The organism is Olsenella uli (assembly GCF_016899935.1).
Classification (GTDB): Bacteria; Actinomycetota; Coriobacteriia; order Coriobacteriales; family Atopobiaceae; genus Thermophilibacter; species Thermophilibacter uli_B.
The window spans coordinates 165,179-220,890 of the sequence record NZ_JACJJK010000003.1 but is presented as its reverse complement, the minus strand read 5'-3'; the positions used below and the strand labels follow the sequence as shown (position 1 = coordinate 220,890).

At 70.0% G+C, this 55,712-nt stretch carries 55 protein-coding genes and 1 tRNA gene (2 of these 56 running past the window's edge); 7 read left to right on the top strand and 49 right to left on the bottom strand.

Annotated features, from left to right (window positions below; all coding sequences use genetic code 11):
- Together hisS and H6A07_RS04145 are read right to left on the bottom strand one after the other, a co-directional pair.
- Positions 1-880: the 5' portion of a histidine--tRNA ligase gene (hisS, locus tag H6A07_RS04150; RefSeq protein ID WP_204813663.1), read on the bottom strand. 437 nt of this gene lie to the left of the window's left edge; only the first 880 of its 1,317 coding nucleotides appear in the window; the start codon lies at positions 878-880; the stop codon falls past the left edge of the window.
- A 250-nt stretch (positions 881-1,130) separates the two neighbouring features.
- Entirely contained in the window at positions 1,131-2,171 is a 1,041-nt protein-coding gene (locus H6A07_RS04145) for a branched-chain amino acid aminotransferase (protein ID WP_204813662.1), read from the bottom strand.
- A gap of 128 nt (positions 2,172-2,299) precedes the next feature.
- On the opposite strand from H6A07_RS04145, the gene H6A07_RS04140 reads away from it, so the two are divergent.
- Positions 2,300-3,355, top strand: a complete 1,056-nt coding sequence (locus tag H6A07_RS04140) for a threonine aldolase family protein (protein WP_204813661.1) — start codon at positions 2,300-2,302, stop codon at positions 3,353-3,355.
- A 17-nt stretch (positions 3,356-3,372) separates the two neighbouring features.
- Here H6A07_RS04140 and H6A07_RS04135 read toward each other — a convergent pair whose 3' ends face one another.
- A complete protein-coding gene (locus H6A07_RS04135; protein WP_204813660.1) occupies positions 3,373-4,017 on the bottom strand; it encodes an HAD family hydrolase in 645 nt (214 codons plus the stop codon).
- A 61-nt stretch (positions 4,018-4,078) separates the two neighbouring features.
- Positions 4,079-4,720, bottom strand: a complete 642-nt coding sequence (locus H6A07_RS04130; protein WP_204813659.1) for an HAD family hydrolase — start codon at positions 4,718-4,720, stop codon at positions 4,079-4,081.
- A 189-nt stretch (positions 4,721-4,909) separates the two neighbouring features.
- On the opposite strand from H6A07_RS04130, the gene H6A07_RS04125 reads away from it, so the two are divergent.
- Positions 4,910-5,611, top strand: a complete 702-nt coding sequence (locus H6A07_RS04125) for a helix-turn-helix domain-containing protein (protein ID WP_204813658.1) — start codon at positions 4,910-4,912, stop codon at positions 5,609-5,611.
- A 22-nt stretch (positions 5,612-5,633) separates the two neighbouring features.
- Here H6A07_RS04125 and H6A07_RS04120 read toward each other — a convergent pair whose 3' ends face one another.
- The 14 genes from H6A07_RS04120 to H6A07_RS04055 all read right to left on the bottom strand — a co-directional run bounded on the left by H6A07_RS04120 (position 5,634) and on the right by H6A07_RS04055 (position 18,539).
- Positions 5,634-6,773 (bottom strand): aldo/keto reductase, encoded by a 1,140-nt coding sequence (locus tag H6A07_RS04120; protein WP_204813657.1) that lies wholly within the window; start codon positions 6,771-6,773, stop codon positions 5,634-5,636.
- A gap of 322 nt (positions 6,774-7,095) precedes the next feature.
- Positions 7,096-7,722: a DUF47 domain-containing protein gene (locus H6A07_RS04115; RefSeq protein WP_204813656.1), complete on the bottom strand. Its 627-nt coding sequence runs from the start codon at positions 7,720-7,722 to the stop codon at positions 7,096-7,098.
- A gap of 60 nt (positions 7,723-7,782) precedes the next feature.
- Positions 7,783-8,832 carry an inorganic phosphate transporter gene (locus H6A07_RS04110; RefSeq protein ID WP_204813655.1) on the bottom strand — a complete coding sequence of 350 codons (1,050 nt, stop codon included), beginning with the start codon at positions 8,830-8,832 and terminating at the stop codon, positions 7,783-7,785.
- Positions 8,833-9,076: 244 nt separating this feature from the next.
- Positions 9,077-9,152: transfer RNA gene (locus tag H6A07_RS04105), tRNA-Thr, on the bottom strand.
- Between the two features lie 400 nt (positions 9,153-9,552).
- Positions 9,553-10,743 (bottom strand): purine-nucleoside phosphorylase, encoded by a 1,191-nt coding sequence (locus H6A07_RS04100; RefSeq protein ID WP_204813654.1) that lies wholly within the window; start codon positions 10,741-10,743, stop codon positions 9,553-9,555.
- 3 nt (positions 10,744-10,746) lie between these two features.
- Positions 10,747-11,679: a hypothetical protein gene (locus tag H6A07_RS04095; RefSeq protein ID WP_204813653.1), complete on the bottom strand. Its 933-nt coding sequence runs from the start codon at positions 11,677-11,679 to the stop codon at positions 10,747-10,749.
- A 34-nt stretch (positions 11,680-11,713) separates the two neighbouring features.
- Positions 11,714-12,277, bottom strand: a complete 564-nt coding sequence (locus H6A07_RS04090) for a hypothetical protein (protein WP_204813652.1) — start codon at positions 12,275-12,277, stop codon at positions 11,714-11,716.
- 21 nt (positions 12,278-12,298) lie between these two features.
- Positions 12,299-13,081, bottom strand: coding sequence for an NYN domain-containing protein (locus H6A07_RS04085; RefSeq protein WP_204813651.1), 783 nt, complete (start codon positions 13,079-13,081; stop codon positions 12,299-12,301).
- A 42-nt stretch (positions 13,082-13,123) separates the two neighbouring features.
- Positions 13,124-13,549, bottom strand: a complete 426-nt coding sequence (locus H6A07_RS04080; protein WP_342636553.1) for a hypothetical protein — start codon at positions 13,547-13,549, stop codon at positions 13,124-13,126.
- Entirely contained in the window at positions 13,549-14,616 is a 1,068-nt protein-coding gene (locus tag H6A07_RS04075) for an NAD(P)-dependent oxidoreductase (RefSeq protein WP_204813650.1), read from the bottom strand. The genes H6A07_RS04080 and H6A07_RS04075 overlap by 1 nt, the downstream gene beginning before the upstream one ends.
- A gap of 53 nt (positions 14,617-14,669) precedes the next feature.
- Positions 14,670-15,725, bottom strand: a complete 1,056-nt coding sequence (locus H6A07_RS04070) for a DegV family protein (protein WP_239471048.1) — start codon at positions 15,723-15,725, stop codon at positions 14,670-14,672.
- Entirely contained in the window at positions 15,715-16,308 is a 594-nt protein-coding gene (gene hpf / locus H6A07_RS04065) for a ribosome hibernation-promoting factor, HPF/YfiA family (RefSeq protein ID WP_204813649.1), read from the bottom strand. The genes H6A07_RS04070 and hpf overlap by 11 nt, the downstream gene beginning before the upstream one ends.
- Positions 16,309-16,430: 122 nt before the next feature.
- Positions 16,431-17,429: a substrate-binding periplasmic protein gene (locus H6A07_RS04060; RefSeq protein WP_204813648.1), complete on the bottom strand. Its 999-nt coding sequence runs from the start codon at positions 17,427-17,429 to the stop codon at positions 16,431-16,433.
- A 372-nt stretch (positions 17,430-17,801) separates the two neighbouring features.
- Positions 17,802-18,539: a ComF family protein gene (locus tag H6A07_RS04055; protein ID WP_204813647.1), complete on the bottom strand. Its 738-nt coding sequence runs from the start codon at positions 18,537-18,539 to the stop codon at positions 17,802-17,804.
- 506 nt (positions 18,540-19,045) lie between these two features.
- Here H6A07_RS04055 and H6A07_RS04050 point away from each other — a divergent pair.
- Positions 19,046-19,591 carry a hypothetical protein gene (locus tag H6A07_RS04050; protein WP_204813646.1) on the top strand — a complete coding sequence of 182 codons (546 nt, stop codon included), beginning with the start codon at positions 19,046-19,048 and terminating at the stop codon, positions 19,589-19,591.
- Here the strand turns inward: H6A07_RS04050 and H6A07_RS04045 are convergent.
- From H6A07_RS04045 to H6A07_RS03970, 16 genes are all read right to left on the bottom strand, one after another.
- Positions 19,588-20,601 (bottom strand): TatD family hydrolase, encoded by a 1,014-nt coding sequence (locus H6A07_RS04045; protein WP_204813645.1) that lies wholly within the window; start codon positions 20,599-20,601, stop codon positions 19,588-19,590. The two genes, H6A07_RS04050 and H6A07_RS04045, sit on opposite strands and share 4 nt — an antisense overlap.
- Positions 20,602-20,610: 9 nt before the next feature.
- Positions 20,611-21,471 carry a 16S rRNA (adenine(1518)-N(6)/adenine(1519)-N(6))-dimethyltransferase RsmA gene (rsmA, locus tag H6A07_RS04040; RefSeq protein ID WP_204813644.1) on the bottom strand — a complete coding sequence of 287 codons (861 nt, stop codon included), beginning with the start codon at positions 21,469-21,471 and terminating at the stop codon, positions 20,611-20,613.
- Between the two features lie 6 nt (positions 21,472-21,477).
- The gene (metG, locus tag H6A07_RS04035; protein WP_204813643.1) at positions 21,478-23,088 is read right to left on the bottom strand and encodes a methionine--tRNA ligase; all 1,611 of its coding nucleotides are present in this window, start codon (positions 23,086-23,088) and stop codon (positions 21,478-21,480) included.
- Between the two features lie 189 nt (positions 23,089-23,277).
- Positions 23,278-24,144 carry a 16S rRNA (cytidine(1402)-2'-O)-methyltransferase gene (gene rsmI / locus H6A07_RS04030; RefSeq protein WP_204813642.1) on the bottom strand — a complete coding sequence of 289 codons (867 nt, stop codon included), beginning with the start codon at positions 24,142-24,144 and terminating at the stop codon, positions 23,278-23,280.
- A complete protein-coding gene (locus tag H6A07_RS04025; protein ID WP_204813641.1) occupies positions 24,144-25,187 on the bottom strand; it encodes a glycoside hydrolase family 5 protein in 1,044 nt (347 codons plus the stop codon). The genes rsmI and H6A07_RS04025 overlap by 1 nt, the downstream gene beginning before the upstream one ends.
- Before the next feature lie 103 nt (positions 25,188-25,290).
- A complete protein-coding gene (locus H6A07_RS04020; protein WP_204813640.1) occupies positions 25,291-25,713 on the bottom strand; it encodes a 6-pyruvoyl trahydropterin synthase family protein in 423 nt (140 codons plus the stop codon).
- Positions 25,714-25,922: 209 nt separating this feature from the next.
- Entirely contained in the window at positions 25,923-27,374 is a 1,452-nt protein-coding gene (gene ricT, locus H6A07_RS04015) for a PSP1 domain-containing protein (RefSeq protein ID WP_204813639.1), read from the bottom strand.
- Entirely contained in the window at positions 27,353-28,492 is a 1,140-nt protein-coding gene (locus tag H6A07_RS04010) for a DNA polymerase III subunit delta' (protein ID WP_204813638.1), read from the bottom strand. Before H6A07_RS04010 ends, ricT begins: the two co-directional genes overlap by 22 nt.
- Positions 28,489-29,103: a dTMP kinase gene (gene tmk / locus H6A07_RS04005; protein ID WP_204813637.1), complete on the bottom strand. Its 615-nt coding sequence runs from the start codon at positions 29,101-29,103 to the stop codon at positions 28,489-28,491. The genes H6A07_RS04010 and tmk overlap by 4 nt, the downstream gene beginning before the upstream one ends.
- 83 nt (positions 29,104-29,186) lie before the next feature.
- Positions 29,187-31,013, bottom strand: coding sequence for a glycoside hydrolase family 2 protein (locus H6A07_RS04000; RefSeq protein WP_204813636.1), 1,827 nt, complete (start codon positions 31,011-31,013; stop codon positions 29,187-29,189).
- Between the two features lie 287 nt (positions 31,014-31,300).
- Positions 31,301-33,793 carry a DNA topoisomerase I gene (locus H6A07_RS03995; RefSeq protein ID WP_204813635.1) on the bottom strand — a complete coding sequence of 831 codons (2,493 nt, stop codon included), beginning with the start codon at positions 33,791-33,793 and terminating at the stop codon, positions 31,301-31,303.
- Between the two features lie 12 nt (positions 33,794-33,805).
- On the bottom strand, positions 33,806-34,594 hold the full coding sequence (gene tatC / locus H6A07_RS03990) for a twin-arginine translocase subunit TatC (RefSeq protein WP_204813634.1): 789 nt from the start codon (positions 34,592-34,594) through the stop codon (positions 33,806-33,808).
- A gap of 3 nt (positions 34,595-34,597) precedes the next feature.
- The gene (locus H6A07_RS10305) at positions 34,598-35,248 is read right to left on the bottom strand and encodes a twin-arginine translocase TatA/TatE family subunit (RefSeq protein WP_204813633.1); all 651 of its coding nucleotides are present in this window, start codon (positions 35,246-35,248) and stop codon (positions 34,598-34,600) included.
- 39 nt (positions 35,249-35,287) lie between these two features.
- Positions 35,288-35,605, bottom strand: coding sequence for an STAS domain-containing protein (locus H6A07_RS03980; protein ID WP_204813632.1), 318 nt, complete (start codon positions 35,603-35,605; stop codon positions 35,288-35,290).
- Positions 35,606-35,629: 24 nt separating this feature from the next.
- On the bottom strand, positions 35,630-36,457 hold the full coding sequence (locus H6A07_RS03975; protein WP_204813631.1) for a tetratricopeptide repeat protein: 828 nt from the start codon (positions 36,455-36,457) through the stop codon (positions 35,630-35,632).
- Between the two features lie 135 nt (positions 36,458-36,592).
- The gene (locus H6A07_RS03970) at positions 36,593-37,882 is read right to left on the bottom strand and encodes an aminotransferase class I/II-fold pyridoxal phosphate-dependent enzyme (protein WP_204813630.1); all 1,290 of its coding nucleotides are present in this window, start codon (positions 37,880-37,882) and stop codon (positions 36,593-36,595) included.
- Between the two features lie 105 nt (positions 37,883-37,987).
- Here H6A07_RS03970 and H6A07_RS03965 point away from each other — a divergent pair, with 105 nt between their 5' ends.
- Positions 37,988-38,245 carry a hypothetical protein gene (locus H6A07_RS03965; protein ID WP_204813629.1) on the top strand — a complete coding sequence of 86 codons (258 nt, stop codon included), beginning with the start codon at positions 37,988-37,990 and terminating at the stop codon, positions 38,243-38,245.
- Between the two features lie 103 nt (positions 38,246-38,348).
- Here H6A07_RS03965 and H6A07_RS03960 read toward each other — a convergent pair whose 3' ends face one another.
- The 3 genes from H6A07_RS03960 to H6A07_RS03950 all read right to left on the bottom strand — a co-directional run bounded on the left by H6A07_RS03960 (position 38,349) and on the right by H6A07_RS03950 (position 41,705).
- On the bottom strand, positions 38,349-39,356 hold the full coding sequence (locus tag H6A07_RS03960) for a formamidase (protein WP_204813628.1): 1,008 nt from the start codon (positions 39,354-39,356) through the stop codon (positions 38,349-38,351).
- A gap of 486 nt (positions 39,357-39,842) precedes the next feature.
- On the bottom strand, positions 39,843-40,643 hold the full coding sequence (locus H6A07_RS03955) for a YebC/PmpR family DNA-binding transcriptional regulator (protein WP_204813627.1): 801 nt from the start codon (positions 40,641-40,643) through the stop codon (positions 39,843-39,845).
- A 360-nt stretch (positions 40,644-41,003) separates the two neighbouring features.
- Positions 41,004-41,705, bottom strand: coding sequence for an ECF transporter S component (locus H6A07_RS03950; RefSeq protein ID WP_239471047.1), 702 nt, complete (start codon positions 41,703-41,705; stop codon positions 41,004-41,006).
- A gap of 43 nt (positions 41,706-41,748) precedes the next feature.
- On the opposite strand from H6A07_RS03950, the gene H6A07_RS03945 reads away from it, so the two are divergent.
- The gene (locus H6A07_RS03945; protein ID WP_087227081.1) at positions 41,749-42,174 is read left to right on the top strand and encodes a hypothetical protein; all 426 of its coding nucleotides are present in this window, start codon (positions 41,749-41,751) and stop codon (positions 42,172-42,174) included.
- On the opposite strand, the gene H6A07_RS03940 is transcribed toward H6A07_RS03945, so the two are convergent.
- From H6A07_RS03940 to H6A07_RS03930, 3 genes are read right to left on the bottom strand one after another with little or no spacing between them, the layout of a single operon-like run.
- Complete coding sequence (locus H6A07_RS03940; RefSeq protein WP_204813625.1) at positions 42,069-43,565, bottom strand: ABC transporter ATP-binding protein; 1,497 nt, start codon at positions 43,563-43,565, stop codon at positions 42,069-42,071. The two genes, H6A07_RS03945 and H6A07_RS03940, sit on opposite strands and share 106 nt — an antisense overlap.
- Positions 43,562-44,434: an energy-coupling factor transporter transmembrane component T family protein gene (locus tag H6A07_RS03935; RefSeq protein ID WP_204813624.1), complete on the bottom strand. Its 873-nt coding sequence runs from the start codon at positions 44,432-44,434 to the stop codon at positions 43,562-43,564. The genes H6A07_RS03940 and H6A07_RS03935 overlap by 4 nt, the downstream gene beginning before the upstream one ends.
- A 9-nt stretch (positions 44,435-44,443) precedes the next feature.
- On the bottom strand, positions 44,444-44,911 hold the full coding sequence (locus H6A07_RS03930) for a DUF4430 domain-containing protein (protein WP_204813623.1): 468 nt from the start codon (positions 44,909-44,911) through the stop codon (positions 44,444-44,446).
- 304 nt (positions 44,912-45,215) lie between these two features.
- Here H6A07_RS03930 and H6A07_RS03925 point away from each other — a divergent pair, with 304 nt between their 5' ends.
- Both H6A07_RS03925 and H6A07_RS03920 read left to right on the top strand, forming a co-directional pair.
- On the top strand, positions 45,216-48,251 hold the full coding sequence (locus H6A07_RS03925) for a hypothetical protein (protein ID WP_204813622.1): 3,036 nt from the start codon (positions 45,216-45,218) through the stop codon (positions 48,249-48,251).
- A gap of 102 nt (positions 48,252-48,353) precedes the next feature.
- Positions 48,354-49,313, top strand: coding sequence for a calcium/sodium antiporter (locus H6A07_RS03920; protein WP_204813621.1), 960 nt, complete (start codon positions 48,354-48,356; stop codon positions 49,311-49,313).
- On the opposite strand, the gene H6A07_RS03915 is transcribed toward H6A07_RS03920, so the two are convergent.
- The 9 genes from H6A07_RS03915 to H6A07_RS03875 all read right to left on the bottom strand — a co-directional run.
- Positions 49,310-49,948, bottom strand: coding sequence for a helix-turn-helix domain-containing protein (locus H6A07_RS03915; RefSeq protein ID WP_204813620.1), 639 nt, complete (start codon positions 49,946-49,948; stop codon positions 49,310-49,312). The genes H6A07_RS03920 and H6A07_RS03915 overlap by 4 nt on opposite strands.
- Before the next feature lie 267 nt (positions 49,949-50,215).
- Positions 50,216-50,851 (bottom strand): LysE family translocator, encoded by a 636-nt coding sequence (locus tag H6A07_RS03910; protein WP_204813619.1) that lies wholly within the window; start codon positions 50,849-50,851, stop codon positions 50,216-50,218.
- A 17-nt stretch (positions 50,852-50,868) separates the two neighbouring features.
- Positions 50,869-51,621 (bottom strand): amino acid ABC transporter ATP-binding protein, encoded by a 753-nt coding sequence (locus H6A07_RS03905; protein ID WP_275100597.1) that lies wholly within the window; start codon positions 51,619-51,621, stop codon positions 50,869-50,871.
- The gene (locus H6A07_RS03900; protein WP_087227065.1) at positions 51,621-52,295 is read right to left on the bottom strand and encodes an amino acid ABC transporter permease; all 675 of its coding nucleotides are present in this window, start codon (positions 52,293-52,295) and stop codon (positions 51,621-51,623) included. The genes H6A07_RS03905 and H6A07_RS03900 overlap by 1 nt, the downstream gene beginning before the upstream one ends.
- 81 nt (positions 52,296-52,376) lie before the next feature.
- On the bottom strand, positions 52,377-53,186 hold the full coding sequence (locus H6A07_RS03895) for a transporter substrate-binding domain-containing protein (protein WP_204813618.1): 810 nt from the start codon (positions 53,184-53,186) through the stop codon (positions 52,377-52,379).
- Between the two features lie 139 nt (positions 53,187-53,325).
- On the bottom strand, positions 53,326-54,270 hold the full coding sequence (locus H6A07_RS03890) for a ketopantoate reductase family protein (RefSeq protein ID WP_204813617.1): 945 nt from the start codon (positions 54,268-54,270) through the stop codon (positions 53,326-53,328).
- Between the two features lie 13 nt (positions 54,271-54,283).
- Positions 54,284-54,577 carry a HigA family addiction module antitoxin gene (locus H6A07_RS03885; protein WP_087227060.1) on the bottom strand — a complete coding sequence of 98 codons (294 nt, stop codon included), beginning with the start codon at positions 54,575-54,577 and terminating at the stop codon, positions 54,284-54,286.
- A 49-nt stretch (positions 54,578-54,626) separates the two neighbouring features.
- Positions 54,627-55,067: a hypothetical protein gene (locus tag H6A07_RS03880; protein WP_204813616.1), complete on the bottom strand. Its 441-nt coding sequence runs from the start codon at positions 55,065-55,067 to the stop codon at positions 54,627-54,629.
- A gap of 1 nt (position 55,068) precedes the next feature.
- Positions 55,069-55,712: the 3' portion of an aldo/keto reductase gene (locus H6A07_RS03875; RefSeq protein ID WP_239471046.1), read on the bottom strand. Its footprint extends 367 nt past the window's final position; the window shows 644 of its 1,011 coding nt (coding positions 368-1,011); its start codon lies off the right edge, out of view; its stop codon occupies positions 55,069-55,071.

The window sequence follows — 55,712 nt, the reverse complement described above, 5'->3', positions numbered from 1 at the left end:
CGCCCGAGCCCACGGCCTCCACCTCGAAGACCGTGCGCGTGTAGTAGTCCAGGCCGCGCACCAGCGTGGGGTCCTCCACGTAGGCCACGCCGGCCGCGTCCAGATAGCGCTTGACCGCGGCGTAGTGCGCGGCGCACTCCTCGCAGAGGTTGTCCGGCGCGAGCGGCGCGTCCCTCATGACCTCGCGGCAGTGGTCGTTCTTGCAGTCAAAGGCGCGCAGCGGGTTGATCTGGGCGCGCTCGAGGCAGTCCTCGCACATCTCGTCCTTGTGGTCCAGGATGAACGCGCGGACCTTGTCGCGGTAGGCGGGGCGGCACGCGGCGTCGCCCATCGAGTTGATGACCAGGCGCAGGTTCTCGCGGGCAAAGCCCAGGCGCTCGAAGTAGGTCATGAGCATGATGATGCACTCGGCGTCCGCGGCCGGGTCGCTCGCGCCCAGCCACTCGACGCCCACCTGGTGGAACTGGCGCAGGCGCCCCTTCTGCGGGCGCTCGCCGCGAAACATCGCCTCCGCGTACCAGAGCTTGGCCGGCGCCGCCCCCTGCGGCACGAGGTTGTTCTCCACCACGGCGCGCACCACGCCCGCCGTGCCCTCGGGCCGCATGGCCATGCGCTGGCGCGGCTTGAGGTGGCTCTCGGACCCGCGCTCCAGCACGTCGGGCAGGAGCGCGCCGGAGAAGACGCGGAACATCTCCTTGCGCACCACGTCGGTGGATTCGCCGATGCCGTGCACGAAGGTGTCCACCTGCTCGATGGCCGGCGTCTCGATCTGGTCGAAGCCGTACGCGCCAAAGAGCTCGCGCGCCACGTCGACCATGCGCTGCCAGGCGCGCATGTAGCCGCCGTAGAGGTCCTCGGTCCCCTGAACCTTCTGAGCCATCGGGCATCCCTTCTCGCCGTGCGGTTTTACAGCCGTTCAGTATACCGCGAGTGGCAAGCACACCACAGCCGGCGACGGTCACGCCGCGCGGACCGAAAATAGCATACACTGGCAAGCCGTTTCTGAAAGCTTCAATGAATCTCAGCTGGCAGTATGTGATATCGAATCAGCTCAGTGTATGCTATCTGACGAGAAACCCGTCCACCGGTCATGGGGGACGGGTTTCTCGGCGCGGTTTTGGCGTACGTGGCTAGCAGATCTTGACGACCCAGCCCTCGGGGCCGGCGATCTCGCCGTCCTGGATGCCGGTCAGGGTCTCGCGCAGCTTGGCCATGACGGGACCGACGTGCTCCATGCCGCCCTCGCCGAAGGTGACCTCGGTCTCGCCGTTCACGACCTTGCCAACCGGGGAGATCACGGCCGCCGTGCCGCACATGCCGCACTCCACGAACGCGCCCTCGGCCACCTCGGAGAACTTGACCGGGCGCTCCACCACGGTCATGCCGAGCATCTCCTGGGCCACCTGCACGAGGCTGCGGCGCGTGATCGACGGCAGGATGGAGTCCGTCGCGGACTGCGGCACCACGATCGTGCCCTCGCGGTCCACGAACATGAAGTTGGCGCCGCCGGACTCCTCCACGTAGGTGTGGGTCTGCGGGTCGAGGAACATGTTGTCCGCGAAGCCCTCGGCGTGCGCCTGGACGCTCGGGTAGAGGCTCATGGCGTAGTTGAGGCCGGCCTTGATGGCGCCGGTGCCGTGCGGGGCGGCGCGGTCGTACTCGGGGACCTTCACGGCGACCGGCTTGACGCCGCCGGAGTAGTACGGGCCCACCGGCGTCACGAGGATGCGGAACTGGTACTCGTCAGCCGGCTTCACGCCGATGACGTTGCCCGTGGCCACCATGAACGGGCGCACGTAGAGCGTGGCGCCCGAGCCGAAGGGCGGCACCCAGGCCTCGTTGGCCTTGACGACCATCTTGACGGCCTCGACGAACTTGTCCTCCGGGAAGGGCGGCATCACGATGCGGCGCGCGGAGTCGGCCATGCGGGAGGCGTTGAGGTCCGGGCGGAAGCAGACGATGTCGCCGTCCTTGGTGGTGTAGGCCTTGAGGCCCTCGAAGACCTCCTGGCAGTAGTGGAAGATGCCCGCGCACTCGGAGAGCGTGAGGGTGTGGTCGGTCGTGAGGCCGCCCTCCTCCCAGGCGCCGTCGCGATAGTTGCAGGCGTAGCTGTAGTCGGTGGGCTGGTAGGCAAAGCCGAGGCTGCCCCAGTCGATGTCCTTCTTCTCCATGTGCTGTCCCCTCGTGCCGGGTTTATGTGCTGCGGAAACGATAAACCCATTCAGGGCGAGAAGAACGTGCGGTTGCGGAGGTTGTAACATTGCGACGTCAACGACTATCGAGAAGAACGGGGCACACCATGCGCATGTTCCGCAACGACTACTCCGAGGGCGCCGCGCCCGAGATCCTGGCCGCGCTCGCCGCCACCAACGACGAGCAGACCGTCGGCTACACCGAGGGCGACCCGCACTGCGAGCGCGCCCGCGAGCTCATCCGCGCCGCGTGCGGCCGCGACGACGTGGACGTGGAGTTCTGCATCGGCGGCACCTCGGCAAACGTCATCGGCGTGACCGGCCTTTTGCGCGACTGGGAGGGCGCCGTCTGCACGAAGGACGCCCACATCAACGTGCACGAGACCGGCGCCGTGGCCGCGTGCGGGCGCACCGTGCTGCCCACGGACGACGCCGACGGCTTCCTCACGCCGGAGGCCGCCGAGCGCGTCTGGCGCTTCCAGACCTCGACGGGCCGCCACATGACGCGCCCGGGCTGCGTCTACATCTCCGACACCACCGAGCTCGGCGGCGTGTGGGACCGCGCGCGCTTCGACGCCATCTGCGACTGGGCGGACGAGAAGGGCCTGCCGGTGTTTCTCGACGGCGCGCGCCTGGGTTCGGCGCTGACCTCGCCGGCGGCGGGCGGCCTCACGCTCGAGCACATCGCGGCACGCTGCGGGGCCTTCTACATCGGCGGCACCAAGAACGGCATGCTCTTCGGCGAGGCCATGGTCATCGCCAACCCGCGCCTGCGCGAGGCCTTCCCATTCCTGCAGAAGGAGCGCGGCGGGCTGCTCGCCAAGGGGCGCCTTCTGGGCGTGCAGTTCGAGGCCGCGTTCGCGGCGGCGACCGACGGCGGCGAGGCCCTCTACTGGCGCCTGGCGAGAAACGCCAACGCGTGCGCGTTCCGCCTGCGCGAGGGGCTTATCAAGCTCGGCTTTGCGCCCTACGGCGAGGCACCCTCCAACCAGCAGTTCTTTGTCATGACGCCGGCGCAGCGCGACGCCTTCGAGGCCGCGTGCGGCTGCGAGACCTTCTACGAGCTGCCGGACGGCAACGTGGTGGCGCGCTTCGTCTGCTCCTGGGCCACGGCCGAGAAGGACGTGGACGAGCTGCTCGCCCTTGCCGCAAAACTTGCCTAAAAGGGGCCTGACCCCTTTTAGGCAAGCTCGAGGCCGAGGTAGGTGGTGATGACCTCGTCGGCGGCGGAGAGGTCCTGGACGACGGAGCAGCCGGCGTAGCCGATGGCGTGACATCCCGCCGCGCGGGCGGCCGCGATGCCCACAGCCGAGTCCTCGAAGACGACCGCCTCGGAGGGGTCCACCCCCAGAAGCCGCAACGCGAAGAGGTAGGGGTCGGGCTCCGGCTTGTGCCGCTCGACCATGTCGCCGAAGACCAGCGCGTCAAAGAGGTGCACGGTCCTCAGCCGGTCGAGCGCCACGAGCGGGCCGCGCGCCGGCGTGGTCGAGACCAGGCCCACCTTGACCCCGCGCGCCCGCAGGCCCTCCATGAGCTCGCGCGCGCCGGGCTCGAGGACCAGGTCGGCCTCCGCGTAGGTCCGGAAGCACCCGTTGCGAAGCGCCTCGTAGTCGTCATAGGTGTAGGGCGCGCCGTACTTCTCGAAGTAGCGCGGCACGATGACGGCGTCGTCCTCGCCCGCGAGCTCGTCGATGTCCTCGTCGGTCACGGGGACGCCCATCTCGAGCAGGATGCTGCGGGCGAGCTCCATGTTCTTGCTCTCGGTGTCGCAGAGCGTGCCGTCAAAGTCGAACAGCGCCGCCCTGATGCGCTCCGGTCGTGCCATGCCGCCCTCCCTGGGCCGTCCTTCTCGGCGTCCTTGCCCTCTGTCCTTCTCGCCCGTCCCGCTACAGCGCGAGGCCCACGAACGAGCCAGTCGCCTCGTCGGCCGCGCTCACGTCCTGGACGATGCCGCCGCCGGTGTAGGCGATCGTGTAGCAGCCGGCCGCCTTGGCCGAGCCGATGCCCGTCGGCGAGTCCTCCACGGCCACGCACGCCCCCGGCTCCACGCCGAGCAGCTCGGCCGCGCGCAGGTACGGGTCGGGCGCCGGCTTGCGCCGCTCGACCATGTCCCCGCACACGATGGCGTCGAAGCGGTCCAGGATGCCCAGGCGGGCGACGCCCGTGAGGATGCAGCGCGCCACCGTCATCGAGACCAGGCCCACCTTCACGCCACGCGAGCGCAGGTCGTCCAGGAGCTCGAGCGCGCCGGGCTCCAGCGCGAGGTCGGCCTCGGCGTAGGTGCGGTAGCAGTTGTCCCGCAGGTGCTCGTAGTCGTCGATCGTGCCGGCGACGCCGTAGCGCGCGAGAATCGGCGGGACCGTCCTGCGGTCCTCCCCGCCCGTGAGCACCTCGAGCTCGGACATCGGGACCTCGGCGCCCATCTGGCGGAGCACGTCCTGCACCAGACGGAGGTTCTCGACCTCGGTGTTGCAGAGCGTGCCGTCAAAGTCAAAGAGCACGGCGTCGATGCGCGCCGGACGTGCCATGCGAGCCTCCTTCTTGGCGTGGGGCGGACCGCCGCCAGTGTATCAGAGCGCGCGTTCTTCTCGCCGGTGCGAGCGCGCCGCCCCGGACGCGCCGGCGGCCCCGATGTCAAAGCATTTTGACGCAGGTGCGCGCCTTGGCCGAGCCCGCGACGGGTAGGATGGGGGCAGGGCCCGGGCGAAGGAGGGGTCATGGACGTCGGGACTCGCATACGCGAGCACCGCGAGGCGGCGGGCGTGCGCCAGGACGAGCTCGCCGAGCTCTGCCGCGTGAGCCGGCAGACCATCAGCAACTGGGAGCGCAACAAGACCCTGCCCGACATCGAGAGCCTCAAGGTCATGGCGCACGAGTTTGGCACCACGATCGATGCCCTCGTCGGCGACGATGTGCCGGAAATCAAGCGCCGGGCGGACGCGGACGCGCGCCAGCTGACCGCCCTCTTCCTCGCGGACACGCTGTGCTGGCTCTTCCTCGAGCTCGGGCTTGCCGGAAGCTGCTGGGACCTGCACCCCATCTTCTCCACGCTGCTCTGGAGCTACCTCACGTTCGCCGTCATCGGAGCCTGGCTGGTGCTCATCGTTGTCTCCTGGCGGCTCCGAAAGCGCCTCGGGCTCACCAACTACTACGAGCTGCTGCGCTACCTCGGCGAGCATCCTGCCCGCAACGGCACGCGGCTCACGCGCCTTGCCGAGAAGACCGTCGGCCAGTCACACGTGCTGCTGGGGATGGTCTTCTCCCTCATGGTCCTACAGCTCATCGCCTATTTTGGAGTGGTGCCGCTTCCGGTGGCGCTGGTGGCGAGCATCGGCTCCGGCGCGGCGTACGCGCGCGGCATGCGGAAGACCCAGCGCGAGGGCGGGCCGGTGGAGGTTCCCCTCCCGCCGCAGCGCTGAGGGCTCCCGCGCGCCGCGCCCGCTACCCCGCGAGCCGCGCCGCGAAGTCCGCCAGCGTGCCGGGGATGTCGATCTGCTGCGGGCACACCGCCGCGCAGCTCCCGCAGCCGATACAGGCGCCCGGGCGCTTGTCCTCGGGCAGCGTGCCCACGTACATGGCCGGGATGAACCCGCCGTCGCCGCCCGTGACCATCGCCTCGTTGTAGAGCTCGAGCAGCTTGGGGATGTCCAGGCCCATCGGGCAGTGGTCCGTGCAGTAGCGGCACGCCGTGCAGGGCACAGTGTGGCGGCCCAGCAGGTTGGCCGTCACGCGAGCCAGGGCCGCACGGTCCTGCTCGCCGAGCGGGCGCTCCTCGGAGAACGTGGCCACGTTCTGGCGCAGCTGCTCGAAGTCGGACATGCCGGAGAGCGTGACCACGACCTCGGGGATGCCCTGCACGAAGCGGAACGCCCATGCCGCAGGCGTCTCGTCCGGGCGCGTCTCGGCGAGAATCGCCGCGTTCCGGGGCGAGAGCCGCGCCAGCTTGCCGCCGCGCACGGGCTCCATGACCCACACGGGGATGCCGCGCTCGGCGAGCAGCTCCACCTTGGCGCGCGCGTTCTGGAACTCCCAGTCCAGGTAGTTGATCTGGAGCTGACAGAACTCCATGTGCTCGCCGTACGCGTCGAGGAAGCGCGTGAGGCACGGGAGGTCCCCGTGCGCCGAGAAGCCCAGGTGACGGATGCGCCCGGCCGCCTTCTGCGCGAGCAGGTAGTCGAGGATGCCGTGGGCGGGGTTGAGGTACTCGTCGACGTTCTTCTCGCACACGTTGTGGAAGAGGTAGAAGTCAAAGTGGCCGGCGCCGGTCTTGCGGAGCTGCTCCTCGAAGATCTCCTCGACCTTGCCCATGTTGGCCAGGTCGTAGCCCGGGAACTTGTCCGCCAGGTAGTAGGAGTTTCGCGGGTGGCGCGCGAGGGCGCGGCCGAGCACGACCTCCGATTGCCCGCCGTGGTAGCCCCATGCGGTGTCGAAGTAGTTCACGCCCTGCTCGAGCGCGTAGTCCACCATCTGGTCGACGGCCGCCTGGTCCGGCTCGGAGTCGCTGCCGTCCACGCACGGCAGGCGCATTGCCCCGAACCCCAGCCGAGAAAGGCTCAGCCCCCGGAAGTCCCGATACAGCATGCGTATCCCCTCTCAACAAGCGACGCTACGTCACTAGTGAGTATACCGTCGCGACGTCGCCCGCCTCCCGACGAATTAACGTACAGAATTCGACATGTACGTTATTTTCAACTGGCCATATAGATAGTTGTGCTTATTTCTGCACGTTATCCGCCCGCCGCCAACCCCACCCTCTCGGCAAGAGAAACCGCCCAGAGTCGGCCGCCCAAGGCGAGGACCCCCGGCCTTCCAAGCAGGATCTTCCGCGAAGCGCAGTCCTGCGTGAAGGTCGAGGGTCCTCGCCTTGGGCTGACACCCGCGCGATGGACGTTCTTCTCGCCCTCTACGCGTCCTTCATGATGATGTCGCGCACGATGCCGGAGACGCGGTCGCACGCGTCCAGGCAGAGCTCCATGCGGTCGAAGATGCGCAGCCACGTGACCGCGTACTTGCCGCTCGCGTCCTCCTCGTCGGAGAAGAGGCGGCGCAGCGCCTTCTGGTAGACGGTGTCGCCCTCGTCCTCCACCGTGCCGATCTCGATGGCCTTCTCCAGCACCACGCGGTCCTTCTTGTAGTCGGGGAGATGGTTGATCATCTGCTGCATCTCGTGGACGGCGCGGACCGTGAGCTCGGAGATCTGCTTGGCCTCGATGCGCAGGTCGCCGATGTTGAAGAGGTCGAGGCGCACCGCCACGCCGTACATGGAGTCCACGACGTCGTCCATCGCCAGCGCCAGGCTGGAGATGTCCTCGCGGTCGATCGGGGTGATGAAGGAGGTGTAGAGCTTGGCCATGATGGCCTTCACGCGCTCGTCACAGGTGGACTCGTAGACCTTCATCTGCGGGATGGAGCTCATGGACTCTGGGAACTCGCAGATGATCTTGTGGTACTCGTCCGCCGCCTCGACGATGAGGGCCGCGAACTCCTTGAGCATGGTGTAGAACTCGTCTTCCTTCTTGATGCGGGGCATGTGGACTCCTTTGTCTTGAGCGGGCGAGAAGGACGTGCGGCCGTCGCGCGAACGGACGGCCTAGAACAGGACCAGGAAGAGCTTGGCGAGGACGAAGCCGATGACGCCGCAGCCCGGGAACGTGAAGACCCAGGTGAGGACCATCTCCTTGGCGACGCCCCAGTTGACGGACTTGGGGTCCTTGGCGGCGCCGGCGCCCATGATCGCGGCGGTCTTGGTGTGGGTGGTGGAGACGGGAAGGCCGGTGAGTGTGGCGATGAGCAGGCTCGCCGTGGCGGACACGGAGGCAGCAAAGCCCTGGTACTTGTCCAGGCGCACCATCTCCATGCCAACCTTCTTGATGATCTTCTTGCCGCCGACAGCCGTGCCGATGGCCATGACCGCGGCGCAGAGCACCATGATCCAGAGCGGGAAGCCGCCCATCTCCCCCACCGTCATGTCGAGCGAGAGCGCGATGGCGAGCATGGCGGTGGACATGAACTTCTGGCCGTCCTGCGCGCCGTGCATGAGGGCCACGCCGGCGGCGCCGAGCACCTGCATGCGGCCGAAGAAGTTGTTGGCCGTGCGGCGGTCGGCGTTCTTGCAGGCAATCGGGATGATCTTGGAGATGACCCAGCCGGCGAGAAAGCCCAGCACCGTGGAGAGCACGAGGCCGTAGATGACCTTGATCCACTCCGCGCCGTTCACGCCGTCGAGGCCGCCGGAGACCGCGAGCGCGGCGCCGGTGAGGCCGGCGATCAGCGCGTGGCTCTCCGAGGTGGGGATGCCAAAGAGCCAGGCGCCCACGCCCCAGGCCACGATGCCTACCGTGGCGGCCGCGAGCGCGATGAGCGCGGCGTGAGTGTCCCCGCCGAAGTCCACCATGCCGGAGATCGTGTCCGCGACGGCGGTGGAGATGAACGACATCAACACGAGGCCCACGAAGTTGCAGATGACCGACATGAGAATCGCCGAGTCCACGTTGATGGAGCGGGTGCCCACGGGCTCGGCGATGGCGTTGGCCGCGTCGGTGGCACCGTTGACGAAGATGGTGCCCATGACGAGGGCCATGACGACGATCAGAAAGGGATTGCTCGACAGGACGCCGAGGAACTGCTCAAAGCTAATCAAGGGCGCACTCGCTTCCTTCGCGACCGCGGGGAGCGGCCAATTGTCACAGCTTTGTAAACGCCCGATAAGGATAGCGTAAACCTGAAGGTCGCAGAGCCGAGAAGGGCTGCGGCGGCGGCGCGCTCGCCCGACCCTTACAATCCCCTTACAAAACGGAACGGGTTCAGATCAGCCGCTCGTTTGAGCCTGTCGCGCTTATGCAAAAAGGCCGCCGGGCGAGAAACCCGACGGCCTGCACTTACGCTGGAGCCAGCTACCAGACTCGAACTGGTGACCCCCGCTTTACGAGAGCGGTGCTCTACCAACTGAGCTAAGCTGGCGTAAGCGGCTAACTACTATACGAGAAGAACGGGCGGCGCGCAAGCCTCGTTTTTCTCGCCCGGCGAGCGGGGCGCAGTGGGGCCCGGCTTCCGGGAATCGCCGGGGTTGTCGCGGGTGCTTCTAGGAAACACGGGGGTTGTCACGAGCGCTTCTAAGAATCGCTGGGGTTGTCACGAGCGCTTCTAGGAATCGTTGAACTTGTCGCGCGCGACTCTAGGAATCGCAGGGATTGGCGCAAAACGGTCCGAGAATCGCCGGGGCTGGACCATGTTTGGCCGCCCACGGCGCGCAACCTCCCGGATTCCGGGACGCGCGCGGGACAAGGGCCCCGATTCCAAGACGCCACCGGAACAAGGCCCCGGATTCCGGGACGACCCACGACCCGCGACCCGCCCCGCCCTACAGCAGCCGCAGGACGCCCCGGACGAGACGCTCGAAGTCCTCGGCCCGCTCCCCCGCCGCCGCGAGCACGGTCTCGTGAGAGACCGCCGGCGCGCCGGACTCGTTGGCCGCGAGCGTGAGCCCGAGCACGTGCATCCCGAGCGCCTTGGCCATGATGACCTCGTTCACCGTGGACATGCCCACGTAGGAGACGCCGAGCGCGCGCAGGGCCGCCACCTCGGCGGGCGTCTCGAAGCACGGGCCGAGCACGCCTGCGTAGACTCCCTCGTCCACGTGGATCCCCAGGTCGTCCGCCACGCCGCGCGCGAGCGTGCGCAGGTAGGGCGAGAAGGCCTCGTTCATGTCCACGAACGGGCTCTCCACGTCGCGCAGGCCCTCCCACTCGGCGAGCGGGTTGCGCCCGGTGAGGTTGATCTGGTCGGTCAGGATGCCCAGGCCCACTTCGGCGTTGCCCGGCACCGCGCCCGTGGCGCAGGCGAAGATGATGTCGCGGCAGCCCAGGTGGTGCGCGTGGCGCACGAGCGCGGTCACCTCGGCGGCGGAGTAGCCCTGGTAGAGGTGGATGCGCCCGGGGTAGACCACCACGGGGACGTCGTCGATCGTGCCGACCGTGGCCTCGAAGCTGTGGCCGGCCACGGGGCGCGCGGAGAGCGGGAAGCCCTCGATGTCGCGGTAGTCGATCCGGCGCACCGGGCGCACGAGGCTCCCCAGATGCCCGAGGCCGCTCCCCAGGACGATGGCGACGGGATGCTCCACGCTCGGCTTGCACGCGCGCACGGTTTCTTCGGTGACCACGCAGACCCCCTCCTTCTCGAGCCGCTCGGCGAAGACGCCCTGGCCCGAAACGAGCCTTCCGGTATAGGTCCCATCGTAGACGAGGCCGACGCCGCAGGAGGGGCTCTTCGCCTTGAGCACCGCCAGCGGGACCGGCCGGCGGCGGACGGCGGAGAGCGAGACCTCCGCCCCCCGGGCAAAGTCCTCGGTCACGTCCCGCCCGTCGGCGAGAAGGACGCGCCCGTCCCGCTGCTCGGCCGGCGGGCGCGGCACGGGCAGTCCCGAGGCCGTCTCCGGGCACACGCGCACGACGTCGACCTTCCTCGCAAGCTCGCGCACCTCCGCGCACGGCTTGGAGCCCCCGTCGTAGCGGACGGGGGCCCCGAGCAGACATGCGCTGATCGCGACGCGCACGCCCTACTCCGCGAGCGAGCCGAGCTGGATGGTCGCGTTGGAGAGCAGACCGTCCGTGTAGGCGGAGAGCTCGGCGGAAACCTGGTTGTAGGCCTCCTGGTACGCGCTCGCCGCGACGCTGTAGGCGGCGCTGGCGGCCGCGTACGTGGCGCCCTCGTCGGAGATGTCGTAGCCCGAGAGCGTGGCGTAGTAGGTGCCGTCCGTGCGGGCCCAGTCGTCGGCCTCGGCGTCCCACTCGTCGCCGAGCAGGCCGATCACGTACTGGGCGTACTCGGCCGTGGGCGTGTCCTCCTCGCCCTCGGCGGGCTCGGCGGGCTGCGCGGGCGCCTCGGGGAGCGTCGTGCCGGCGACCTCGTCCTGGAGCTTGCGCATCACGACGGCGTTGGCGACCGTCTCGCGCGCCGCGTCCTCGCTGATCCCCCAGCTCGAGGCGAGCGTCGCGAGGTCGGTGCCAAAGGAGCTCGTCACGAACTCGTCGATCTCGTCGTCGGAGGCCGTGATGCCGCGGGACTCGGCGTCGTCGAGGATGATCTGGTTCTGGGCGTAGGTGAGCACGGCGCTCGCGGAGGGCACGTCGTAGGTGCCGTCCTCGTTGGCGGCGATCTCGCCGCCGGCCGACTCCTCGAGGACCTCGCGCGCCGTCACGGGCACGGTGCGGCCGTCCACGGTGTAGGTGGCGATGGTGCTGTCGAGCTCGCCCGCCGAGAGGGTCGTGCGGCCCGCCAGCGAGATCGTGCCCAGCCCGCCGAGCAGGAAGTGGCCGGCGAGCACGCCCACCACGAGCGCGGCCACCGTGACGGCGACCCACGCCGGGGTCGGCAGGCCCCGCCCGGGCGCGGGCGCGCCTTTCACGAGGTGCTTCTCGCCGCCCTTTCGGGCGCCCTTCTCGTCGGTCTTGTCGACGTCCTTCTCGACGTCCCTATCGGTCTTTTCCATGTCCGTCCCCCATCACGTGGTCGAAGTCCGCGCCCTACTCGAGCGCCTGAAGAATCTCTGCCGAGAAGGTCTTGATGTAGCCGCTGCCGCTCTCCGCGTCAAAGCGCACGCGCGCGGCGAGCGCCTGCTTGGTCGCCTCGGAGGCGTCCCCGCGCGCGAGGCCGAGAAGCGCGGCGAGCATGTCGCGGTACTCGGCGTCGCCGTGGTAGCACTGGATGGCCTCGTCGAGCAGCGACCACGCGCGCTCGGAGCGCTCCGGGGAGCTGGCCCCGTAGCGGCACAGGAAGACGAAGGCCGCCAGGCGCACCGTCGCCGAGCCGTCATCGAAGAGCGACGCCTCGGCGCCGTCGAAGGCCTCCGTCACGGCGTCCGGGTCCACGCTGGCGATGGCCGTGAGCGCGTCGAGCACCTCCCAGCGCGTCTGCGCCTCGGGGCGATAGAGGGCGTCGACAAGGGCGTCCACCTGCGGGACCATGAGGTCGGGGTGGGCCTTGGCGACGATGGCGAGCTGGTGGGCCACCTCCTGGCGCCTCCGGCGGCTCGCGCCCGAGAGCTCCTCGACGAGGGCCGACACCTGAGCGTCGTCAGTTACTGCCATGTCCGATCAGTTCCTTTCTCCCTACTCGCAGAACCCGTCGACCACGGCCGTGCCGCTCTTGGGGTCCTGGTGAATCTCTATGAAGCCGAGCTTGGACGCCTCGCGCAGGAGCGCCGTGAACGAGCGGTAGCCGTAGCTCCCCTCGGAGAACTGCGGGCGCTTGCGCTTCATCGTGTCCTTGAGGCGCGACGCCAGGATGAAGGAGTCGCTCTCGCGCTGCAGGGCGTCAATCGTCTCGAAGAGCAGTTGGTAGCAGTCCCGCTTGTCCTTGGGCACCTTGGACGAGAAGTCCGGGATGCCCGGGCCGCGCGTGATGTCCTCGTAGAAGATGAACTCGTCGCAGACCTCGGTGAGCAGGCTGGACGTGGCGTCCTTCATGCCGACGCCGATGACCGTCTTGCCAAACTCCTTGAGCTTGGAGACGAGCGGCGAGAAGTCCGAGTCGCCGGAGAGGATGGCGAAGGTGTCGATGTGGTCCTTGGTGAGGCAGATCTCCATCGCGTCCACGGCGAGGCGGATGTCGGCGGAGTTCTTGCCGGTGTAGGCGCGGTCCGGGATCTCGATGAGCTCGATGCCGAGCTCGTGCAGGGGCGTGACGGCGGTCTCGAAGCGCTGCCAGTCGCAGTATGCGCGCTTGGCCGTGATGCGGCCCTTGTCGACGAGGCGCTCGAGGATGAGCTTGACGTCGGGAAGCGGCCCGGGCTCCTGGTGGCCGTTGCGCTTGCGGCGGCCCGTCCCCAGGGCCAGGTTCTCGTAGTCGATGAGCACCGCGATGGAGCTCTGCGGGTTGTCGGTCGTGTTCATGTACCCACTCTCAAAACGTGCCAAAAAGGGGTCAGACCCCTTTTAGGCATCTTTCTTCTTGTCGTCGGCGACGCTGATCAGCTCGGGCTCGGGGGTGCCGTCGCGGCGGGCGCGGCGGGCGGCCTCGGCGCGCTTGCCGTTCTCGGAGCGCCTGAGCTGGTCCTTGTTGACGCGGAAGTAGCGGTCGTGTGCCTTCCACGGGCCCACGGACTCGCCGAAGCCCATCTTGAGGCCGGCCACGATGCCGCCGATGAGGCCGATCGCCAGCACCACGAGCACCGGGAACGGCGTGAGCATCGCGATCGCGCAGGCGACGGCGCCCAGAAGCAGCGTCACCACGTTGGCGACGACGTACTCGCGCTTGGTGACGCAGCGGCCGGCGAGCCGCTCGCCCACGCCCACGCCGGTGACCGTGCCAAAGAGGAGGAACATCAGGGCGAAGACGGCCCCCGCGATCTCCCCAGACACTACGCGTTCCCCTCGTGGTCGTGGCAGTGGCACTCGTGCTCGCCGTGGTGGTGGCCGTGGCCGCCGCAGCACTCGTGGTCGTCGTCACCGTGGTCATGCCCGCAGCAGCACTCGTGGTCGTCGTCCTCCTCGCCCTGCTCGAGCAGCGACCAGTCGAGGCCGGCCGCCGCGCAGGTGCCCTCCTCCTGGTAGAGCAGGGTCAGCGCCTGCGTGCCCATGCGCGCGCCGCCGATCTGGCAGAGCATGTCGAAGAGCGTGAAGGCCGTCTCGGCGCCCGGCAGCGTGATGTCGAGGTCCTCGGAGCGCTGGAGGGCGAGCGCGATGTCCTTGCGCAGGTGCTCGGCGAGAAACCCGGGCTTGTAGTCGCCCGCGAGCGACTTGGGCGCCAGGGTCTTGGACGCGCCGGAGCCGCCCGTGCCGGACGCCATGACCTCGAGGACCTTCTCGGCGTCGATGCCGGACTGCTCCGCGAGCGCGAGCGCGTCCGCGTAGCCCACCATGCAGGAGGCGAGGCTCACCTGGTTGCAGAGCTTGGCCGTCTGACCGCCGCCCGGCTGGTCGAAGAAGAACCGCCGGGACGAGAAGGACTCCAACAGGGGGAGCACCGGCGCCACGTCCTTCTCGGCCGCGCCGATGATGAGCGTGAGGGTGCCGTCGATCGCGCCCTGCTCGCCGCCCGTGACCGGGCAGTCGAAGGCGTGCTTGTCCTCGACCTCGGCGGCGTCGTGGATGTCACGCGCGAGCTGCGGGGAGCTCGTGGTGAGGTCGATGAGCCAGGCGCCCTTCTTGGCGGCGCGGATGAGGCCGTCGGTGGCCAGGTAGACGTCCTCGACGTCGGTGGGATAGCCGACCATCGTGAAGACCACGTCGGCGTCCGCAGCGGCCTCGGCGGGGCTGTCCGCCCAACGGGCGCCCCGGGCGAGAAGGTCCTCGGCCTTGGCGCGCGTGCGGTTGTGCACCGTGAGGTCGTAGCCCGCGTCCATGAGGTGGCCGGCGATGCGGGCGCCCATGATGCCGGTGCCGATGAAGGCGACGTTCTTGATCTGCAAGTCAATTCCTTTCTGCATGCGGGACGGGCTCGGCGGCAGGGAGCGTCCCGCCACCGCGCCCGCCCGTGAGGCTACTGCCCGCGGACCTTGCGGGCGATCTTGTCGGTGAACGAGAGGTTCTCGCGGCGGTCCTTGCCCCAGAAGAGCAGCGCCACCATGCCGGGGCCCACGTGCGCGCCGATGACGGGACCGACGGAGCTGTAGATGATGGGCACGTCCTCACAGCCGGGCTCGCGGTGGACCTGGTCGGCGAGCCAGCGCGCGTCCTTCTCGGCGTCTGCGGAGACGATGGCCATCGGGAGCTTCTCGTCGCCGCCCTCGGCACCGAGGTAGTTGGCCTTGAAGTCGGCGATGATCGCGCGCAGGGCCTTCTTGCGGCCGCGGCACATGCCGCGCAGCGTGAGGGCGCCGTTGGTGTCGTAGGAGAGCTCGGGCTTGATGTCGAGCTTGCCGCCCACCGTGGCGGCCGCCGGCGGGATGCGCCCGCCGCGCGCAAGCGCGTCGAAGGACTCCAGCGTGAAGTAGCCGTGAACGTAGTAGCGAGCCTCCTCCGCCCAGGCGGCGAGCTCGGCGGCGGTGAGGCCGTTTGCGGCCTGGCGCACGGCCTCGATGGCGAGAAGCTCGGCGGCGGCAGACGGGCACACGTTGTCGATGACGTGGATCTCGAAGCCCGGGTGGCTCTCGCGCACCATGTCGGCCGCCTGGCGCGCCGCGTCCACGCTCGAGGAGAGGCCGCGCGTGAAGGCCAGGTAGACCGTCGGCGTGCCCTCCTCGGCGGCGCGCTCGAAGACCTCGAGGTAGTGGCCCGGCGTCACCGCCGAAGTGGTGGCCACCTCGCCGGCGCGCATGCGGTCGTAGAACTCCTTGGCGGACATGGTCTGCCAGAGGTCGTCGGGGTGCTCCTCGCCGCCCATGACGTAGGTGAAGTTCACGACCTCCACGCCCAGGGCGCGGGCCACCTCCGGCGCGAAGTCCGCGCAGGAGTCCACGATGATTCTGACGTTTGACTTGCGGTGATAGGCGCGGCCCAGGCGCGCAGCCTCCTGCGACGCCTGGGCGTTGTCGGCGCCCGCCTCGGAGGGGGCGCCGACGCTCATGTTGTTCTCGGCTTCCTGGCTACTGCTCATTCTCTTCCTCGATCTTGGGCTTGATGATGCCGTACCCGCCGTTCTTGCGGTGGTAGATGACGTTGGTGAGGCCGGTCGTGGCGTTGGTGAAGACGTAGAAGTCGTGGCCGAGAAGGTCGGTCTGGACGAGCGCCTCCTCTTCGGTCATGGGCACGAGGTCGACGTACTTCTCGCGCACGAGCTGGTCGTCCTCGGTCTCGTCCGGGCCAGGCTCGATGAGGGCGGCGAGGTCCTCCTGGGTGACGGTGCCCGCCTTGGCCTGCTGCATGCGCTGGCGTCGGTCGATGACGCGGGTCTTGTACTTGCGGAGCTGGCGGGTGACCTTGTCGGCCGCCTCGTCGATGGCGGAGAACATGTCGTCGGAGCTGGCCACCACGCGCACGACGTTGTCGCGCACGAAGACGGTGACCTCGCAGGCCTTGCGCTCGGGGTTGGAGGGGTTCTTGTCGACGCGGAGCACCACGTCGCAGGTCATGGGCTTGATGTCGAACACCCTGAGGGCGTTGCCCACCTTCTCCTCCACGTGCTCGCGCAGCGAGTCAGACACGCCGACCTTGCGGCCCGAGATCTTGATGTCCACCATGCGAACCTCCTTACGGTTGGGACGCGCCGGGGCGCCTGGGCTCTGCGGCCCGACCCCCGGCCCTAGGACACTCATACCCACTCCGGCGCCCCGTCAGCGCGGGACGGCCCGAGCGGACGAACCTACTCGGCGGGCGTCCCCGTCTCCGGGGCGTCCACCGGCGCGGCGTCGGCCTGCGCGCCCGCGTCGGCCTCCGTGCCCGCGTCGGCGCCCTCCTCGGAGCCCTCCTCCGGCGCCGGCTCCTCGGGACGCTCCGTGAGCCCCACGATCTTGCTCTCGGCCGTGAGGGCGGGAAGGCCCCCCACCCAGCGCGCACGGGCGATGTCAGCGACGCCGTTGCCCTGGACGGTCTCGAGCGCGGACTGCACCGCAGTCTGGAGCTCGGTGCCGCTCACGGCAACGCCCACGGACTCGGGCTCGTCGAGGATGCCGGCGAACGAGACGTCGGAGTAGGCGGCGGCGAGGTAGGCGCCCGCGTAGGCGTCGCAGACCACGTACTGGACCGTCCCCTCCTCGAGCGCCTCGAAGGCCTCGTTGAGGTTGGTGAAGGGCGTGCGCGTGACGCTCAGGTCGTAGTCGTCGAGGGTGACGGCCGAGACGGACCCCTCCTGGAGGCCGACCGTGGCCCCGTCCAGGTCGGAGGCGTCGATCGGCGCCGTGACGTCGCCGCGCGTGAAGAGGCCCGTGGCGGTCTGGGCATAGCCACCCACCACGGAGGCGTCGCCCGCGTCGTCCGCCGCGACGCCCATGACGACGTCGCAGGTGTCCGTAAGCGCGGAGGAGACGTCGCTGACCGGCACGAACGTGACCGACGAGAGGCCCAGCTCGTCGGCGAGCGCGTAGGCCGTGTCGACGTCGATGCCGGTCTGGGTCCCGTCAGCGGTCGTGATCGCGAGCGGAGCGGCCTGGTCGGTGGGGATGCCCACCGTGAGCGTGCCCGCCTGCTTGAGCGAGGAGTCCGCGACCACGGGGGCGAGCTCGGAGCGACGGGCCTCGCGCGCCTCGCCGACCGAGGGGACGCCGATGAAATCGTCCAGATCGACCGGGCCCACGGAGCAGCCCGCGAGCCCCCCGGCAGCCAGCAGCGCCACAGCGAGCGCGCAGATGCGCTGACGCGTCATGTTACGACCCCTTCCCTCGTCGCCCTCGTCGTCTCACCCAGCTGACCTGGTCTTTGACCCCACACTCGCGCACCGGGGGCTTCGCTTCCGACGCCGCGGCGCCGCCACTTGAACCCCTCTCGCCCGCGAGGCCGGATGCCTCATGCGTATGACGGGCGGTGCGGCTTACCTCTAGGACGAGCCATGCTCGCACGGACGCGCGCGCCCGGGCTTACGTGGATCCCTTTGCCCTCGTCTGGCATGGACTGGGGCGGCGGGTGCCGCCGGCAACCACAGACCTGGGTTGAGACGCTTTCAGTATACCTGCGAACCCTGCGTTTTTCTCGGCAGACGGGCAAACGCCGGGCGACGGGCGCAAAAGGGGCGGCCGCGCTACCACACGCGGGCGAGCACGCAGGCGGTGACGGACGCCGCGCCGCGCTCCGTGAGGGCGCGCGTCCCCTCGGCGAGCGAGGCGCCCGTGGTGGCGACGTCGTCCACGAGCAGGAGATGCATGCCGAGAAGGTCGTCGAGGGAGCGCATGGTGCCGGAGAGGTTGGCCGCGCGCTCCTCGCGCCCGAGCGCGCGCTGGTCGCGGGCCGTCGGGCGCACGAGGACGTCGGCGAACGGGACGGAGAGCTCGCGGGCCAGGGCGCGGGCCACGAGCTCCATGTGGTCGAAGCCGCGACGCGCGTAGGCGGCCGCCGTCGCGGGGACAAAGCAGACGGCGTCCGTGCGCTCGGGCGAGAAGCGCGGCTCGCCGTCGCGCGCGGGCCAGGCGGAGGCCTCCTCGAGCGCGCAGGCCATGGCGGCCGCGAGCACCGGCGCGAGGCGCAGCTCGTGGGCGTCCTTGAGCGCGGTGACCAGGCGCGCGGGGGTGCCGCGGAAGCCGAGGGCGGCCACGGTGGCGCGCGGGACCCAGGCGCCGTCGCACTCCGTGCAGGTGAAAAAGCCGTACGGGGCGCCACAGCTGGGGCAGGCCAGGCGCTGCTCCACCCACGGCAGCGCCGCGCGGCAGGCGTCGCAGAGGAGCTCACCGGGCTGGTCGCAGCCGACGCAGCGCGTGGGCCAGAGGGTCTCGGCCAGCGACTCGGCCGCCCGGCGCGCGATTGTGCCGATGCCCGTGCCCATGCGCGCCCCTCACACTCGCGTTCCTGCGGAGTGGGCACCGTTGTAGCACGCTGGACCGAGAAGCGCCTTCTAGAAAGGCGCGGGGTTGTTCCAGCGGCGTCCGCGTTTTGGCGACGTTGTCCCGGGGCGTTCCGAGAATCGGGAGCCTTGTCCCGGCACGGTCCAGGAATCGTCGACGTTGTCCCAGTGCATTCCGGTAATTGGCGCCCTTGACCCGGAGTCTTCCGACAATTGGCGTCCTTGTCGCAAGGAACCGGCGCAGACCGCGACAAGAGCGCCGATTCTTAGAAGGCCGTGCGACAAGGCCAGGATTTCTTAGACGTTGCCGGGACAAGGGCAGCAAATCCTAGAAGCCGGCGCAACAAGACCGGCGATTCCCGGAAGGTGCTGGGACAACGTCGCCGATTCGCGGAGCGCGCTGGGACGAGGCCGCCAATTCGCGGAGCGGACGTGCGGGCGGGATTTGGCGCACAATGGGGGCGCGCAGGACGGACGAAGGGAGCCCCGTGGACGAGACCGGACCGCTGGCCGGGCGCGTCGCGCTCGTGGACGCGAGCCACGGCGCGGCGACGAAGGCGCTGCTCGCGGACGCCGCCGAGGCGCTGCCCGTCTACGCGCGGCTCGCGGGCACGGAGCCGCCCGAGCTCGTGCGCGCGGACGCGGGGGCGGATGTCGCCCGCTGCGACACGGTCCTTCTCGCCCTCGCGCTGGGCCCCGCCGCGCCGCGCGTGGAGGAGCTGCCCCTGAGCTACGCCCCCGCCGGCGCGCGCGCCTACGCGCTGCTGGCCGTCAGCGGCGACCCGCAGGTCGCGGCGCCCGCCCTCGCGGCGCTCGAGGAGCGCTGCGAGGAGCGCGACCTCGCCTGGCGGGGCGGCCTTGCCGTGGGCGACGCGAGACTCCTGCCGCAGATGGCCCGCCACCCGCGCATGGGCTGGGCGCGCCGGCGCGTCTCGGAGGCGCTCGACCGGCTCCTCATCGCCCTTCTCGCCGGACAACACGCGGGCGAGAACAACGTCCGCCCGTCGCGCTACGCCCGCATCACCTGCCGCTAGAGCCCGAAGAAGGCGCAGGCGTTCTTCCAGAGCGCGTCGTAGGTGGACTGGCGACCGCTGCGGCCGGCTGCCTCGCGCACCTCGGCGATGCGGGCGGCCGTGTAGGCCACCATCGCCGGCTCGCACTCCTCGCCGCGCAGGGGCACCGGCGCCATGTAGGGGCTGTCGGTCTCCGTGAGCAGGTAGCGCTCGGGGCAGTAGGTGGCCGCCTCGCGAATGTCGTCGGAGCGGGTGAAGGTCACGGCGCCGCCAAAGGCCACGTGGCAGCCCAGGCGCGTGAAGTCCTCCATCACCTTGAGGTCCGAGGTGAAGCAGTGCAGGTCGCAGCCGGACCCGGGCACGCCCTCCTCGCGCAGGACCCGGGCGGCCAGGCGGTGCGCGTTGGCGCGCACGTCCACGGCGGCATCACGGATGTGCAGCTCCACGGGCAGGCCCAGCTCGTGCGCCACGCGCAGCTGCCGGCGGAACGCCGCCTCCTGCGCGTCCGGCGCCACCTTGTTGTAGGGACCGTAGTCCAGGCCGAACTCGCCCACGCCCACGGCGCGCGGGCTCGCGAGCAGCTCGCGCAGGCGCTCGATCGCGGCGTCATCCACCTCGGCGGAGCCGTAGGGGTGCACGCCGGCGACGATGCGCACGTTGTCGAGCAGCTCGGGCGCGTCGTAGCCCTCGAAGGCCGGCGGCTCGAGGCCCATCTCGCGCGCCTCGACGAGGCACACGCGCGCGAGGTCGATCTGCCCCTCGAGCCAGGACGTGAACGAGCCCACGCTCTCCCACTTGCGCGGGATGTCGCTCACGGGGTCCACCGGCACGACGAGCAGGCGCACGCCGGCGAGCGCGGCGCGGACGAGCGCCATTGCGGGGTCGTGGGCGCGGAAGCTCGTGAGGTGGCCGTGGGTGTCCGCGAGCGGCGCGGGCGGGCGGGGCCAGTCGCAGACCGCCCCCTTGCGGTCGTGGAAGAGCTCGCCGTCGGCGAGCATGAGGTCATCGAGGGCGATCTGTTCTTCGGACATGGCTGCTCCTTACTGGGTCTTGGCCCGCGCGAGCGCGTCGGCAAGGCGCACGAAGTCGCCCGGCGCGAGGGTCTCGGCACGGCAGGTCGGCTGGATGCCCGCCTCGGCGAAGGCGGCGTCCAGGACGTCGCGCGAGAAGCCGGAGGCGGACATGGAGTTCCGGATGGTCTTGCGACGCTGCGCGAACGCGGCGTCGATCACGGCGGAGACCTCCGCCACGCGCGCGGCGCCCACGAGCGGCGCGCGGTCGATCCGCACGACGGCGGAGTCCACATGCGGGGGCGGCATGAAGTTGCCCGGCCCCACCTCAAAGCGCCCGGTCACGCGGGCGAGAAGCGCGAGCTTGGCCGTGTAGGCGCCGTAGATGCGGCTGCCCGGCGCGGCGCAGATGCGGTCGGCCACCTCGGCCTGCACCATCACCACCAGGCGGCGCAGGCTCGGCATCTCCTGCAGGTAGCGCAGGATGACCGTGGCGGCCACGTTGTAGGGCAGGTTGGCGACAAGGACGTCGGGGTCTCCGCCCGCCGTCTCCGCTATCTGGCCCGGCGTCACGCGCAGCGCATCTCCCATGAGGTACGAGAAGTTCGGGTGCGCGGCGGCATGCGCGGAGAGCACGGGCGCAAGCTCGCGGTCCATCTCGACGGAGACCACGCGCCCGGCCTCGGCGAGCAGCGCCAGCGTGAGCGTGCCGATGCCGGGGCCCACCTCGAGCACGCGGTCCTTCTCGCCAAGCTCGGCCAGGTCCATGATCTTCTCGATCACGTGATTGTTGACCAGGAAGTTCTGGCCCAGGCTGTGCTTGGTCGCAAGGCCGTACGCCTCGAGCAGGGCGCGCGTGGCGCCGGGACTTGCGAGAGGTGAGCCGCCCACGCCGGCCTACTTCTTCTTGGCGTCCAGGCGCGGGAAGAGCGCGTCGCCCTTGGTCACGGGCACCCCGCCGGCCAGGCCGCCCCACGCGCAGGCCGCGCGCAGGTCGTCGGTTGCCACCTCGCCCTCGAGCGACATGCGGCGCAGGACCTCGGCCGAGGTCTCGGGCATGAACGGCGCGAGCAGGTGCGCGCAGATGCGGATGGACTCGAGCAGGGCGCGGATGATGTCCGCGAGCTCGCCGGCGCGCTCCGGGTCCTTGGCCACGGCCCAGGGCGCGGAGTCCTCGATGAAGTGGTTGGCCGCGTGGACGAGCTCCATCACCTGGTCCTTGGCGCCCACGTAGTCAAAGACCTCCATGCGGGAGGCATAAGCGTCGTAGATGCCCTCGGCCACGCCGCGCAGCACACCGTCCTTCTCGGCCCAGCCTTCGGGCGTCTCCGGCGTCCTGCCGTCGAAGTACTTGGCGCTCATGTTGAGCGCGCGGGAGACCAGGTTGCCCCAGCTGTTGGCGAGGTCGGCGTTGTAGACCTGCTCCATGCGCTCGAAGCTGATGGCGGAGTCCTCGCCGTGGATGACGTCGGTCATGAAGTAGTAGCGGTAGCCCTCCACGCCCAAGAGGTCGATCACGTCGCGCGGGGCGATCGCGTTGCCGCGGGACTTGGACATCTTCTCGGCCTTGCCCGTCTCGGCGTTGCGCACCGTGAGGAAGCCGTGGACGAAGACGTGCTCGGGCAGGGCCTCGTCGATGGCCATGAGCATGGCGGGCCAGAGGATGCAGTGGAAGCGGATGATGTCCTTGCCGATGAGGTGGCACTGGGCGGGCCAGCGGCGCGCGAGCTCGGCGCGGGAGGCCGGGTCGTCCAGGCTGTAGCCCACGGCGGTCATGTAGTTGAGGAGGGCGTCAAACCACACGTAGGTGACGTGCTTGTCGTCAAAGGGCACCTTGATGCCCCAGTCGAAGGTCGTGCGGGAGACCGAGGTGTCCGTGAGGCCGCCCTCCACGAAGCTGCGGACCTCGTTCATGCGGAAGTCGGGCTGGACGAAGTCGGGGTGCTCGTCGTAGAGCTTGAGCAGACGGTCCTGGAACGCGGAGAGCTTGAAGAAGTAGGACTCCTCCTGGACGCGCTCCAGCGGGCGGCCGCAGTCCGGGCAGAGGTGCTGGCCCTTCGTGCCGCGCTCCTCGTCCGCCTTCTCGACCTGGGTCTCCGTGAAGTAGGTCTCCTCGGGCACGCAGTACCAGCCGTCGTAGGAGCCCTTGTAGAGGTAGCCGCTCTCCAGCATGCGGTCCCACAGGTACTGGACCGCGTGGTGCTGGCGCGGCTCGGTGGTGCGGATGAAGTCGTCGTTGGAGACCTCAAGCTCGTGCCAGAGGTCCTGGAAGAGCGGGGCCTGGGAGTCGCACCACTCCTGCGGGGTCATGCCGTGCTCGGCCGCGGCCTCGGCGACCTTCTCGCCGTGCTCGTCCATGCCGGTCAGGAACTTGACGTCGTAGCCGGCCGCGCGGCGGAAGCGCGCCTGGACGTCGGCGAGCAGGGTGCAGTAGGCGGTGCCCAGGTGCGGGGCGGCGTTGACGTAGTAGATGGGGGTGGTGACGAAGTAGGACGGCTTCTCTGCCATGTGCGACTCCTCATGACGGATCTTGGCATGCGGGGTCGATTGTACACTTTCCCGGACGGGGCCGCTCAGCCATACAGCCCCGAACAACGCGCACGGTTTGTTTTGATTGCCTATATTCGCAGGATGAAATAACGCACATTGCAAACCATGCGCGTTATTCACGGGGCGAGCGAGAAGGACGGCGCAGCCCTAACCCGCTGCCGTCACCACGGCGTCGTAGACCTCCGCGCGGGGCAGGCCGAACGCGCGCGCGAGCCGCTTGGCCAGGGCGCTCTTGGGCTCGCCGGCGGCCAGTCCCGCGGCGATCTCCTCCTCGAGCGTGCGCTCGGGGCCGGCGGCCTCCGCGCGGCGCGCCGCGAGCTCCTCGGCACCCGGCGCCGCGATCACGACCACGCACTCGCCGCGCACCTCCTCGCGCGCCGCGACGCTCGCCGCGAGCTCGGGGGCCATGCCCCGCACGACCTCCTCGTGGAGCTTCGTGAGCTCGCGCGCGAGCGCGACGCGCCGTGCCGGGAACACCTCCGCCACGTTGGCGAGCGTCTCGGCCACGCGCCGGGGGCTCTCGTAGACCACGAGCGTGCCGGGGATGGCCGCGAGCTCCGCGAGGCGCGCGAGCTGGGCGCCGCGCCGGCGCGGCAGGAACCCCTCGAAGAAGAAGTGCTCGCTCGCCAGGCCCGACGCCACGAGCGCGCAGGTCACGGCGCTCGGCCCCGGCACCACCTCGACGCGCATCCCGGCGTCGAGCGCGGCGTCCACGAGCCGCTGGCCTGGGTCGGAGACGCCCGGCATGCCCGCGTCGGAAACGAAGGCCACGCGACCTCCCGCCGCGAGCCGTGCGAGCACGCCCTCGACCTTCTCGGCCATGACGTTCTCGTCGCAGCGCTCCAGGCGCACATGCAGGCCGAAGGCGCTCATGAGCCGGCCCGTCACGCGGGTGTCCTCGCAGAGGACCACGTCGGCCTCGCCAAGCACCCGCCGCACGCGCGGCGAGGCGTCCTCGAGGTTGCCGATGGGGGTGCCGACGACGCTCAGCAGCCCCGCGCGCGGCTCCGGCATCAGACGATCATCCCGCGCTCGAAGGTCGCGAGCGCGACGCGCGCGTCCCAGGCGGCGAGCATGCCCGAGGTCTTCCAGGTGTTGAAGAACCACGCGGGGCACTTCTCGTAGATGCGCAGCTGCTCGGAGGTGTAGACGCGCTCGAGGGCGATGCGGCCCTCGGGCGTCATCTGGGAGTCGGCCACGGGCAGCGACGACGACCACTTGCCCACCATGACCGGCAGGTCCGCGCGCCGCGCCGCGCCCAGGCGCCGCTCGAGCGAGCTCACGAGGCGCCGCACGCCCGCCGGTCCGGAGACGTCCACGCGCGCGGTCGGGCGGTCAAGCTGGCAGTCGAGCCAGACGTTGCGGTAGTGGCGCTGCGCCATGAAGCGGCCCCAGCCGCCCGTGACGCCGCCGTCCGGCATGATGACCACCACGTCCTCGCCGGCGGCGCTGCGCACCAGCTCGTACGCCTCGCGGTAGTAGTTGCGCAGACGGTGCACGGGCACGCCGTCGGTGAGCGCGAGGCCCCGGCGCACCTGGACGACCGGCGCGTCGGCGAGCTCGATGCCGTAGAACCCGGCGCGGTGCGCGTAGCGCTTGGCCAGCGCAAAGACGACGTCGAGAATCTTCTCGCGCGAGACGTGGCAGTCCGCGTTGTCCGGGGAGACGCCGTTATCCGTGTGGGGCGCGCCGGGGCTCATCGCCAGCGCGAAGATCACGTTCAGGCCGATCTCCTCCGCCCACTCGAGCGCCGCGTCGACGAGCTCGATGCACCCCAGGTAGGGGCCGGGCTCGGGGCCGTCGTCGCCGTAGACGTACCACGGGACGGGCAGGCGCACGGCGTTGAAGCCGCGCGCGGCGATGCGCGCGAAGTCGTCGCGCCCGACGAAGGTGGCGCGGTGGTTGCGCACGTAGTCGCGGTAGCGGCGCGGCCCGAGGGTCGTGGCGAGCGCCTCCTCGTCCAGCGCGCCGGCCTCCGCGAAGAGCTCCGGCGTCACCCACGACTCGAGCGTCAGCCAGCCCGTCAGGTTGACCCCGTGCAGGGCGTTGCTTGCCATGGCGCACCTCCGCCTCTCTCGACCTAACGCAAGTATAGCCACGGGGGGCGACGTTATTCTCGGCGTTGCGCGTTTTGTCCGGGCGGCGGGGGCGAGGCGGGCGCTAGTCCGCGAGGTACGTCGCGCAGTTGAGCGGGGTCTCGTAGACGTCCACCCGCGCGCAGGGCAGGCCGCGTACGCGCAGCTCGCCGCAGATGTGGCGCGCGAGGTTCTCCGCCGTGGTGCGGAAGGGCAGCACGGTGAGCGAGAAGCCCTCGCCCTCGAGCGCCGCCACCGTGGCCGGTGCGAGCGTGCCCTCCTCCACGAGGAGCGTGTGGTCCAGCCCGTCGCAGACCTCGCGGACCGCGCACTTGAAGGCGCCGAAGTCCATCACCATGTCGCGCTCCGTGCCGGCCGCGCCCAGCGCGTCCGTGCGCAGGTAGCACACCACGCGCCAGCGGTGGCCGTGAAGGTTCTCGCACTTGCCGTGGTAGTCGGCCAGGAAGTGCGCGGAGTCGAAGTGCCACTCGGTCTTGAGTCCGTACATGGGAGTCCCTTCCTGGACATTGAACGGGGGCGTAACTCGGGATTTCCAGAAATCCCGAGTTACGTGACGCGAAAACCGTGATCTTGGTCGCGCAGGTCGGGATTCCTGGTCAAACGGACAGAAATCCCGGGTTGCGCACTGTTGAGATACCGTTTTTCCGCGCGCAAGTCGGGATTAATGGCAGGGCGGGCGAGAAGGACCTCCCGCCGCTACTCGCCGGCGGGCGCGCCGCCCTCGCCGCTGCCGCCGCGCCCGCGACCGCCGCGACGACGCCTGCGACGCGGCTTGCCCGCGCCCTCCGCGCCCGTCTGCTGCGGCGCGTCGCCGCCCTGCTGCGCCGGGCGCTTCTTGCGCGACGGCTGCATCCCGCGCGGCTGGGCGCCTGCGGCGGCCTGGCCGCCCTTGTCGCCCGGACGGCGCGTGCGCCTGGCGGCCTGCTGGCCCTGCGGCGCCTCCCCGCCCTCGGCGGCCTGGTGGTGACGGCGGCGACGCGGCGCGCCCTGGGCCTGCGGCTCCGTCGCGGGCTGGGCCGGGGCCCCGCCGTCCCCGGGGCGGCGCTTGCGACGCCGGCGTGCGGGCGCCTCCTCGCCGGAGGGCGCCGAGTGGCCGGCGGGCCGGGCGTTCTTCTCGCCCGACGGCGCGCCGGCAGACGCGCGGCGGCGCTTGCGCTTGGGCTCCACGAAGAGGTCCGAGGCGTCCACCTCGGGCTCGGCGACGACGCCGTTCTTGCGGTCGAGCTCGGCGAGGGCCATCTGCACGTCCGGGGACTCGAGCTTGTCCAGCACCTCGCGCGTCACGGTGTCCGGGCGGCACGGGCAGCCCAGCTCCTCGCTCTTCTTGTGCGCGGCCTCGGAAGCCGTCATGTCGGCGAGCGCCACGCGGATCTGCTTGCCGCTCTCCAGGCGCAGGCAGAGCTGCTCCTTGGGCGTGTCGTACTCGATGATCTTGGCCTTGCCGAGCGGGGTCTCTATCACGGCGTTCTTCTTGGGCGCGCGGCCCTTGAAGTCGCGGTAGGCCTCGAACTCGTAGCGCAGGCAGCACATGAGCCGTCCGCACGCGCCGGAGATCTTGGTGGAGTTGAGGGGGAGGTCCTGCTCCTTGGCCATGCGGATGGACACCGGGTCAAAGCCGGTGGCGAAGCGGCGGCAGCAGAGCTCCTGGCCGCAGTGGCCGTAGCCGCCCACGATGGCGGCCTCCTCGCGCACACCGATCTGGCGCATGTCGATCCGCACGTGGAACTCGCGGGAGAGGTCGCGCACGAGCTGGCGGAAGTCCACGCGCTCCTCGGCGGCGAAGTAGCAGACGGCTTTCTCGCCGTCGAAGAGGTACTCCACGCCCACGGGCTTCATGTCCAGGCCGGACGCCGCCACGTGGCGGCGGAACGCGGGCATGGACTCCTCGCCGCGCCGGGCGAGCTCGTCGGCGTGCGCCAGGTCCTCGTCGGTGGCGACGCGCACGACCTCGCGCAGCTGGGCGTGGCCGATCGTGGCCGAGAGCTCCTCGGGCGTGACCTCGCGCGCGTCCGCGGTGGCGAGGCCGATCTCACGGCCGCGCTCGGTGGCGCAGATGACGTGGTCGCCCTCCTGGGCGTCGGTTCCGGCCGGGTCGAACCAGAGGTCGCGCGCGGCGTAGGCGAACTTCACCGGGATGACGGTGGGCATGCAAGGGCCTCCTTGACGGAAAGGAGCATGACCTCGAGGGTCAGCTGGGGTGAGACGTTATGGGCGAGGTCGTCGGCGGCGCGGGCCACGGCGTCGAGCGCGCGCACGGCCGAGGTGGTGGTGGCGCGCGCGGCGAGCCGGTCGACCACGGCGGCGGCGTCCTCGTTGACGATGGCCTCGCCCGCCCCCTCCAGGCGCAGGAGCACGTCGCGCAGAAGGGACTCGGCCGCGGCCAGCGCCTCCATCATACCCGAACGCTCCCGGGCCGTGAGCTCGCGCTTGTTGGCGTCCGCCACCTGCTTGAGGGCGCCGGCGGTGAGGAAGTCCTGGCTCTCGCGCAGGGCGTCCTCCTGGGCCTGCTTGACATCGGCGAGCGGCACGGCCACGGCCGCGACAATCTGGCGGGCGGCGGTCAACACGTCCCAGGAGTCGTCGCGCTCGAGGGCGTCCAGGGTGTCCACGACGAGGCGGCGGACCTCGCGGCGGCTCGTCGAGGCCAGGTAGTCGACCGCGCGGCCGGGAGAGCCGGCCACAGCGAGGGCCACGCGCGCCTCCTCGGGCGTAGTGGCGCAGGAGCGCATGATCGCGCGGACGCCCGACGCGGCGGAGGCGGCGCGGAACGGGACCTGCTGGCAGCGCGAGACGATCGTGGGGAGCATGGCGTCCGCCACGCGGGCGCAGAGGACGAACAGCGTGTTGGCGGGCGGCTCCTCGAGCGTCTTGAGCAGCGCGTTGGCCGCGCCGCCGCGCAGCAGCTCGGCCCGCTCGAGCACGTAGACCTTGGACGCGGCGCGGATGGGCGCGAGGCCCGCGTCCTCGATGAGCTCGCGGATCTGGGAGACGAGGTAGCCGGCGGCGCTGCCGGGCGCGAGCCAGCGAACGTCGGGATGGGTGCGGTGCGCCACGCGGCGGCACTCGTCGCAGGTGCCGTCTCCGCCGTGCGGGCAGACGACGCACTTGGCCAGCGCCTCGGCCGCCTCGTGCTTGCCCGAGCCCGGCGGGCCCAGGAAGAGGTAGGCGTGGGAGAGCCTCCCCTCGGCGAGCGCCGTGGCGAGGAAGTCCCGGACGCGCGGCTGGTCGGAGAGGGCCCCGAGCGCGGCGGGGACGGGCGCGCTCACAGCAGGTCCCCGATCGAGGCGAGCACGCGCGCGGCGACCTCGTCCTTCTCGCCCGAGGCGTCCACCACGCGCACGCGGTCGGGCTCCTCCGCCGCGAGGCGCAGGTACGCGGCGCGCACGCGCTCCTGGAAGGCGAGGCCCTCGGCCTCCATGCGGTCCGCGCCGCCGGCCGTTGCGCGCGCGTGGCCGAGCGCGGCGTCGAGGTCGAGCACGACGGTGCGGTCCGGCACCGCGCCGCAGCTGCCGAGCTCGTTGGCGCGGCGCACGAGCGCCTCCGGCAGGGCTCTGCCGCCAGCCTGGTAGGCGTAGGTGGAGTCGTAGTAGCGGTCGCACAGGACCACGGCGCCGCGCGCGAGGGCGGGCTCTATGATCTGGCGGGTGAGCTGGGCGCGGCTGGCCTCGTAGAGCAAAAGCTCGCACTCCGGGACCATCTCGGCGTTGACAGGGTCCAGAAGCAGCGCGCGGACCTTCTCGGAGATGGGGGTGCCGCCGGGCTCGCGCAGGCGCACGACCTCGCGTCCGCGCGCGGCGAGCGCGTCGGCGAGCAGCGCCGCCTGCGTGGACTTGCCGCAGCCGTCCGCCCCCTCGAGCGTGATGAAGACCCCGCGCACCGCGCCTCCCTTCGGATCCGTAACCCCTCAATGGTAGCGCGTCCCGCCTCCCCGTGCGTCGCCTAAAAGGGGTCTGACCCCTTTTAGGCGAGTTTGCGGACGCGGCGGTCGTAGGTGAGGAGGCCGTTGGTCTCCTCCTCCACGTCGCTGAGCTGGGTGTAGACGAAGCCGGCCAGGCCCTCGGCCTCAAGGGCGTCCGCCCGGGCGAGAAGGGCGCGCACCTCGCGGGCAAACTCCGCGCCGCCGGCCGCCTCCTCGTAGCCGTACGACGTGGCCAGGCTCACGTGTCCCGCGACCGCCCAGCTCACGCCGCCGAACTCGGAGATGACGAACGCGCGGGCCGGCCGCGCGTGGTCGGGCCAGACCTCGAGCGGGCGGAAGTAGTTGTGCACGCTGTGGAGGTCGCCGCAGCCCTGGTCGTACCATCCGCTCGCGGCGTCGACCGGGCGCGTGGGGTCGAGCGCGCGCACGGCCTCGCACGCGGCGCGTGCGTCGAACTGCCCCCAGCCCTCGTTGAAGAGCGTCCACCCGATCACGCAGGGGTGTCCCGCGAGCAGGCGCACCGTTCCCGCGCAGGTCGCGCGCCACTCGTCGCGGTAGGCCGCGTCGTCCGCCGCCAGGCGGCGCCACGCGCGCGGCCCCTCGTCGCGCACGCGCGTCCAGCTCGCCCGGAGGAGCGTGGGCAGGTAGCTCGTGTGCCACGCGCCGTACGCGCCGCCGCCGGAGGGCATGTCCTGCCAGACGAACATCCCCAGCCGGTCACAGAGCGCGTAGAGGCGCGGCTGCTCCACCTTGAGGTGGAGGCGCAGCAGGTTGAAGCCCAGCTCGCGCGCCGCGCGCACGTCGTGCTCGAGCGCCTCCTCGGCGGGCGGCGTCATGAGGCCGTCCGGCCAGTACCCCTGCTCGAGCACGCCGCGCAGGAAGACCGGTCGCCCGTTCAGGCACACGCGGGGCACGCCGCGCTCGTCCGGGTGCACCTCCACCGTGCGAAACGCGCAGTAGCTCCGCACGCGGTCGCCCCCAAAGGAGACCTCCAGGCCGTAGAGGTGCGGATCCTCCGGACTCCAGAGGCGCGGCTCGTCCACGGGAAGCAACAGCTCCACGTCCTTCTCGCCCCGCACGAAGGCGCTCGCACGGGACACCTCCGCGCCGCCGTCCACGAGGCGCGCCACGAGCTCGCCGGCCCCCTCCACACGGGCGAGAAGAACCGCGCGCCCCTCGCCCGGTCGGGAGTCCGCCCGCAGGTCGACCACGTGCGACGCCGGCACGACCTCGCACCAGACGTCGCGCCAGATGCCGGACTGCGCCGTGTACCAGATGCCGCCGCGCGCGAGGCGCTGCTTGCCGCGCAGCTGGGTCCCCGCGTCCGACGGGTCATGCACGCAGACGGTGAGCACGTTCTTCTCGCCCGGGCGCAGCGCGTCCGTGACGTCCGCCGAGAAGGGCAGGTAGGCGCCCGTGTGCTCCGCCACGGCGACGCCGTTCACGAGCACCGAGCACGCCCAGTCCACGGCGTCGAGGTGCAGGACCAGCCGCTCGCCGGGCGCGAGTGCGGGCACGGGGAGCTCCCGGCGATACCACAGCAGCTCGTCCGGCCCGAGCTGGCGACCCACCCCGGAAAGCGGTGCCTCGGGCGAGAAGGGCACGCGGATGGGCCGCCAGCCGTCCGCCGGCGGCTCCGCGCCGCGCCAGGCGCCCGCCGCGTCCGGCGCGGGAACGAATGCGCACTCCCAGGGGCCGTTCAGCGACGTCCAGCGCTCGCGCGCGAGCTGCGGGCGCGGGTGGGAGACGGGCGCGCCGTCCTTCTCGCCCGCCATGACCTGCTCGCCCCACGGCGTCCAGAGCTCCGTGAGCTCCACGTCCGCCGGCGGCTTGGGCTTGCTCGCGAGCACGCGTCTCAGGTCCAGCATGTCGCTCCCTCCCGCTCCGGGCAGCACGGCGAGCCCGTCCTTCTCGCCCTCCCGTCACACCCCCATCTTATCTGGGCAAACTTCTTGAATCAAATCGACCCAGATAAGACCCGTGTCGAGAAGAACCCCAGCTCGCAGAGACCCACATAAGCTCTCTGAAACGGGATGATTCAACTTGTTTGCCCAGATAAGCCCGAGGGAGGGACGGGGTAACCCGAGGGGGGACGAAGGCGGGACGGGGGGCGAGAAAAACAGGGCCGGGACGAGCGTCCCGGCCCCAGCTGGCGTCACTTCTTCCGCGTCCCGCGACGCCCGCCGCGACGCGGAGCGGCGGCCTTCTTCTCGCGGCCGGGGCACTCCATGTTGGGACAGAGCTTCCAGGGGCCGCGCGCCGTGGTCACCACCACAAGCGGGGCGCCGCAGTCCGGGCAGGTCTCCCCCGTGGCCTCGAGCTTGCCGCGCGCGGGCAGCGGGTAGCTCGTGCCGCAGTCGTCGTAGTTGGTGCAGCGGATGAAACGCTTGCCGCTCTTCTCGGACTTGTGCGCGATCAGGCGCCCGGACCGCCCGGCCTCGGCGCACGCGGGGCACGCGCCCACGTCCACGTCCGGCTCGCGGTTGGTCGGGCACGCCGGGTTCACGCAGGTCTCGTACGCGCGGCTGCGGAACGGCTGCACCTTCACGCGGGGCGCGCCGCACTCCGGGCACACGGCCGCCTCGCCCTCGAGCGCGGAGATCTTGCCCTGGGGCAGCGGGTAGGTGACGTCGCAGTCCGGCCAGCCCATGCAGCCCACGAAGCTGCCGCGCGTCTTGGCGGAGCTCTTGACCACGAGGTCCTTGCCGCACTTGGGGCAGACGCCGATCTTGGCGTCCGCAGTGACGGCGTCGGCGATCTGCTCGGAGAGGTCGTCGGTGTGCTCCACGAGCGCGTCCATGAGGCCGGCGAGCAGCGCCCGCGAGTGGGTCACGACCTGCTCCTGCGTCTCGGCCCCCTCGGCCACGTGGGTCATGTCGGCCTCGAGCTCGGCCGTCATGTCCGGGCTCGTGATGCGCGGCGCGTAGGTGGTGAGCGCGTCGATGATCGCCATGCCGAGCTGGCTCGGCTCCACCGGGTCGTTCTTGAAGTACTTGCGCTCGTAGAGCGTGTCGATGATGCTCGCGCGCGTGGACTTGGTGCCGAGGCCGCGCTTCTCCATCTCCTGGATGAGCTTGCCCTGGCTGTAGCGCGCCGGCGGCTCCGTCTGCTTGGCGAGAAGCTCCATGTCGCCGACGGAGACCACGTCGCCCTCGGCGAGCGCGGGGAGCTGGTCGTCCTTCTTGAGGCCGTAGGGGTAGGCCACGCGGAAGCCCGGCGAGACGAGCACGCTGCCGGAGACCGTGAACGGCTCGCCGGCGACGTCGATCGTGACCTTGGTGCCCTCGATCGTGGCCGGGCCCATGAGCGTGGCCAGGAAGCGCCGCGCGATGAGGTTGTAGAGCTTCCACTCGGCGGGCTGCAGCTTGTCCGGCGAGGCCGGCGCCGTGGGGTAGATCGGCGGGTGGTCGGTGGTCTCCTGCTTGCCCCGGGTGGCCGTGAGCTTGTCCTGCTTCAGAAGCTCGTGGCAGACGGAGCCGTAGGCGCTCACCGTGGAGAGCATGCGGACGCACTCGCGCAGGTCGAGCGACTTGGGGTAGACCGTGTTGTCCACGCGCGGGTAGGAGATGAGGCCGTCCATGTAGAGGCTCTCGGCCAGGCGCATCGTGCGCGCGGGGGAAAGGCCCTCGGCGGCCGCGGCGGCCTGCAGGCTCGTGGTGTTGAACGGCGCGGGCGGGCGCTGCGTGCGGCTCTTGCGCTCCACGGCCGTGACGCGGCCCTGCGTGGCATCCGTGACGTGGGAAAACGCCGTCTCCGCCGCCGCCTGGTCCCAGAAGCGCGCGGTGGCGTGCGTCACGCGGAAGGGGCCCGCGGCGTCGCCGTCCTTCTCGGCCTGGCCCTGGATGACCCAGTAGTCCTCGGGCTTGAAGGCCAGGCGCTCGCGCTCGCGCTCCACGACGAGCGCCAGCGTCGGCGTCTGCACGCGGCCGGCCGAGCGCACATTGCCGAGGCCGCTCCAGCGCGCCGCCGTGAGGTAGCGCGTGAGGACGGCGCCCCAGATGAGGTCGATGTACTGACGAGACTCGCCGGCGTCGGCGAGGTCCTGGTCGAGCTCCACGAGGTTGGCGAAGGCGTGGTCGATCTCCGCGCGGGTGAACGCGGAGTAGCGGGCGCGCGAGACGGGCACCGCAGGCGCGACCTCGCGGATCTGGCGCAGGGCGTCCGAGCCGATGAGCTCGCCCTCGCGGTCGAAGTCCGTGCCGATGATCACCGAGTCGGCCTTCTTGGCGAGGTTCTTGAGGGCGCGGATGATCTCCTTCTCGGCGGGGAGCTTCTCGATGGGCGCCCACACCAGGTACGGCAGACTCGCGATCTTCCAGCCCTTGAGGTCGATGCCGTCCGCCAGGTAGGGCTTGCGCTTGGACTTGTAGGGCGGGCGTGCCAGGCCGTCGGGCACGTCCGCCGGGAGCAGCTCGCCGTCTGCGGTGAGGCCTTGCCAGCCGGCCTCGGAATCAAAGGTCAGCTGGACGGGGAAGTCCACCTTGAGGATGTGGCCGCGCAGGCCGATGGTCACGCAGTCCTCCCCGTCCCAGGCGAAGCGGTAGACCGGCGTGTTGTAGACCTTGTCGGCCTTGGGCTTGCCGGAGGTGGAGAGCAGGCGCGCGATCTGCTGCGCGGCGTCGTTCTTCTCGGTGACGATGAGCCTCACTGCGTCACCGCCCTAGAGCTTCTCGAGGTCGCGGTTGCTGTAGTCCTCGCGGGTCCACTTGAGCGCCTGCTTGCCGTCGCGCGCGACGATGATGAAGCGGGCCACGGCGAGCGCGGCCTCGTAGAGGAAGATCAGGACCGCGAACATGAGGATCATCGTGACCGGCGAGGCGTCGGGGGTCACGACGGCCGAGAGCACCATGAACGCCACGTAGACGATGCGCCACTGCGAGCGGAACGTCTTGTACGGCACGAGGTGCAGGATCGACAGGTAGAAGATCACGAGCGGCAGCTGGAAGGCCAGGCCGAAGCCGATCTCCAGCAGCATGTAGATGTCGAGGTAGTCGCTCGCCTCCGGCAGGAGGTTGCCGATCTCCAGGGACTGCTCGAGCAGCCAGCCGAAGGCGGCGGGCTGGATGATGAAGAAGCAGAAGACCATGCCCAGGAAGAACAGCAGCACCATCGCCGCCACGGTGGGCACGACCCAGCGGCGCTCCTTGGGCTTGAGGGCCGGCAGGAAGAAGGCCAGGATCTCCCAGATGATGATCGGGCAGCAGATGATGACCGAGAAGAACAGCGCGACCTTGAAGCGGATCGTGAAGCCGCCGAGCACGGTGGTGACGACGAGCTCCGCGCCGTTCATGGCGTCACGGATCTGGTCGATCATGAGCTCGATGAGGGTCGGCGTGGCGAAGTAGACCACGAGCGCGCAGACGACGACGGAGACCACGATGATCGTGACGCGGCGGCGCAGCTCGCCCAGATGGTCCATGATGGGCATACGTGCGGGACCGATCGGCATGGGTTAGGCCTCCTTCTCGTTCGCGGCGGCGTCCGCGCCGGCTCCGTCGGGGAGAGCCCCGTCCGCTCGGCGCTCCTCGCTGCGCTCGTCGCTCGCTTCGCGACTCGCGACGGGGCTCTCCCCGACGGAGCCGGCGCTGCGAGACTTCGAGGAGGGGCCCATCGCATACAGGTCGGCTGCTGAGGGCTTTTTGGGCTGGGGGTCGTCCGCGCCGTCGGACGCCGGCTTCGCCGGGGCGTCCTCGGCGACATCGGTATCGGAGCTGTCGGTGGCGGCGTTCTTCTCGGCCTCCGCCTCGGCGGCTGCGGCCTCGCGGGCGCGCTTCTCCTCGGCGAGGCGCTTCTTGCGCTCGGCGAAGGTCTCGGCGCGCTTGGCGCGCGGGGCCTCCTCGCCCTCCGGGACGTCGAGGTCGGCGTCCTCCTCGAGCTCGGCGGCGCGGTTGCGGTTGGGCTTCTTGGGCGTGTCGCTCAGCGCCTCGGCGGCGGGGTCCACGATGTTGGTCTGGACGACCTCAGTGAAGCCCTCCTGGGCGTTCTTGAACTGGCGCAGCGCGCGGCCGAGAGTGCGGCCCATGCCCGGGAGCTTGTCCGGGCCAAAGATCATGAATGCGAAGAGCACGATCAGGACGAGCTCTCCCTCACCAATGCCAAACACCGAAGGTATCCTCCCGATTCTCTAGACGCGGCGCAGGCCCTAGGCCTCGCGGATGTTGAGGTCGGCCTGGACGCCGAGCAGCCCCAGCACGCGCTCCACGTTGCGCTGGGGGCGCGCCACGGCGAGCGTGCCGCCGGCCTCGGCGACGCGGTGCGCCGCGCCCACGAGCACGCCGATGCCCGTCGAGTCGATGTAGGGCACCTCGGCGAGGTCGATGACGAGCTCGCCCGGGACGCCCTCGGCGATCTGGGCGTCGATGGCGGCGCGGAGCTCGTCGGCGCAGGAGACGTCGACCTCCCCCGCGACGCTCAGGCGACGGTTCTGCCCGTCGGCGGTCGCTGTGATCTCAAGGCTCATGGTCTCTCCTTTCTCGCAGACGCGCTACTCGCCCGTCTCCGAGGAGTCGTCGTTCTCGTTCGTGCCGGCCGCGTCGTCGGAGCCGGCGTCGGAGTCGGCGTCGGTGTCGCCATCGGAGCTCGCGTCGTCCTCGCCCTCCTCGTCGGCGCCCGTGAGCGCGTCGACGCGCGACTGGGCGCTCGACCCCACGCCCTGCTCGTCGTCCGGGTCGAGCTCGACCGCCTTCTGGTAGGCGGCGAGCGCGTCGTCGGTCAGGCCCTGCGCCTCGTAGAGCGAGCCGAGGTCGTACCAGGCGGGCGCGTACTCGGGGTCGTCGGTCGTGACGGCCTCGAGGTCAGAGGTCGCCGTCTCGGCGTCCCCGAGGTAGTACTCGCACATCGCGCGCTCGGCGCGGGCGTCGGAGGCGTTGTCGAGCGCGAGGTAGCGGTCATAGTAGCCGACCGCGCGCTGCACGAGCTCCGTGCCGTGGCTCGCCTCGTCGTCGTTCGCGGCGAGCATCATGACCGAGGTGCCCCAGCTCGAGCACGCCCGTGCGGCCGCGAGCAGGGTCTCGGTGTTCTCCGGGTCGCCCTCGAGCTGGGACTCGAGGTCGGCCACGTAGTCGGCGTACTGCGAGTCGACGTAGTCGACGTTGTACTCGATGCTCTGGTTCTGGGTGCTCTGGAAGACCGAGGCGAGCGCGCCGGCGAGCGTGGAGAGCGCGAAGACGACGACAAAGAGGACGATGACGACCTTCTGGAACGTCGAGAGCTCGCCGGGCTTGCGCGTCTTCTTAACGTTCTTGACGTTCTTCTCGTCCGCCTTCTGCCCCTTCTTCTTGGGACTCTGGCCCTTCTTCTTGGTCTGTGCCATCTGTCAGCATCCCCCGCCCCGACACGGCGTCTTTGTCCACAAAATCTAAGAGTATGCCACGGCGCGGCGCCCGAGCCCGGGCAGGACCGCGCCGCGGCGATAATAACAGAAGTTCCCCAGAGGGACCGCAGCCCGCTAGGCGCGCTCGGAGCGCGCGAGGCGCGCGGCGACGAGCTTGACCGCCACGACGAAGACGTCGAGCGCCTGGCCGAGCTCCTCGAGCGAGGGATAGGTGGGCGCGATGCGGATGTTGGTGTCCTCGGGGTCGCGGCCGTAGGGCCAGGGCGCGCCGGCCGGCGTGAGGGTGACGCCCAGCTCGCGGGCGAGCTCGACGATTGCCTTGGCCGAACCCTTGGGGCCCTCGAAGGAGACGAAGTAGCCGCCCTTGGGGTGGGTCCACGTGGCGACGCCCAGCTCGCCGAGGCCGGCCGTGAGCTTCTCCTCCACGAGGGCGAAGCGCGGCGCCACGAGCGCGGCGTGCTTCCTCATGTGCTCGGCGACGCCGGCCGCGTCCTTGAGGAAGCGCACGTGCGCGAGCTGGGAGATCTTCTCCGGGGAGACGCGCATGGCCGAGAAGGCGCGACGCAGCTCCGCCATGTCGGCCGGGGAGGCCGTCACCCACGCCATGCCGGAGCTGGGGAAGGTCACCTTGGCCGTGGAGGCGAACTCGTAGACGAGGTTCTTCTCGCCGCCCTGCTCGGCGAGGGCGTCGAAGATGTTCATGAGCTGGTCGCCCTCGCCGTCGAAGGTATGGACGGCGTAGGCGTTGTCCCAGAAGATGCGGAAGTCGGGCGCGGCGGGCTTGAGCGCGGCGAAGGCACGCACCACGTCGTCGGAGTAGGTGACGCCGGTGGGGTTGGCGTACTTGGGCACGCACCAGATGCCCTTGACCGTGGCGTCCTTCTCGACGTACTCGCGGACCACGTCCATGTCCGGACCGTCCTCGCGCATGGGGACGGGCACGTTCTGGATGCCGAAGCTCTCCGTGACCGTGAAGTGGCGGTCGTAGCCGGGCGCGGGGCAGAGGAACCTGACGACGCCCTGCTTGCACCAGGGGTCGTTGCCGTCGATGCCGTGGACGTAGCCGTGCTCCACGCAGTCGTACATGAGGTTGAGGCTCGAGGAGCCGATGACGGAGACGTTGGCCGCGTCCACGCCGAGCAGCTCCGCCGCGAGGGCGCGCGCGGAGGGCAGGCCGTCGGGGGCGCCGTAGTTGTCGGCGTCGACGCCCTGGTCGGAGAGGTCGGTCTCTGCGGTGAGCAGGTCGAGCATGGGCTTGGAGAGCGCGGTCTGCTCCGGGCTCGGCTTGCCGCGGGCCATGTCGAGCTTGAGGTTGAGGGCGCGCAGGTCGTCCGCCTGGGCCTCGAGCTGGGCGATGGCGGCGTCGAGGGCGGCGTCGGTCATGTTCTGGTAGGCGTTTGCCATGAGTCCTCCTCTTGGTTGGTCCCGTCTGAGTATAGAGGCAAACGCGCGCGATGCTGCTACCATGTTCCACACGAAAAGGAACGCTTACAGGGAGGCGGTGGCGAGATGGACGTGCGCTCGGAGGACTTTGGCGAGCTCCAGCGGCTGGTTGACTCCGTGTTCCCGCTGGGGATCTCCGCCGCCACCACCGTGAGCCGGCTCGACGTGGAGATGCGGGCGGAGGTGCTGGACCTCTGTGCGGACCTGCTCGAGGTCGTGGGCGCGCTGCCGCCGCGCGCCTACACGCGCCAGCGCCTCTGCGACCAGCTCAACTCCTGCCTCGTGGCGCGCGGCTGGGGCACCGTCTACGGCACCGTGGAGTAGGCCTCCCGAGGCCAGGAGGGCAAGGTCCGGCGCTCGGACGGCTTGCCGCAAAGGACGCGGCAGGAACTCGCGGCGGACCTTGCCCTCCCCTGTCTTCGAAGGCCTACTCGTTGCCGAAGCGGCCGCCCGTGGTGGGGTAGCCGTAGATCGAGCCGTCCTTGATGTCCATCTCGTCCTCCCACGGCAGGTGATAGCGGCCGACGGCGAGGTCCTTGATGTAGGTGAGCCCGGCGTCCGGCTCGCCGCCCGGCACGGCCACGTAGCCGCGGTGACCGAGGTTGTAGATGTTGTTCTCCAGGCCCCAGGAGAGACGCGCGTTGTCCGCGAGCTGCGGGTAGATCTCCGCCGTGACGATCTCCCACGGGTTTCTCTGCCCCTGGACGAGCGTGGTGCCGTCGAAGTTGCACACCTGGCCCTCGCCGAAGTAATAGAACGTCCCGTCGTAGCCGGCCAGGTTGACCGACACCGTGTACATGAGGTTCTGCCAGGCGTTGGAGCGGTTGGTGAGGATCCACTGGTCGTTCACCTGCGTGGAGTAGCCGGAGATGCGGATGTAGACGTTGCAGCCCTTGTAGGCGGCCTCGCGCGCGAGCTCGGGAATCATGCCGTCGTGGCAGATGCAGACGGCCAGCTTGGAGCCGCCGGGGCCCTCGCAGACCGGCATGCCCAGGTCGCCGGGGTACCACGGCTCGATGGGGTTCCACGGGAAGAGCTTTCGGTACTTGAGGACGATGTCGCCGGCGGGGTCGATGATGATCGCGGTGTTGTAGGGGTTCTTCTCGGGGTCGGGGTTGCGCTCCATGATGGAGAAGACGCCGTAGACGCCCGCCTCCTGGCACGCGCGCGAGAATGCCTCGGTCTCGGGGCCGGGGATGTCGCAGAGGAACTCGTCCGTGAGCCACTTGGCAGTGTTGAGCCCCTGCGTGCTGTACTCGGGGAAGACGATCAGCTCGACGCCGGGATAGCCGGCCTTGGTGGCCTTGAGCGTGCGCACGATGCTCTCGACCTGGCGGTCGATGTCCGCGCGGCTGTTCACGACCGGCGCGGGGAACTGAATCGCCGCCACCAGAAAGCCCATCCTCGGCTTGCCCATGCTACCGATGCTGCCCATGTCGCGCTCCTCTCCGTTGGGTTCAGAACACGATTTATGGTATGTGAGTATTGTTACAGACACCACATGTAGTGGTTGCATCCGGGAGACGGCAGTGTTTCGACGGCGGACGGGGACATTTCCGGAATGTGACTCGGGCCGCGCCCCTCTCGCCGCACGGGGGTCTTCTCGCGAGCCATGCCCCGCCCCCGTGCCAAGTGTACGAAACGATTTATATGACACCCAACTCGTGGCATCAGCCAACTGGGCAAACGTGGCCGAGAGGCGTGCTCCGAGGGCAAAAAATACCCATCACATCAATCTTTTCGTACACTCACCAGCCAGACATCCGGAGAACCCCGCAGCCCGCAGCCCCAACCCTCGGCTGGCGACCTTCGGCACGTACGCAGGCCGCCCGACCCTTCTCGCCCAGCGACTTCTGAGCAAAGCTCAGTGAGCAGGCGGGAAGGGCCGGGCGGCCCCAGGTGCGTATGAGACGAGCGCCTCTTACTCGTCGGCCTCGAGGGCCTCGGCGATCTCGTCGGTGATGTTCATGGTGTGGTAGACGTTCTGGACGTCCTCCAGCTCGTCGAGGCGGTCGACGAGGCGCTGGACCTTCTTGGCGTCGGCCACGGAGACGTCGGTCGGGGTGGTGGGGACCATCGTGAGCTCGGAGCCCTTGACCTCGATGCCCTGGGCCTCGAGGCCCTTCTGGACGTCCTGCATCTTGTCGTAGGCGGTCCAGACGATCCACTGCTCGCCGGCGTCCTCGTAGTCCTCGCCGCCGGCCTCGGCCACGGCCATCATGAACTCGTCCTCGTCGACGGCGTTCTCCTTGTCGGCGACCTTCTTGTCGTCGGACTTGATGACCTTCTCGACGGCGATGGAGCCCTTGCGCTCGAACTGGAACGCGACGGAGCCGGAGGTGCCGAGCGAGCCGCCGGAGTGAGAGAAGGCGGAGCGCACGTCGGCGGCGGTGCGGTTCTTGTTGTCGGTCAGGCAGTCCACGTAGACGGCCACGCCGGCGGGGCCGTAGCCCTCGTAGGTGATCTCGGCGTAGTTGGCGGCGTCGGCGCCGGAGCCGAAGGCCTTGTCGATGGCGGCCTTGATCTTGGCGTTGGGCATGGAGACCATGCGCGCGCGGGCCACGGCGGCGGCGAGCGTCGCGTTGTTGTCCGGGTTGGGGTCGCCGCCGAGCTTGGCCGCAACGGTGATGTTGCGGGAGAGCTTGGAGAACAGCGACGAGCGCTTGGCGTCGATAGCGGCCTTCTTGTGCTTGGTGGTTGCCCACTTAGAGTGTCCGGACATGCACATCCCCTTCGTCAATCCATGGCATGAAACGTGCCTACGATAGCGAAGAGCGGCGCAAATGTAAAGGGCAGCGTTCTGGATGTGTCCCGTCGCTCGCGGAAACGGTCCCCTTGAATGCAAAATGGCCGTTCGTGTGATGAATTTGCCCGGTGCAAAGCAAAACGTGTCTTCGTGTGATGAATTTCTGGCCCCGAATTTGTTTTCGATTTGAGGTTTGATTTCGCTACCTGCGACGATGCGCGCGCAGGAAAGTTGCATGCATCCCAGAGGAGCAAAAACGCATCACACGAGAGCCCGTTTTGCATCCTGAGCGCGGTTTTTATCACACGAGCGCCCGTTTTGCAGACAGACGGCGACTCAGAGCCCGTACTTGACCACCGCGCGGCGGATAGCGCGGCCCCACGGAACCCAGATCGCCACGAGGAACGCCACCGTGGCGAGGCCGTGCATCACGTCGAGCGGCAGCGAGGCCGCGCACGCGACCAGCGCTGACTCCCAAGTGAGCGGTTGCACGTAACCAAGGACATGATAGCCGTTCAGGATGAGGCCGTAGACGGGCCCGGAAAGGAAGCCCCAGCCGTAGAGCACGGGCGCATGCTCCAGCAGGCCTCGCTCGCCCAGCGCGCCGCCGACGTAGCCCACGAGACCCCACGCATACATCTGCCAGGGCGTCCACGGTCCCTGCCCAAAGAAGACGTTGGACGCGAGCGCCGCCATGGCCCCCACCACAAATCCGCTGCGCCGCCCGAGCGCCGCCCCCGCGAGGATGGCGACCGCCGAGACCGGCTTGACGTCCGGCAGCGGGGCAAAGAGCACGCGGCCCGCCGCGGCCACCGCCGCGAGCACCGCCGTGGGCATGAGCTGGCGTAGCGCCGGTCGCGACGCCTCGTAGCTCGCAAGGAGCAGGCCCAGCGCGAGGAGCGCCACCGCGAGTGTGAGCCCCGCGCTGGCGCGCACGCCCGCGAGCGCCAGCGCGACCATCGCCGCGGGTACCGCCAGCAGGGCCGGAACCTCCAGCGCGGCGAGCGCCCGTGCCCACGGTGTTTGTCTCTCCCCCATCATGGGTACCAGTTTGCCATAGGCCCGCGACCGAGGAGGCACCATGCTCTACATCGGCAACTTCAGCTACAACGACGACACCGACAGCAAGGACAACTACTGCCTCATGCCCATCGTCGTTGAGGCGTCGAACGCCGACGAGGCGATGGAGAAGTTCGCGGCCCACCTCCACGAGGTCCGCAAGTCCTCCGACCTGCTCGACGGCGCGCACGAGATCTATCTTGACTCGCTCACCGAGCTCGAGGCCGCCCCCTCCGACCCCGTCATCTGCCAGTGGCAGAAGATCGTCCCCGCCATGGACGGCCTCTGCTCGATCACGAGCGCGCTTCCCACGGTGGACGATGACGACGACGTCGCGAACGCCTACGCCTGGGGCGACGAGGACGACGAGCACGAGCACGTGGACGACCTCGAGGAGCTCGACGAGGACGAGCTCTCCGACCAGGAGCCGTTCCTGCTGTTTGAGTAGAGCCACGAGCCGGCGAGGAACTCGCCCGCAGGCTCGGTTGCCGTGACCTCGCCGTCGAAGACGAGGGATGCCGTGTCGGCGACCGCCCGCACAAAGGCGGCGTCATGGGTGGCGAGAAGGACCGTGGCGCCGTCGCTCGACGCCGTGCGGACGCGCTCGGCCACCGCGACGCGGGCCGCCCGGTCGAGCCCCTTGGTCGGCTCGTCGAGCAGCAGCAGGCGCGGACGCACGAGCAGAAGCTTCTCGAGCGCCAACAGCTGCTGCTGGCCGCCGGAGAGGTCATAGGGATGTCGGTCCGGGCAGCCGGCGAGACCCAGGCGCTCGAGCGCGGCGTCCACCTCTGCCGCTCCGTAGCGGCCCGATGATGCGGACAACTCCATGAGCTCGTCGCGGACCGTCTCGCACGCGAGCACCGCGCGCGGATCCTGCGGCAGCAGGGCCTGGTCGTCGGCGCACGCGTTTCTCGCCCGGCCGCGCCGGGGACGCAGCACGCCGGCCGCCACCTGCAAAAGCGTCGACTTACCACAGCCGTTGGCACCGAGGAGCGCACGGACCTCTCCGGCGCTCACCGTAAGGTCGCAGCCGCGCAGCACCCAGTCCGCGTCGCGGTCGTAGCGGAACCACACGTCGTCCAGCGAGAGCGCCTGGGCCTCGCCCGTCGTAGTCGGGAGGGGACTGGACGGCAGGAGATCGTCCCCGAGAGGGCGCAGCTCCTCGAGCTCGACCTGGCGCACGCGGCCGTCCTCCAGCGCAAAGGCGCAGGTGGCGTAGTCGAGCATGGGGCCCGGCGCGTGCGTGGCCACCACCACGGTCATGCCCAGCTCGCGGTTGGCGCGGAAGAGCAGCGCGAGAAACGCCTGCTCGGTGACCGGGTCGAGCATGCTCGTGGGCTCGTCCAGCAGGAGCGCGCGCGGGCGCATGGCCAGCACGGACGCCAGCGCGAGCACCTGCCGCCGCCCGCCGGAGAGCTCGGCCACGCGGTCGCGGAACCACGGCCCCATGCCCAGGTAGGTGGCGGTCTCGGCCACGCGGCGGCGCATCTCCGCCTCCGGCACGCCGAGGTTCTCCAGGCCGAAAGCCATCTCGTGCCAGACCGTGTCGCAGACCATCTGCGCGCCCGGGCTCTGAAAGACGTAGCCTATGGCCTGCGCGGAGGCCACGGCGTCAAGGGCGCGCACGTCCTCGCCGAAGGCGCGCACCGTCCCGTCGAGCGCGCCGGTCGGGGCGATCTCCGGCTTGGCGAGGCGCAAAAGCGTCGACTTGCCCGAGCCCGTCGCACCCACGAGCAGCGCGAACGCGCCCTCGGGCACCTCCAGGCAGACGTCGAGAAGAACGGGGGCGTCGGCGCCCGCATACGTAAACGTCACGTGGTCGAAGGAGAGCGCCCTCATGCGAGCCTCCTCTCGCGCAGGCGGGCGGCGAGCTCGGCCGCTGCGGGCAGCAGGGCGAGCAGCGCGAACGGCACGTAGGCCCACCAGGGGCCGAGCCCGGACATCCTCGGGTAGAAGCGCCAGCTCGCGCAGAAGCGCCACGCGCAGACGGCCGCGAGGACGAGCAGGGCCCCGATGCCGCAGAGGATAACGACGTCGCGCCGGCGCAGGCACTCCGGGCGGTAGCACGTGCGCGACCGCCCCGACTCCCAGCCCCGGGCGCGCATGGAGTCCGCGCGTTCGAGCGACTCCTCGAGCGACCACGTAAGCAAAAGCGATGACGTCCGCACGAGGGCGTCGCGCGCGGCGGGGCGCGCCCCGGCCGCCGTGCAGGCCGCGAGCCCCGCGCGCACGTCGCGCGAGCGGCGCAGCAGCTGCGGCACGAGCTGGGACACCATGCCCAGAAGCAGCGGCAGCGCCCGGGCACGGCGCGGCGCGAGCGCGAGCAGCCGGTCCTGCGTGAGCGCCGCAGCCGCACCCTCGAGCCACAGGACCACCGCCACCATGAGCGCGCCCATCGTCGCCCCGTACGCGAGGCTCTCCAGGTAGACGCTGCGCGGCCCTAGCTTGATCAGCAGCGTGGAGCCGGATGCCGAGAAGAACGGGTTCGCCAGGCACACGAGCGCGAGCAGCGGAAGCTGCCAGACGAGCCCGCGCGCCGTGGCGGCGACGCCGCGCGCGAGCAGCGAGAAGAGCAGCGCGCCGGCGAGCGAGGCCGCCACCAGCGCAGGCTGCACCGCCAGCATCGTCAGCGCGACCACCCCGGCGAACAGTGCCGTCGGGACGGCCGCGTGGACGGCGTCGAAGGCTCTGGCGCGCGGCGCGGCCACGTCGTCTCTCTACTCGGTGAACTCGGTCACGTAGAGCCAGGTGACCACGTCGCCGTCGGCGAGCGTGGCCTCAGAGCAGCTCACGTCCGACATCTCGCCGTTGACCTCGAACATCCAGCCGCTCATGTCGCCGAAGTCACCGCCGGCGAGGCCATCGATCCCCTGGACGTACATGCCGTACTCGGAGTCGGACGCGTTGACGTCGACGCCGGTCGCGACCAGCGCGTCGTAGGCCGTGGCGCCCTCGGGGACGTCCACCTCCGTCGAGGTCTTCTCGCCCTCGCCGGCCGTCGCGTCGATCTCCACGGTGACGGCGATCGTGGCCTGCTGCTCCTGCGTGGCGTCGCCCGAGGCGGCGTCGCCGCCGGCCGCCGGCGCGCCACCGCACGCGGCGACCGTCAGCGCCAGCGCGCACGCGGCCAGGCCGCCGACGAGCTGCGCGACGAAGGTCCTTCTCGACAGGTTCTCCTGAGACATAAGAGCCTCGCTTCCTCCCTGGGTCCAGGGCGTCGGGAGGGCAAGGCGGGGCCGACGGGAGTCCCGCCGTCCCTGGCACAGCCGTGTGCTGATCCGGAGTCAAACCGGAGCCGTTTTCAACATGACGTAGCAGCTGCAGGAGCCGTGCCCTCGGTATGTGGTTGGCGCCAGTGTAGCATGCGCGCGCCGGCCGCGACCCTTGCAGCTGGGCGTCAGCGATGTGCGCTTCCCGTGGGCGCCGCATGCGGGCGATAAATGCGGGTATAGACGTAGCATTTATCCCCTCCCGCAGAATCGGGGTCCCATGTCTCGCCGCCGCACGTTCCCGCCGGCCCTTCTCGCCCTGCTCGTCGCCCTCGCCGTCGCCCTCGTGGCAGCGCCCGCGGCCCGCGCCGGCACCGAGGGCGTCACCAAGCTCGCCGACCCGGACACCTCCGCAAGCTGGCAGGAGGTCTTCCGCTCGGACGCGGGGGCCCTCTCGACCGAGAACGCGGGCCGCATCTGGGTCGACAAGTCCGTCTACGCCAGCGCCGACGACGCGCGCGCCGCCGGCCTCCCCGTGAGGATCGACGTGGACGACCACAGCTTCGTCGTGGGGCTCTCGGCGCTCGCCTCGGCCGTCTCGGTGCGGCAGGAGGGCGGCCCCGCCCACGACGTCGTCTTCGTGGTGAGCACCAACCGCCTGCTCGCCGACGTCACCTACGGCGGCCGGCCCCAGGCGGCCTACCTAGCCGACGCCCTCGACCAGGCGATCGCGCGCCTCATGGCGGAAAACGACGGCGCCACCGTCCCCACGCGCGTGGCCGTAATCGGCTACGACTCCCAGGTCACGACCCTCATGCCGCTCGGCACCTACGCCCCGGACGCGGGCGGCGACTACGTCACGTACGCCAACGGCGCGCTCTCCGTGAGCGCCACGGCCACGGACGGAGCCGGCGCGACCTCCCCGGCCCGGCTCGGCAGCGGCTCCTACCTGCAGCTCGCGACGCACGTGGCGGGAGAGATGCTGGCCGGCGCCGCGGACGACCCGGGCGCGGAGGGGCGCGTCCCCGTGCTCTGCCTCATGGGTCGCGAGACCCCGCCGATGGCGAGCGTCAACATCACCGACCCGCCCGTCTACACCGGTGACGCCAGCGGCTTTCTGGGCCCGCTGCCGGGCAGCCGCGAGAACGGCTACGGCACCGACGCGCTTCTCGCCACGCTGCTCACGATGCGCAACGAGGCCGAGCGCGTGGGCGCCGCATGGGGCGACGAGCGCCCGCTCACGTTCTTCACCTGCGGCCTGGACACGAGCGAGACGGCCGCCTACCTGCTGGAGACCGCCCACGAGCAGGCCTATCACCCGCTGCCCGGGACCGGGGCGGCGGCAGGCACCGACCTGAGGGACAACCTCTCGGCGGCGGCGCAGGCGTTCGCCCAGGCCTCGGCGGCGGGCGAGAAGGACGTCACGCTGCACCTCTTTGGCTCCGGGCCGCGCGGGCTCGTGGCGGAGGACGTCACCCTCCCCTGCATCCCGGGCCTGCTCTCCGAGGCCGACGGCTACGAGGTCACGCCCGTCGACGACTACCTCTCCGCCCGCAGCGCGAGCGCGCTCTCGTGGGCGTTCGGCACCGTGGTGGACCGAGCCCTCGGCGTGACCTACACCGCCCCGGCCTCGGGCGGCCCCGGCGACGAGCGCCCCGGCGGGAGCCGCGTCACCGTCTCCGACGAGGTGGGGCCCGGCATGGAGGTCGAGCGCGTGAGCGGCATCGTCTACGGGGACGCCCTGCTCGACGGCGAGCTGGCGGCGCAGGCGGTCAAGATCAGCCTCGGGGGCCCCGGCGACGTCGAGGCCACGCACGAGTTTGGCTACCTCGTGGAGGCCATGAACTCGCGCTACGACCTGGGGTACGCGGTCTACGACCTCTTCTACGACGCCCTGCAGGACGGCCAGTTCTCCTACGCCGGGCCGGGCGACTTCTCCAACCACGCCTCGTGGTACGTGAACGACGCGCACGAGATGGTGCCGATGGGCGGCGAGCCCTTCGCCTTTGCCACGCAGGCCGAGGTGGACGCCGTCGCGGACGGCCGCTGGCAGGAGCGCGCGCCCGAGGACGTGCGCGACAGAATCGAGGCGGCGCAGGACGGCGGCGCCACCGCCGTGTGCGAGACGTACTACTACATAGGCAACCTGCCCAACCAGTACACCGGCGGCGACGTCACGCTCTACGACTTCGTGGTCATGGTGGAGACGAACCTCGCCACCGGCCGGCAGACGCTGCTGCTCTCGGTGCCCGTGGACGCCGTGCCCGCGCGCCGCATGAGCGTGACCGTGGCGGGGGACGGCTCCGCCACGCTCGCGCTCGACGGCGGCCAGGGCACGCTGCCGCTGCGCCTCGCGTACCTCGTCTCGCCCACGCCCGACACCGAGGCGCTGCTCGAGCGCGCGGACGCTGGCGAGGACGTGAGCGACGAGGAGCTCGAGGCGGCGACCGGGGCAGACGTCCGGCACGTGCCCTCGGGGGCCCGCGCGGTCTTCGCGAGCGACTTCTCCGGGACGGGCGCGGACGCCCAGGCGGGGGCCGTCGCCTCGGCGTGGGCGGCGCAGACCAACTCCTACTACGCGTTCTCCCGCGACACGCCGCTCTTCTCGCGCACCGCGAGCGGCTACGCGCCGCTGACGGGGCTGCCGCAGGCCGGGCAGACCTACTACTTTGAGCAGACCGTCTACACCGCCGACCTCGCCGGTGCGGGCGAGGAGGCCCCAGCGACCGCGGAGCGGGTGATGGAGCCCTACACCGTGGCGCTCGACGCCGACCAGATCCCCCAGCGCTTTTCCGTTCGGGACGGACAGTGCGTGGCGCTCGCCGGCACCCCGCGCTACGTGCGCGCGGCCGAGCTGGGATCTGCCGAGAAGGACCCCAACGCCACGGGGAGCGCCCCCTATGCCGCGCGGCTCGCGCTCGAGGAGGCGGGCGACGGGGCGGTGCGGGCCTCCGCGCGCCTGGGCAACAACGGCGCACTCGTCCTGCCCGACGACGTGGAGGAGCCTCCCGTGGTCGGCCCCGACGACCCGGAGCCCGAGCCGACTCCCGAGCCCGAGCCGGAGCCCGAGCCGGAACCGACTCCCGAGCCCACGCCAGACCCGGCACCGGAACCCGAACCCGAGCCCACGCCAGAGCCCGCGCCTGACGAGAAGAACCCCTCCGCCAACGACCAGGCGACCGCCGCCGAGACGGGCGAGTCGACCGCCGACATGCCCGCGACCGGCGACCCCACGAGCCCCGTCGTCCTTCTCGCCCTCCTGATCGCAGGAGTGGTGACCGCAACCCTCGCGCTCGTCCTCCGCCGCCGTCGCTGACGGACTTGTGTATTCGGTTGGGAGTCGCTCGCCGACTCGGATTGGGGGAAATCCGGCCATGGAATACTCGATGACGGTATCCCCGATCCGGAAAGGACCGTCGTGCTTCTCAGCCTCATTGTCATCGTGCTTGGATTTGCCCTGCTCATCTTTGGCGCCAACTTCCTCGTGGACGGCGCCTGCAGCATCGCCGCGCGCCTCGGCGTCCCCGAGCGCGTGGCCGGCCTCACCATCGTGGCCATCGGAACGTCGCTGCCGGAGCTCGTGGTCAGCGTCACCTCCGCCGTGGGCGGCCACGCCGACATGGCCTTTGGTAACGTCATGGGCAGCTGCCTGGCAAACCTGCTGCTCATCCTCGGCCTCTCGGCCGTGATCGCCCCGGTCACGCTCTCGCGCAGCACCCAGCGCTTCGAGATCCCCGTGAGCGTGGCGGCCTGCGGCCTGCTCGCGCTCGTGGCCAACACCGACGGCCAGGTCACGATGGTCGAGGGCGTGGTCCTTCTCGCCGCGTTCGTCGCCTTCGTGGCGCGGACCGTCGTCGTGGGCCTCGGCGAGGGCGCAACCGAGAAGGACGGCGCCCCGGAGGACCCCAACACCGGCGCCGTCTCCGCCAACACCTTCCGGGACCTGCTCTTCATCGTGGGCGGCATCGCGATGCTCAAGTTTGGCGCGGACTTCGTGGTGGACAACTCCGTTGAGATCGCGGGCGCCATGGGCATATCCGAGCGCGTCATCGGCATCACCGTGGTTGCGCTCGGCACGTGCCTGCCGGAGCTGGTCACGAGCGTGGTGGCCGCCTTCCGCGGCAATTCCGACATCGCCGTGGGCAACGTCGTGGGCTCCAACATCTCCAACCTGCTGCTCGTCATGGGCGGGCCGGCGCTCTTTGCCAGCATCCCGTACGACCCCGCGTACAACGTGGACCTCGCGCTGCTCGCGCTCTTCTCGGCCGTGCTCGTGGGCTTTGCCTTCATCGGGCGCCGCCATGAGATGAGCCGCGCCAACGGCGTCGTCTTCGTGGTGCTCTACGCGGCCTACATCGCCACGTCGGTGATGCGCTAGGCGATCAGCGCAGGCAGGCACAGCAGCAGGAGCAGCACGACGGCGGCAAGGCTCACCCAGAAGCGCCACATGGGCAGAAACGTCCGGTAGAGGAAGTCGTCCGGCAGGGCGTCCGCGGGGTCGCGCCCCTCGAGGAAGGCCCAGAGCCTGGTGGCGTCCGCAAGGTCGTGCTCGCGCATGAACCGAGTGACGCGCGCGTCGCAGGCGCCGTTCCAGAAGCAGACCAGAAGCCGGAGGAACGACGCCAGGTACAGCAACCCCCTGCCGGTCGCGGTGCTCGCGTCCAGGAGCCAGGTCGCGTAGATGTAGGCCATCGTGGAAACGAAGAAGACCGCGTACGTGAGGGCCGCCCTAAAGAGCAGCCTGACGAGCTCGTGGCGGGACTCGGCCTCGGCGCGCACCGCGCTGGTGCCGTGCTCGCCGAGCAGCTCGGAGGCGCTGGTCCCCAGCTCGTCCGCCACGAGCGCGAGGCTCTGCACGTCGATGAGGGTCTTGCCGGTCTCCCAGTTGTTGACCGTCTGGCGGCTCACGTAGACGCGCCGTGCGAGCTCCGCCTGCGTGAGGCCCGCCGCCTCGCGCCGCTCGCGGACGCGCTCGCCCACGACCTGCCGTGCGCTCTGGAGCTCCGCTGCCATGGCACGCCTCTTCTCCCTGCAAGAATCGTACCCGTGTCGGGCACCCGCGGCGAGTCAAAACCCTTTGACACGGTCGCCTGAATCGGGCGCGCTCGAGGTTATGCGACATCGCGAAGGTTATGTGCGCCGCTACGGTGTCCCGATCTTCTCGACAAGACGTCTACCTGCTAATATATAGAATTCAATTGCATACACAACCAAGTCGACGCCGCATACCCTAACCGATTGCGCATAACCTCAGGCGGGCCGGCGGCGGCGAGAGGCGCCCTACGCCGTCAGGAAGATCGTGGCTCCGAGCGCGATGTAGACGAGGCCGGAGACCACGCTCGTCACCCGTCCCGCGCGCGAGCTGCGCGCGAGCAGGCGCGAGAAGGGCGCCGCCACGAGCACGATCACCACGGTCCAGAGCGTGGAGAGCGCCACGTACGTGAGGCCGAGCGCCAGAAACGGCACCGGCCCGAAGGAGTTGGGCGTGGCCACGAACTGCGGCAGCAGCGCCAGGAAGAACAGGATGATCTTGGGGTTGAGGACGTTGGTCAGCACGCCCTGGGCAAAGACGCGCAGGTTGGAGCCGTCCTCGGACTCGCCGTCCTTCTCGCCCACCGAGAAGGACGAGCCGCCGGAGAGGATGCTCCGCACGCCCATAACTGCAAGGTAGGCGGCACCCGCCACCTTGATCACGTTGAAGGCCACCGGTGACGCGGCGAGCACGAGCGACAGCCCGGCCGCCACGAGGATCGTGTGCACCACCAGGCCCGCGTTTATGCCGAGCGCGCTGGCCAGCCCCTCGCGCCGGCCGCCGGAGACGGTGCGCGTGAGAATGTAGACGGTGTCGATGCCCGGCGTGAGGCAGAGGGCCGCCGCGGACGCGACGAAGCCCCCGTAGCCGACGATTCCCAGCATGAAGCGCGCCGGCGGGCCTAGAGGACCTTGGAGAGGAAGCTCTGCGTGCGCGGGTTCTTGGGCGCGCCAAAAACCTCGGCCGGCGAGCCCTCTTCCTGGATGACGCCCTCGTCCACGAAGCACACGCGGTCCGCGACCTCGCGCGCGAAGCCCATCTCGTGCGTGACGATCACCATGGTCATGCCCTGCTCGGCGAGCTCGCGCATGACGTCCAGGACCTCGCCGACCATCTCGGGGTCGAGCGCGGAGGTGGGCTCGTCGAAGAGCATGATGTCCGGGTTCATGGCCAGGGCGCGGGCGATGGCCACGCGCTGCTGCTGGCCGCCGGAGAGCGAGCGCGGCATGGCGTCGGCCTTCTCGGCGAGGCCCACGCGCGCGAGCAGGCGGTCGGCGGTCGCGGAGGCCTCCTGCTTGCTCATGAGCTTGAGCTCCACCGGCGCGTACATGATGTTCTCGCGCACGCTGTAGTGTGGGAAGAGGTTGAACTGCTGGAAGACCATGCCCACGTGGCGGCGGATCTTGTCGACGTCTGCCTTGGGGCCCGTGATGGACTGGCCGTCGATCACGATCTGGCCAGATGTGGCCTCCTCCAGGCGGTTGATGCAGCGCAGGAACGTGGACTTGCCCGAGCCGGACGGGCCGATCACGCAGACAACCTCGCCGGCGTGGATGTCTATGTCGATGCCGCGCAGGACGTGGTTCTCGCCGAAGTCCTTGGTGAGGCCCTCGACGTGGATCTTGACCTCGCTGGTCTGCTTCATGCTAGCCATTACTTGCGCATCCTTTTCTCGAGGACGGACGAGATGATCATCAGCACGCTGGTGATGACGAGGAAGATGACGGCCACCCAGGTGTAGGTGGCAAACGACGTCATGGTGCGACCCACGTAGACCTTGGCCTGGTTCATAATCTCCGGCAGGCCGAGGGCGTACATGATCGTGGAGTCCTTGAGCGTGATGATGCACTGGTTGACCAGCGAGGGCAGGCAGATGCGCACGGCCTGGGGCAGGACGATCTTGAGCATGGTCTTCCCGTGGCTCACGCCCAGGCTACGCGAGGCCTCCGTCTGGCCCTTGGGGACCGACTGGATGGCGCCACGGAAGATCTCTGCAGAGTAGGCGCCGGCGTTGAGGATCAGCGTGATGACGCTTGCCGTCACGATGTCCAGGCGGAAGTCCGGGGCGATCGTCGCCTGCACGAGCTGGGGGACGGCAAGGTAGAGGTAGAAGCCCTGCACGAGCATCGGCGTGCCGCGGATGATCCAGATGTAGAACTTGGCAATGCCGCGCAGCACGCGGAACTTGGACAGGTTCATGAGGCACGTGACGATGCCGAGCGGGATGGCCACGACCAGCGCCACGACGGTCACGTAGACCGTCATCTGCAGGCCGGTCCACAGAAGCGGCCACGCCTCAATCAGCACGTCGATGAGATTTGCGTTCATGGGGTCCCTTACTTACCGTCAGGGGGCTGCGCGACACCCCGGCGTCACGCAGCCCCAGCTTGCTCGTTGCTCGAAAAGGCGCTAGGCCTCCAGGTACTTGGCGAGAATCTCGTCGTACTCGCCGCTCTCCTTGATGTTGGCGAGGCCGGCATTGAACATCTCCACGAGCTCGGGGTTCTTGCCCTTCATGACGGCCAGGCCGTAGGGGCTCGCGAACTCGTCCTCCTCCTTGGCAACGATCTCCAGGCCATTGCCCTGCGCCACGCCGTACTCCATGACGGGGGTGTCCTCGAAGCAGGCGGCGGAGTTGCCGGTCTGGACATCCTGGTACATCATGTCGGACGTGTCGAAGTAGGTGATCTCGAAGCCGTACTCGTCCTTGATGGACTCGGCCCAGGAGAGGCTCTGGGTGCCGGTCTTGCCGGCGACCTTCTGGCCCTTCAGGTCCTCGAGGCCCTTGACGTCGCTGCCGGCCTTGACCGCCGCGCAGACCGAGGACTGATAGTAGGAGTCCGTGAAGTCGTAGTCCTCCTCGCGCTCGGGCGTGATGGACATGCCAGCAATCACGGCGTCGGCCTGGTTGGACTCGAGCGCGGCCACGGCAGCGTCAAAGCCCAGGGAGTTGAGCTCGTACTTGAAGCCCTGGTCGGCGGCGATAGCGGCGAGAAGGTCCACGTCGATGCCCACGAACTCGTTCTGGTCGTTGGTGAACTCGAACGGCGCGAAGGTGGTGTCGGTGGCGACGAGGTAGGTCTTGCCGTCGGCGTCGTCGGACGCGGCGTTGGCGTCGTCGGAGGCGGCGTTGTTGCCGCCGCAGGCGGCGAGGCCGAGGACGGAGGCGGCACCGCCGGCGATGCCGAGGAACGTGCGACGAGAGACAGAAGCGGACATGGCAACTCCTCCTTAGGAAAACGTGCGCAAAAACGTACACGGGGCCCCGCACGCTGGGCGAGGCTGCCCCTGTACTGTAGCTGAGCGTTATTTCGGTTCCTTTAACACTTTGCGGCATGAACGGCCACAAAGCTGAGAACTACACAATTTCTCTGTGGGTCCCCTTTGCCGCGAAACCGTTCTCGAGCTCGCGAATCCGCTGGTAGAGCCACTGGTTGGTGGGGACGAGAAGACCGTGGCGCCCGGCGAGGCGACAGATGGTGCCAGAGAACTCCTCGACCTCGGTGGGCTTCTGGTTCAGGCGGTCCTGCGCCATCGAGGGCATGCCGGCGGGGTCGAGCGAGGCGATGAGCCGAGCCATCTGCGCGAGGTCGGCCTCGGTGACGTCCACACCCTCGGCGCGCGCCACGGCCAGGGCCTCGCGCATGGCGGCCACGAAGCAGCGGTTCTGCTCGCTTCCCGGCTCACTCGCGGAGCCGTAGGTGCCGCCGTAGACCATGCAGGTCTGGTTGATGCCCACGTTGAGCATCAGCTTCACCCACATGCGGCGACGGATGTCCGCCTCCACCACGTGCGGGATGCCGGCGCGCTCGTAGAGGTCGGCGACGGCGTCGACCACGCCGGGAGCCGTGCCCGGCGCCGGGCCCAGGCGAACCTCACCGGGGTGGGTGTAGGTCATGTCCGTGCCGAGAAACACCGCGTCCATGCCCTGCGCCACGGAGAGCACGGTGCGCTCCCAGCCAAAGCGCTCGGCCACTCGCTCCTCGCTCGTGACGCCGTTGATCAGGGACGCGACGGCCGTGCGCGGCCCCACGAGGCGCTCCATCGTGTCGAGCGCCACGGGCAGGCCCGGTGCCTTGATCGCCAGGATCACCAGGTCGACGGGCGTGGCCTCGCTCGCAGGGATCGTGGGCACGCGGCAGGGCTCGCCGTTCACGGTCGGCGTCTCGCCGGCGTGACGGGCGTAGCGCACGTCGTCCATCACGAACTCGACGGCGCCCGGCCCGAGGTTCTTCTCGGCGATGGTGCCGTAGAGCAGGCCCACCGCTCCCCTGCCCAGAATCGCCACGCGGTTGATCGCCATGTTGGTCCTTTCTCTACGCGATGTTGACGAGCGGCGTCACCTGAGGCATCGCGCCTTCGTCGATCGTCTTGAGCCGATAGGTGGCCTCCAGGTTGAGCCAGAACTCGGGCGTCGTCCCCAGCGCACGGGACAGCAGCCAGGCCATCTCGGGCGTGATCGCACGGCGGCCGTTCACGACGTCCGAGACGGCGGACTGCGGCTTGCCGATGGCCTTGGCCAGCCGGTACTGCGAGATGCCCAGAGGCCGCAGGAACTCCTCCAGCAGAATCTCCCCCGGGGTGGAGATGTAGGGGTTAGTGGTAGTCACAGAACTCGACCTCTCTTGCCTTCCTGCTCAAAGGGCGGATGCGCCCAATTTACACCGCGTCCAGCCCGGCGCGGCGGCGGAGTTCCCGCATCAGGTTGTCATTGCCGATCACGGAGACAGCGGCGTCGCCGTCCTGCGGCGCCTCGATGAAGACGCCGTCCGGGCTGGTCGCGCAGTTGTGGCCGGTCGCGTCGCCGGGACCGCCCTCCAGGCGCCGCACGCCGGTCACGTGGTCGTACGGGATGATCGTGCGCCCCCAGCCAAAGACGATCTCCAGGCGGTCCTTGTAGAGCTCCACGCGGTTGCGCACCACCACCGGCCACAGCAGGACGGCCCCGACGACGAGCAGCGCCGCCGGCACGCCCGCGTACATGCCCGGCTGCAGCGCCAGCACCGCGACTGCCACGGCCACCAGGCCCGAGACCGTGCCGTACCACGGCGCCACGCGCCCGCGAAAGACCAGCTCGGCATTGCCCTTGTAGATGCGCATCTCAGGCCTCCCCGCGCGGCAGCAGCTCGGCCAGCTCATGCGGGCGCACGCCCACGAGCGGGTGCGGCACGTACGGCTCCTCCAGGTAGCGGCGCTCGTCCTCGCTAAGCTCCACCTCCAGCGCGCGGCACGCCGCGCCCACGAGCTCCGGCCGTGAGCAGCCCACAATCGGCGACTCCACGCCGCGCGCCCACAGCCACGCGATCGCGACGGCCGCCATCGGCACGTCGTGCTTCTCGGCCAGTTCCGCCACGCGGGCCACGAGCCTCTCGTCCTGCGCCCGCATGGGGTCGAACTTCTTCTGCGAGATCACGTCCGTCTCGCTGCGGCGCGTGGGCGCGTCCCAGGTGGGCCGCGTGAGGCGCCCGGCGGCGAGCGAGCTGTACGGCGTGAGCGCCATCCCGAACTGCCGGCACACGGGGATCATCTCGTGCTCGTCCTCGCGGTAGAGGAGGTTGTACTGGCTCTGCATGGTCGAGAAGGGCGTCCAGCCGTTGGCCGCCGCCAGGACCTGCAGGTTGTGGAGCTGGTAGGCGTACATCGCGCTCGCGCCGAGGGCCCGCACCTTGCCGGCGCGCACGAGCTCGTCCAGCGCGGCGAGGGTCTCCTCCATGGGCGTGGCCGCGTCGAAGCGGTGGATGACGT

Bases quoted from the DNA above. Each gene is read 5' to 3' on its own strand.
- H6A07_RS04085 (WP_204813651.1), bottom strand. From the start codon at position 13,081: ATGAACACGACCGACAACCCGCAGAGCTCCATCGCGGTGCTCATCGAC.
- H6A07_RS04045 (WP_204813645.1), bottom strand. From the start codon at position 20,601: ATGTCCGAAGAACAGATCGCCCTCGATGACCTCATGCTCGCCGACGGC.
- H6A07_RS04060 (WP_204813648.1), bottom strand. From the start codon at position 17,429: ATGACGCGTCAGCGCATCTGCGCGCTCGCTGTGGCGCTGCTGGCTGCC.
- H6A07_RS03975 (WP_204813631.1), bottom strand. From the start codon at position 36,457: ATGGCACAGACCAAGAAGAAGGGCCAGAGTCCCAAGAAGAAGGGGCAG.
- H6A07_RS03955 (WP_204813627.1), bottom strand. From the start codon at position 40,643: ATGTCCGGACACTCTAAGTGGGCAACCACCAAGCACAAGAAGGCCGCT.
- H6A07_RS04125 (WP_204813658.1), top strand. From the start codon at position 4,910: ATGGACGTCGGGACTCGCATACGCGAGCACCGCGAGGCGGCGGGCGTG.
- H6A07_RS04025 (WP_204813641.1), bottom strand. From the start codon at position 25,187: ATGGCAAGCAACGCCCTGCACGGGGTCAACCTGACGGGCTGGCTGACG.
- H6A07_RS04075 (WP_204813650.1), bottom strand. From the start codon at position 14,616: ATGCAGAAAGGAATTGACTTGCAGATCAAGAACGTCGCCTTCATCGGC.
- ricT (WP_204813639.1), bottom strand. From the start codon at position 27,374: ATGCCCACCGTCATCCCGGTGAAGTTCGCCTACGCCGCGCGCGACCTC.
- hpf (WP_204813649.1), bottom strand. From the start codon at position 16,308: ATGGTGGACATCAAGATCTCGGGCCGCAAGGTCGGCGTGTCTGACTCG.
- H6A07_RS04115 (WP_204813656.1), bottom strand. From the start codon at position 7,722: ATGCCCCGCATCAAGAAGGAAGACGAGTTCTACACCATGCTCAAGGAG.
- H6A07_RS03905 (WP_275100597.1), bottom strand. From the start codon at position 51,621: ATGGCTAGCATGAAGCAGACCAGCGAGGTCAAGATCCACGTCGAGGGC.
- H6A07_RS04130 (WP_204813659.1), bottom strand. From the start codon at position 4,720: ATGGCACGTCCGGCGCGCATCGACGCCGTGCTCTTTGACTTTGACGGC.
- tatC (WP_204813634.1), bottom strand. From the start codon at position 34,594: ATGCCGATCGGTCCCGCACGTATGCCCATCATGGACCATCTGGGCGAG.
- H6A07_RS03910 (WP_204813619.1), bottom strand. From the start codon at position 50,851: ATGCTGGGAATCGTCGGCTACGGGGGCTTCGTCGCGTCCGCGGCGGCC.
- H6A07_RS03980 (WP_204813632.1), bottom strand. From the start codon at position 35,605: ATGAGCCTTGAGATCACAGCGACCGCCGACGGGCAGAACCGTCGCCTG.
- H6A07_RS03890 (WP_204813617.1), bottom strand. From the start codon at position 54,270: ATGGCGATCAACCGCGTGGCGATTCTGGGCAGGGGAGCGGTGGGCCTG.
- H6A07_RS03915 (WP_204813620.1), bottom strand. From the start codon at position 49,948: ATGGCAGCGGAGCTCCAGAGCGCACGGCAGGTCGTGGGCGAGCGCGTC.
- H6A07_RS03940 (WP_204813625.1), bottom strand. From the start codon at position 43,565: ATGAGGGCGCTCTCCTTCGACCACGTGACGTTTACGTATGCGGGCGCC.
- H6A07_RS04135 (WP_204813660.1), bottom strand. From the start codon at position 4,017: ATGGCACGACCGGAGCGCATCAGGGCGGCGCTGTTCGACTTTGACGGC.
- H6A07_RS03960 (WP_204813628.1), bottom strand. From the start codon at position 39,356: ATGGGCAGCATCGGTAGCATGGGCAAGCCGAGGATGGGCTTTCTGGTG.
- H6A07_RS04140 (WP_204813661.1), top strand. From the start codon at position 2,300: ATGCGCATGTTCCGCAACGACTACTCCGAGGGCGCCGCGCCCGAGATC.
- metG (WP_204813643.1), bottom strand. From the start codon at position 23,088: ATGGCAGAGAAGCCGTCCTACTTCGTCACCACCCCCATCTACTACGTC.
- H6A07_RS04070 (WP_239471048.1), bottom strand. From the start codon at position 15,725: ATGAGCAGTAGCCAGGAAGCCGAGAACAACATGAGCGTCGGCGCCCCC.
- H6A07_RS03895 (WP_204813618.1), bottom strand. From the start codon at position 53,186: ATGTCCGCTTCTGTCTCTCGTCGCACGTTCCTCGGCATCGCCGGCGGT.
- H6A07_RS04145 (WP_204813662.1), bottom strand. From the start codon at position 2,171: ATGGAGAAGAAGGACATCGACTGGGGCAGCCTCGGCTTTGCCTACCAG.
- H6A07_RS04095 (WP_204813653.1), bottom strand. From the start codon at position 11,679: ATGGAAAAGACCGATAGGGACGTCGAGAAGGACGTCGACAAGACCGAC.
- H6A07_RS03965 (WP_204813629.1), top strand. From the start codon at position 37,988: ATGGACGTGCGCTCGGAGGACTTTGGCGAGCTCCAGCGGCTGGTTGAC.
- H6A07_RS04055 (WP_204813647.1), bottom strand. From the start codon at position 18,539: ATGGGCACGGGCATCGGCACAATCGCGCGCCGGGCGGCCGAGTCGCTG.
- H6A07_RS03945 (WP_087227081.1), top strand. From the start codon at position 41,749: ATGCTCTACATCGGCAACTTCAGCTACAACGACGACACCGACAGCAAG.
- H6A07_RS04090 (WP_204813652.1), bottom strand. From the start codon at position 12,277: ATGGCAGTAACTGACGACGCTCAGGTGTCGGCCCTCGTCGAGGAGCTC.
- H6A07_RS03880 (WP_204813616.1), bottom strand. From the start codon at position 55,067: ATGCGCATCTACAAGGGCAATGCCGAGCTGGTCTTTCGCGGGCGCGTG.
- H6A07_RS03950 (WP_239471047.1), bottom strand. From the start codon at position 41,705: ATGGGGGAGAGACAAACACCGTGGGCACGGGCGCTCGCCGCGCTGGAG.
- H6A07_RS04120 (WP_204813657.1), bottom strand. From the start codon at position 6,773: ATGCTGTATCGGGACTTCCGGGGGCTGAGCCTTTCTCGGCTGGGGTTC.
- H6A07_RS03925 (WP_204813622.1), top strand. From the start codon at position 45,216: ATGTCTCGCCGCCGCACGTTCCCGCCGGCCCTTCTCGCCCTGCTCGTC.
- H6A07_RS03930 (WP_204813623.1), bottom strand. From the start codon at position 44,911: ATGTCTCAGGAGAACCTGTCGAGAAGGACCTTCGTCGCGCAGCTCGTC.
- rsmI (WP_204813642.1), bottom strand. From the start codon at position 24,144: ATGCCGGAGCCGCGCGCGGGGCTGCTGAGCGTCGTCGGCACCCCCATC.
- H6A07_RS03900 (WP_087227065.1), bottom strand. From the start codon at position 52,295: ATGAACGCAAATCTCATCGACGTGCTGATTGAGGCGTGGCCGCTTCTG.
- H6A07_RS03970 (WP_204813630.1), bottom strand. From the start codon at position 37,882: ATGGCAAACGCCTACCAGAACATGACCGACGCCGCCCTCGACGCCGCC.
- H6A07_RS04000 (WP_204813636.1), bottom strand. From the start codon at position 31,013: ATGCTGGACCTGAGACGCGTGCTCGCGAGCAAGCCCAAGCCGCCGGCG.
- H6A07_RS04020 (WP_204813640.1), bottom strand. From the start codon at position 25,713: ATGTACGGACTCAAGACCGAGTGGCACTTCGACTCCGCGCACTTCCTG.